Raw genomic sequence first — 54,123 nt, 5'->3', positions numbered from 1 at the left:
CGCAGCCTGGCTCAACGCTCGGCCGCCGCCGCCAAGGAAATCAAGACCCTCATCGGCGATTCGGTCGAGAAGGTGGAAGAGGGCAGCCGCCAGGTGGCCGATGCGGGCCGCACCATGGACGAGATCGTGGGCAGCGTGAAGCGCGTGACCGACATCATGGGCGAGATCAGCGCCGCGAGCCAGGAGCAGACCTCGGGCATCGAGCAGATCAACCAGGCCATCACGCAGATGGACCAGGTGACGCAGCAGAACGCCGCGCTGGTCGAAGAAGCCTCGGCCGCTGCTCAGTCGTTGCAGGAACAGGCCGGCAGCCTGTCGCACATCGTGAGCCAGTTCAAGCTGGCGCAGGCGCACAACGCCGGCTCGGGCCGCGCCTCCTATGCGCTCCCGTCGTCGGAATCGCCGCGCGGCATCGCCATGGGCGACGTCGCGTTCCAGTAAACAAGAAAGAACGCCTGTCTGCAGAAGCTCGCGCTGGCGGCGTCAGCGCAGCATGCTGGACATGGCCGAGCAGCAGTTCAGCATGCGCACCGCCGCTTCCACCGTCTCGGTGGTGAAGCGCAGGGTGACGCCGTCGACGCGCTCGAAGGCGGGCCACTGGCAGAACAGGTCGGCCAGCGAAGGCGACTGGGCGCGCAGCGTCACGGTCTGCGGGCCCTTGAAAACCAGCGGCGTTGCACCGGCGCGCGCGGCGAGCGCCTCGGCCACGCCGGCGCGGATGGCGCGGCGCGACTGCTCGGGCGACAGCGAAACGCCGCTGCCGAAGCCCGTGGCCTTCTTGGTTTCCACGAAGGTCGCATGCGGGAACAGTGGGCGGTTCTCGGCGATGAAGACGTCGTCGCCGCTGCCCATCACCACGGGTGCGCCGTACTCGCCGGCCAGTGCGCCGTAGAGGCCGGCTTCGCCCAGCTCCTGGCCGTTGAGCGAGATGCTCGCGAAAGCGAAGCTGTTGATGGTGTGCGCCAGAATGCCGCGGCCCTGCCCGCGCGAGTGGTAGCCCACCATGCAGACCGCGTCCACGCCTTCTTCCACGCCGGCCACCATGCTCAGGTAGCGCGGCTTGCCCTGCACCGCGCGCGCGCGCGCGTCGAGCACGTCGGGCGGCATGTTGCGGAAGCCGCCGTGGGAGTCGTTCACAAGCACCTCGGTGGCACCCGCATCGAAGGCGCCGGCAATGGCCGCGTTGGCTTCCTGCGTCATCAGCAGGCGGGCGCGCTCGAACTCGGGGTTGCCGGGACGCACCTGCTCGGGGTGGTAGACGCCGGCGACGCCTTCGATGTCGGTGGAGATCAGGACTTTCATGGACGGTGCGATCTGTGCGACCTGGGTTGGGGTCAGAGGGAAGAGGGCGGCAGCAGCGCGGAGAGCGCGGCGCGGTGGTTGCCGTCGCGGCCGGTCACGGCCTCGGCGCGCCACAGCGCATGAAGGATCGCCTGCTCGGTGCTGTCGGCGGCGGCCTGGAACAGTCCGTCGAGCAGGCCGTCGTGCAGCATGGCCACGGCTGGCATCGGGCGGTCCGTGCCGCCGGGCACCGTGTAGGCGGTGGAAAAAGCCAGCACGATGTCGCCGCTGCCGTGCCCGAACACCGAGCCCGTGCGGGCCAGTCCGGCGCCCGCGCGCAGGGCGAGGCGGCGCAGCTGGCGTGCGTCAAGCGGCGCATCGGTGGCGACCACGATGATGATCGAGCCCTTCTCGGGCTCGTCCGGCGCCGGCAGCTCGCTGCCCTGTGCCTGCAGCGCGGCGAGCCGTTCGCCCACCGCGTGCCCGGCCAGCCGCAGTTCGGGCTGGCGGCCGTAGTTGGAGAGCACCAGCGTGCCCACCGTATGGTTGCCGCCGGAAGAGGCCGTGGCGCACGGAACCAGCCGAGAGGCGCTGCCGATGCCGCCCTTGAGCTGGAAGCTCGACATGCCGCGTCCCGCGCCGACCGAGCCCTGCGCGAAATCGGCGCCGGCGCTGTCGAACGCATGCAGGTAGTCGGCCTCGCTCACCGACAGCCGCTGGATGTCGTTGAGGTAGCCGTCGTTGCACTCGAACACCAGCGGGTTCACCGTGGGCAGCGCGCGGCCGGTCTCGGGGTTGCCCGCCACGCACTGGCGGATCTGCGCGGTGGCCACCGTGCCGACAGAGAAGGTGTTGGTCAGCGCGATCGGCGTCTCGAGCACGCCGAGCTCCTCGAGCTGCACCAGCCCCACGCTCTTGCCGAAGCCGTTGAGCACCACCGCGGCCGCGGGCATCTTGTCGCGGAACGGGTCGCCGGCATGCGGGCGGATCACGGTCACTCCGGTCTGCACATCGCCATCGGCCAGCGTGCGGTGGCCCACCGTGACACCGGCCACGTCGGTGATCGCATCGCGCTCACCCCGGCGCAGGTTGCCGATGAAGGGAATGGAGGCTTGCTGCGTGCCGGAAGACATCGGAAGCGGGGTCACTGCCGGTCGATCTTCGGATCGAGCGCGTCGCGCAGGGCGTCGCCCAGCAGGTTGAAGGCGAGCACGGTGAAGAAGATGGCCAGGCTGGGAAACAGCGCCACGTGCGGCGAGGTCACCATGTCGGCGCGCGCCTCGCTGAGCATCGCGCCCCATTCGGGCGTGGGTGCCTGCGCGCCCATGCCCAGGAACGACAGGCTGGCCGCCGTGATGATCGAGGTGCCCACGCGCATCGAGAAATACACCACGATCGACGAGATCGTGCCCGGCAGGATGTGCCGCACGATGATGGTCCAGTCGGAAGCGCCGATGCTGCGTTCGGCCTCGATGTAGGTCTGCTGCTTGAGCACCAGCGTGTTGCCGCGCACCAGGCGCGCGAAGGCCGGCACGCTGAACACCGACACCGCCACCACCACGTTGGTCATGCTGCTGCCCAGGATGGCCACCACGCCCAGCGCCAGCAGGATGCCGGGGAAGGCGAACAGCACGTCCGACACGCGCATGACGATGCGGTCCCACCAGCCTTCGTAGTAGCCCGCCAGCAGGCCGAAGCTGGTGCCGACGAAACCGCCCACCAGCACCGACAGGAAGCCGGCCATCAGCGAGATGCGCGCGCCCGCCAGGATGCGGCTGAAGATGTCGCGGCCCAGCGGATCGACACCCATCCAGTGCGTGGCCGAGGGGCCGCTGTTGAGCATGTCGTAGTCGAAGAAGTTCTCCGGATCGAAGGGCACGATCCACGGCGAGAACACCGCGATGAACACCAGCAGCAGCACGAACAGCGCGGCCACGATGCCCACGGGCTGCTTCTTGAATCGGCGCCAGCATTCGCCCCAGGGCGTGCGGATCTTGCCGGCACTTTGAAGCGTGGCGACCGGGGAAGTCGGAAGAATGGTTTCGGCGGAAACGCCAGGAGCTTGAGTCATGTCAGTCGTTGGTTGCGGCGCAATGTCGTGGAACACCGCGGAACCGGCTTTGCCGGGCCGCAGGTGTTGCCCCCGGTGAGGGGGAAGGAGAAGCGACACGAAGTGCGCGCAGCCTGGGGGAGGTCATTTGTACCGGATGGTGGGGTTGATGTAGCCATAGAGCACATCGACCACCAGGTTGATCAGGATGAACTCGAGCGAGAACAGCAGCACGAGCGTCTGGATGACGGGGTAGTCGCGCATCTGCACCGCGTCCACCAGCAGGCGGCCGAGGCCCGGCCAGTTGAACACCGCCTCCACCAGGATCGAGCCGCCCAGCAGGAAGCCGAACTGCAGGCCCATCATCGTGACCACGGGGATCAGCGCGTTGCGCAGCGTGTGCTTGAACACCACGCGCGATTCGTGCACGCCCTTGGCGCGCGCGGTGCGCACGAAGTCTTCCTGGATCACCTCGACGAACGAGGCGCGCGTGAAGCGCGCCATCACGGCCGCCACGGCCGCGCCCAGCGTGATCGAGGGCAGGATGTAGTGCTTCCATGTGCTGGCGCCGACCGTGGGCAGCCAGCCGAGTTGCACCGAGAAGATCTGCATCAGCAGCATGCCGAGTGCAAATGCCGGAAAGGAGATGCCCGAGACCGCGAGCGTCATGCCCAGCCGGTCCGGCCATTTGTTGCGGTACACCGCAGAGACGATGCCGATGCCCATGCCGAAGATCACCGCCCACACCATGCTGGTGATGGTGAGCATCACCGTCGGGAAGAAGCGCTCGCCGATCTCGGCCGACACCGGCCGCCGCGTGCGGATCGAGGTGCCGAAGTCGCCCTGCACCATGTGGGTGAAGAAGCTCACGAACTGCTGCGGCAGCGGCTTGTCCAGCCCGAGTTCCGCGCGCACCATGGCCACGGTCTGCTCGTCGGCGTCCTGGCCGGCGGCAAGGCGCGCCGGGTCGCCGGGAAGCATGTGGACGAACAGGAACACCAGCACCGCCACGATGAGCAGCGTGGGGATCAGGCCCAACAGTCGTTTGATGAAGTAATTCAGCATGGCATCAGAAAACAGTCACCCCTCATCCGGAGAACACCGCGGAACCGGCTCTGCCGGGCCGCAGGTGTCGCCCCCGGCGAGGGGGTTGGCGTAGCGACACGAAGTGCGCGCAGCCTGGGGGAGTACTTAGTTCGACGTTGCGATCGCGTCGATGTTGATGTTGCCGTCAGGCATCACGAACACGCCCGACAGGCGCTTGGCGTGCGCCGACAGGTTCTGCTCGGTGACCATCGGCACGCGCGGCAGGTCCTTGCGGATCTCTTCCTGCGCGGTCTTGTACAGGGCGGTGCGTTCCGCCTCGTCCACCGTCACCAGCGCCTTGGCGAGCGCGTTGTCCACCACGTCGCTCTTGTAGAACGACATGTTGTTCAACTTCGGCGCCCAGGCTTCCGAGGCGAACAGCGGGCGCAGGCCCCAGTCGGCTTCGCCGGTCGACGACGACCAGCCCGTGTAGTACATGCGGACCTTGGCCGTCTTCGGATCGGGCCATGCGTCCACCTGCTCGGTGCGCTGGCCCACTTCGAGCGCCTGCACCTGCAGCTTGATACCGATCTGCGCGAGCTGCTGCTGCACGAACTGGATCGTCTTCTGCGAGGTCGTGTTGTTGTAGGCGCTCCACAGCACCGACTCGAAGCCGTTCGGGTAGCCCGCTTCGGTCAGCAAGGCCTTGGCCTTCTTCACGTCGTAGGGAATGGGGGCCATCTTCTCGGCGTACTTCACGCCCTGGGGCAGCACGCCCTGCGCCGGGAAGGCATAGCCGCCGAACGCGACCTTGGCCAGCGCTTCCTTGTTGATGGCGTAGCCGATGGCTTCGCGCACCTTCGGGTTGTCGTACGGCTTCTGCAGCATGTTGAATGCCAGGAAGCGCGTGATGATCGAGGGCGACGCCACCACTTCGAGCTTGTCGCTCTTCTTCAGCAGCTCGGCCTGCTCGTAGGGAATGGGGAACGCGAAATCGGCTTCGCCGGTCTGCAGCATGGCGGCGCGCGTGTTGTTCTCGAGCACCGGCTTCCACGAGACGTTGTCGATCTTCGGGAAGCCCTTCTTCCAGTAGCCGTCGAACTTCTTGGCCTTGACGGCCTCGGTCTGCTTCCATTCCACGAACTCGAACGGGCCCGTGCCCACCGGGTGGAAGGCGATGTCCTTGTTGCCCCACTTCTTCAGCGCGGTGGGCGAGATCATGGCGGCCGATGCGTGGGCCAGCGAGTTGATGAAGGGGCCGAAGGGCTCCTTCAGCGTGACGCGCACCGTGGTGGGGTTCACCGCCTCGACCTTGCTCACGCGGTTGAACTGGTTGTAGCGAAGCAGCTTGTTGTCCTGGTTCAGCACGCGGTCGAGCGTGAACTTCACGGCTTCCGCGTTGAAGTCGGTGCCGTCGTGGAACTTCACGCCGCTGCGCAGCTTGATCGTGTAGACCAGGCCGTCCTTCGACACCTCGTAGCTCTCGGCGAGCACGTTCTGCACCTTCAGGTCCTTGTCGAACTGGAACAGGCCTTCATAGAAGGTCTTCGTCACGGCCGTGGTGATCGTGGTGTTGGTGTTGTACGGGTCCAGCGTTTCCGGCTGGTAGCCGATCGACAGCACCACGTCTTTGGCGGCCAGTGCCGAGCCCGAAGCGGCCAATGCGGCCAGGCCCAGCAGTGCGGATGCCCATCGCAGGGAGGAAGAAGATTGCTTCATGGAAGAACTCCAGTCGGTTCGAGGAAAAAAGCAGGGGGGCCTGCGGGTTGAAAAAATGAGTTGAATCGGACGCGGCGTCAGAAGGCGCCGCCAATCGCATGCCGCGCCACGAAGTGGCCGGGTGCCACCTGCACCAGCGGCGGCACCACGGGCTCGTCGCCCACCGCGCGGATCGGGCTGGGGATCTCGCCCTCGAGCAGCGCGCGCGGCTTGTGGCGGCGCGAAGGGTCGGCCACCGGCACGGCGGCCATGAGCTTGCGGGTGTAGGCATGCTGGGGCGCCTCGAACACGGCGCGGCGCGGGCCGATCTCCACGATCTGGCCCAGGTACATCACGGCCACGCGATGGCTGATGCGCTCCACCACCGCCATGTCGTGCGAAATGAACAGAAACGCCACGCCCAGCTCGCGCTGCAGGTCGAGCATCAGGTTGACGATCTGCGCCTGGATCGACACGTCCAGCGCCGACACCGATTCGTCGGCCACCACCACCTTGGGATTGAGGGCGAGGGCGCGCGCGATGGCGATGCGCTGGCGCTGGCCCCCCGAGAACTCGTGCGGGTAGCGCTGCGCCACCTCGGGCGGCAGGCCGACTTTCTGCAGCAGCCAGTCGACGCGCTGCTGCGCCTCGGCGCCCTTGGCAATGCCGTGGATGAGCAGCGGCTCCATGATCGAGAAGCCCACCGTCACGCGCGGATCGAGCGAGGCGAACGGATCCTGGAAGATGAACTGGATGTTGCGGCGCAGCGCCTGCAGCTCGCGCGTGGGCAGATCGCGGATGTTCTGGCCGCCGAACTCGATGGCGCCGCTCTGGCTCTCGACCAGGCGCAGCAGCGAGCGGCCCGTGGTCGACTTGCCGCATCCCGATTCGCCCACCAGCGCCAGCGTCTCGCCGGGGTAGAGGTCGAAGCTGATCTTTTCCACGGCATGCACGCGGCGCTTCACGCGGCCGAAGATGCCGCTGCGCACGTCGAAACGCGTCACCAGGTCGCGCACGCGCAGGATCGGGCCGGCGTCTTCGCGCACCGTGTCCTGCGGCGTGGCGGCTTCAGGCGGCGCCGCGTCGGGGGCGGCTTCGGTACGCAGCAGCTCGAACTTGGCCGGCAGGTCGGTGCCCTGCATCGCGCCCAGCTTGGGCACGGCCGAGAGCAGCGCGCGGGTGTAGGGGTGCTGCGGCGCCGCGAACACCGCGTCGGACGTGCCTTCCTCCACTTGGTCGCCGCGGTACATCACCAGCACGCGGTCGGCGATCTCGGCCACCACGCCCATGTCGTGCGTGATGAACAGCACGCCCATGCGCATCTCCTTCTGCAGCTCGCGGATGAGCTGGAGGATCTGCGCCTGGATCGTCACGTCGAGCGCGGTGGTGGGCTCGTCGGCAATCAGCAACTGCGGCTTGCACGACAGCGCCATCGCGATCATCACGCGCTGGCGCATGCCGCCCGAGAGCTGGTGCGGAAAGCGGTCGAGCACGTTGCGCGCCTCTGGAATGCGCACCAGCTCCAGCATGCGAAGCGCTTCGGCGCGCGCAGCGGAGTCGCTCTTGCCCTGGTGGATGCGGATGGCCTCGGCAATCTGGTCGCCGGCCGTGAACACCGGGTTCAGCGACGTCATCGGCTCCTGGAAGATCATTGCGATGTCCGCGCCGCGGATGCCGCGCATCGTCTGGTCGCGCGCCTGCGCCAGGTCGAGCACTTCGCCGTTGCGGCGGCGGAACGCCATGCGCCCGTCGAGGATGCGGCCGCCGCCATGTTCGACCAGGCGCATCAGCGCCAGCGAGGTCACCGACTTGCCCGAACCCGATTCGCCCACCACCGCGAGCGTTTCGCCATGGTCGATGTGGAACGACAGCTTCTTCACCGCGTCGACGGTGCGCTCGGAGGTCGAGAAGCGAACGGTGAGGTCGTCGACGGCGAGAACGCGGCCGTCCGGCAGGGCAAGGGAAGGGGTGGACATGGAAAGCAAGTGAAGAAGGCGTTGGCGTTCGGTTTATCGACAGTGGGCCGCTGTTTTTCGGGCGACACCGTGGAGCCGGCCTGGCCGGGCCACCGGTGTCGTCCCCTGCACGGGGGCTGGCGCAGCGACACGCAGCGAGTGAAGGCTGGGGGGCTGCTTCATGCTGCGAAGATGGCCGTTTGCGGCGCATCGTTGCCGCGCGCGTGGCCGCGGTACATGCCTTCGGTGTTGAAGGCCAGGCTCAGGTTGCCGTGGCGGTCCACGGCGATCAGGCCCCCGGTGCCGCCGATGGCCGGCAGCGACTGCTGCACCACCGCGTGCGTGGCGGCCTCGAGCGTGGCGCCGCCGTAGGCCATGCGCGCGCACACGTCGTAGGCAGCGGCCACGCGGATGAACATCTCGCCGCTGCCGGTGCACGACACCGCCGCCGTTCGGTCGTCGGCATAGGTGCCCGCGCCGATCAGCGGCGAATCGCCGATGCGGCCGACGCGCTTGTTGGTCATGCCGCCGGTGGAGGTGGCGGCGGCCAGGTGGCCGTGCATGTCGAGCGCGACCGCGCCGACGGTGCCGAACTTCTTGTCCTCGTCGAGTGGCGTGGCCGCCATCGAGGCGCCTTCATGGTCCGTCACCACGCGGCCGGTGCCGCGCACGCGGTGCAACTGCTGGCGGCGGGCCTCGGTGGAGAAGAACGAGGGATCGACCATCTCCAGCCCGTGTTCGCGCGCGAAGGCCTCGGCGCCCGCGCCGGCCAGCAGCACGTGGGCGCCGTCCTGGAGCACGGCGCGCGCGGCGCGCACCGGGCGGCGCACATGGCACACGCCGGCAATGGCGCCGGCGGCGAGCGTGGCGCCGTCCATCACGGCGGCGTCGAGTTCATGCGTTTCGTCATGAGTGAACACTGCGCCGTGGCCGGCGTTGAAGAGCGGGCACTCCTCGAGCAGCTCGACCGCCAGGCAGGCGGCGTCGAGCGCCGGAGCGCCCTTCAGCAGCATCGCCTGCGCGGCGGCCACGATGCGGTTCAGCGCGTCGTGGTACGCCTGCGCCTGTGCGGCGCTGGTGGTAGCGGCGCTGATGGTGCCGGCGCCGCCGTGGATGGCGATCACGGGCACGTGGGTCTGGATCATCGGGAAGCTTTCTTCTTTTTCGCGCCGGCGCCGGCAGCGGTGCCGTGCGGGGTAGATGTTTCGAATGTGTCGTCGACGCGGGCCACGAGGCCGCCGCCCGCGGCGTTGCCGCGCGGCAGGCCGTTGGCGCCGTGCAGCCACGGGCGCACCGCATGCAGGATGCGGCCGGCGGACTGCACCGGGTCGGGCGCGCGCAGCGCCACTGCACTGGTGAGCGCTTCGATCAGCGCGAGCACGCTGGTCTCGCAGTTCGGCCGGTAGCTGGTTTCCGTCTGGCAATACAGCGCCACCTCGGCCAGCGGCGCCAGCGGCGAGCTGGGGCGGTCGGTGAGCGCGATCACGGCGCACTCCTGGCTGCGCGCGATCTGCGCGAGGGCCACCGTGTCGGTCAGGTAGCGGGGGAAGGTGAGGGCGATGAACACGTCCTGCGGGCCGGCGTGCATCAGCGTGCGCGCGGCGTGCGTCACGCCGCTCACGCCCGAGAGCAGGCGCACGTCGCTGCAACTGCCGTCCAGCCCGTGCTGCAGCAGGCCCGCGAGCCATGCGCTGGCGCCGAAGCCTGCGATGTAGACCGAGCGCGCCTTGCCGATGCGCTCCACCGCGGCTTCGCAGGCGGCGTAGTCCAGCGTCTGGCGCGTCGCGTCGATGTTGCGGCGGCTCTCGTCGAGCGCGGTGGCGAACACCTCGGCCACGGTCGACGGGCGCTCCAGGTTGCCGCGCAGGCGCTCCACCGGCGCCACCAGCTGCTCGAAGCCGCGCACGAGTTCGGCGCGGAAGGTGGCGTAGCCGTCGAAGTCCAGCGCGCGCGCGAAGCGGTTGGCCGTGGCGACCGACACGCCGACCGCCGCGGCAAGCTCGTCGATGGGCAGCGTGGCGACCTGCAGGGGATGCTCGAGCACGTAGTCGGCCACCTGGCGATGCGAACGCGTCAGCCGCGGCAGCGCCTGCGCGATGCGCTGTGCCACGGTGGTGCCTGGGGTGTCGACAGTGCTGCTCATGAATGGTGCGGGGCGCCCGAAAGTGTGCGTTTTTTGAAAACCAGTTTACAAATATAAGTCAAACAAGAAAATTTTCTGTCATTTTTGATCGTGTTTGCAAGGAGCGGGCCAGCGGTGAAGGTGGATCGAGGTGGAAGGCGAAGGGCGCAGCGCCTTTGCTGGCGCGGTGTTCGCTGGTCCGACCAGGGCGTCCTAGGGATTTCCCTTGTGCCGTCGTTTTCGTGTCTTTCGAGGCCGGCGTTTCGCGGCCTGCGACCCTTTGCGGCGCGTGAACCTGTCTAAAGCGAACGGTCGAGTGACGTCGCGGCTGTTGCCGAGCTCCGAGGTTGCAACGGTCGGCGTTCGCCGATGCCGCAATCAACGGCGTTGCGGCATCGGTCGAGCTGCGTCTGCTGACGGCTGCACTCGCCGTCGGCGCGCCGAAGGACGGCGTGCCCGGGATTGGCGTCCCGAAGCACCTCTGGATCTTTCAATGGAGACCATTCAATGGTTGCTTCTGCTCGCTTGCGCACGCCATCTTCCGCCGCCCCCGAAATCGGCCATGCCGAAACTCTCGCCATCCAGGCCTGCGACGACACCGACAGTCTTCGCGAGGTTTTGCATGCCTACACATGCATCGAGAAACTCATTGAACCCGCCGAGTTGGGCGACACCGACCGGCTTCATCCGACGCGCACGGAGCTGGCCGCACTGCTCGGCCTGGTGAATCTCGAAATGAACCGCCGGCTCGATGAGATCGACGCAACGCTCCAATCGATGCGCGCCGGACTCGACGGCCTGACTACCGGAGCAGCCCCAGCCAGCTGAAGGCCCGGCCGGCCGCATAAAGACCCAGCCCGAACACCGCGTGCGTGACGAGGCTGTGCATGCGCGCCACTGCGGGGCGCGGCGTGCGGCTTGCCGCAATGCCTGCGCCCATGCCCGGCTGCAGCACGAAGAACGGCGCGGCCACGCCCGCGATGCCGACGATCAGCGCAGGGCCGGGCGTCGGGTTGCTTGCCCAGCCGATGCCCCAGCCGGCCAGCAGCACGGCAGCGAACGCGATGCCGATGGCGTAATGGGCCGTCCATCCGATCAGCCGCTCATGCGGCACGGACGGCGTTGCACCGATGGAGGCGTGGTGAAAGCGGCCGCGCGTCAGGTAGACCAGCCAGCGGCCGACCAGCGCGTAGTCCATCGCGGGAACGCCGAACAGCCGCTGGCGCAAGACGGCCCAGAGGTCCATCGTCGCCGTCGCGCCGGCGCCGATCGCGAGGGCGTGCATCAGGCAGAGGGTTGCATCGTCGGTCATGCGGCGGGGCCTTCCGCGCGGGCGCCGATCGACCAGCACGCCGCAACGAAACGGACCTCCTCGCCGTGGACGAACGGCTCGAACGCGGCGCGCACCACATCGATGACCGCCGCGCGGGTCTGCGCGTCGGCCTCGCGCAGCGCGCCGCCGACCGGGCCCAGCCGGCTCAGGTAGCCGGCCAGGTCCGCTTCGGGCATCGCGCAGGGCACGTCGATCGGTTCGATCGCGATGTCGTGCCAGCCGCTGTCCTTCAAGATGGACCGGACCCGTTCCGCGTCGGCGAAGGCGAACTGGCCCGGGCCGCCGGCAGGGCGCGGCTGCAGTTTCGGCAGCAGCGGCGCCGCGGCGTGCTCCGCGGTGGTCATGAACAGGTTTTCCGCGGCGCTGCGCCAGGCAATGAACCGCACCGACGCATCGCGTGCCGCGGCGCGGTGCAGGTTGGCGAAGGCCCCCACGGGGTCGTCGAAGAACATCACGCCGAAGCGCGAGACGAGCAGATCGAAGCTGCCCGGAGCGAACACGTGGCTGCGGGCATCGGCGCAGACGAAGGTGGCCTGGCTGCCTTGCCGCGCGGCGCGCTCGCGTGCGGTGGCGATCATCGGCTGCGAGATGTCGATGCCGGTGCAGTGGCCAGCGCCGCCGAGCGCGCTTGCCACCGCGAGCGTGGTGGCGCCGGTGCCGCAGCCGACGTCGAGCACCCGTCGCGCGCCCGCGGTGCGCGCCGTCTCGGCCAGCAGCGCTTCGATGGGGCGGAAGAGATGGTCGAGCGTGGCCTGCGCATCGACCCAGGCGTGGCCCGACGGGCCGTTCCAGAGCCGGGCCTGTTCGCTGCCCGCGGGCTGGGTGGTTTCCATGATGTCGTTTCCTTTGGCTTGCCTTCCAGAGGCGGAAACCGCACTATGCGAGCTAAAGCCGACTTGAGGTCAAGAGGGAGGTGCAGGAAATGACGCATCTGGACATCAGCGAGGTGGCGCAGCGCTCCGGCGTGCCGGCCTCCGCATTGCGCTACTACGAGGAGAAGGGGCTGATCGTTTCGACCGGCCGGCGTGGCCTGCGCCGGCTGTTCGACCCCGGCGTGCTGGAGCGGCTGGCGCTCATCGCGCTGGGCCGCAGCGCGGGCTTCTCGCTCGACGACATCGCACGCATGTTCGGCGCCGACGGCCAGCCGCGCATCGACCGGCTGATGCTCACCGCCAAGGCCGACGAGCTCGACCGCACCATCCGCAACCTGAGCGTCATGCGCGATGGGCTGCGGCACGCGGCGGTGTGCTCGGCACCGAGCCACATGGAGTGCCCGAAGTTCCGGCGCATCCTGCGCAAGGCGGAGGCAGGCGCAGCCAGGGAGAAGCGAACCAAGGCGGCGCCCCGCCCACCCAAGGGGAAAGCGGGGGCCCGGGAGCGATCTTCGAAAGCGGATCCGTAGCGCGTTCGCCCGCCGGTCGCCGATCAGTACGACATCATCGAAAGCTTGCGCGGACCGTCGAACTCGGTCGTCTTGATGTTGCCGACCCATTTGCCGGGCGCGTCGGGCCGCAGCTGGACGGGATCGTTGACGGCGTAGGCGGTGTGCACCTTCCACGTGAGGCTGTTGTCGGGAACGCGCTTGAGCACGACGCGGACGTTCTTCATCATCACGGCCTCGACGTGGAGATAGGCGAGCAGGTCCGACAGGTTGGGGAAGCGCACCTTGACCATCTTCTCCGCGAGCTTGGCAGGAAACTCCCCGCGTTTCTTCCTGATTTCCCGGTAGGTCATCTGGTCGTGGAGAGACACCGTGGGGCCCCAAAGCACACGGGCCCCGGCGAGGAAGTCTTCCATCGCTTCCTCGAACTCCTCCTTGGTGCGCTTGGTCTCCGTCTTGTCCCGAACGAAGCTGACCCCGGCGTATTGCGAGCCTGCGCTCACGATGCACTCGATGTACTTGTACTTCTCCCACTTGCGCGTCCTGGCATGTCCGGTCTCCATCTCGGCCAACCTGCCGCCCTGCAGGTGCCGGCTGATGCTCTGAGCCTTGGTGAGAGCCAGGGTCTCGACCTCCGGGCCGAGAAACGCACCGACGCTGTCGGCCGGGGCATAGCGGATGTTCCGCGTGGGCGCCGGGAGACTGCCGGTTCCGCCGGTCGATTTCTCCCATTCCTGGATCTGCGCCCGCACACCGGTCAGCGCGAAGGGCTGGTCGGGCGTCTCTCCCGTCATCAGACGTACGAGCTGTGCCTCCCAGCCGGTCTGGTAGCCGTGTCTCGAGATCGTGTGAAAGGCCGTCTGCTTGGCGCCCTTGCTGATCTCGTCGGCAAGCAGGACCTCGTGCTCGGCGAAGGTCGTGGCCCGCTTGCCGATGAATTTCTCAAGAGCCTTGTATTCGTCCCTGGACAGACCCATCGGCATGTGTTCTTCCCCTTCCTTGAGTGGACGGGAAATCTACGATGGATCGTCTGCTTTGCCAACGCATGCGAAAGCACGCGGAACACACCGCGAACGCGGAGAAAAGTATTCCGTCATCTTGTGTTGTGCCTCGCCATGCGTCTTGTCGGGCATTCTGTCCGGCGCGCCGGTGGAGTCCGTCGGCCGGCAGGCCCTGCTCACGCGGCCGGCTTCTCCATGAACACGCTGAACGGGTCGGGTCCATACCCGCCGAACGGCCCGCGGTGTTCGTACCCCGAGCGTGCATAGAACGCGATGGCTTCGGGTTGGCTCGGGCCGGTCTCCAGCATGAACGTCAGGCAGCCCCTGGCCTTCGCTTCATTCTCGAGAAAGCCCAGCAACTGCGCGGCGATGCCTTGCCCGCGGCTCTCGGGCCGCACGAACATGCGCTTGAGTTCGCCGAACTCGGTGCCGACGACGATGGCGCCGCAGCCGACGGCGCGGCCCTGGCCGTCGCGTGCGACGGCGAAGAGCACGTTCGGCGCCGAGAGCGCCGCAACGTCGATGCCGTGATGGCTCTCGGGCGGATACAGCGGCTTCTGGTAGGCGTCGAGCGCATCGATGAGCGCGACGACGTCGGGCTGCGCGGGGCTTTCGAGGGAGATCTGCATCGGGCGATGTTACTGAGCCCGACAGGGCGAGCGGGCCCTGCGCAAAGCCTACCCCGGCACAGGGTTCAAGGCTTCGCCCAACAATGCCTGCGGCGGCGGGCCGGTCGGCCTGCCGGTTGATCGAACATGCATGCGCAAAGGAGTAGCACTTTGGAATACCGTCATCTGGGCAGATCGGGCCTCAAGGTCCCCGTGTTGAGCTTTGGCACCGGCACGTTCGGAGGCAAGGGCGAGTTCTTCAGTGCGTGGGGCAGCACCGACGTGGCCGAGGCGCGCAAGCTGATCGACATCTGCCTCGAGGCAGGCGTCAACATGTTCGACAGCGCCGACATCTATTCGGCCGGCTCGGCCGAGTCGGTCCTGGGCGAGGCGATCAAGGGCCGCCCGCGCGACGAGCTGCTGATCTCCACCAAGGCCACCTTCCGCAGCGGCAAGGGCGCCAACGACGTGGGCTCGTCGCGCCATCACCTGGTGGCGGCGGTCGATGCGGCGTTGCGGCGCCTGGGCACCGACTACATCGACCTGTTCCAGCTGCACGGCTTCGATGCGAGCACGCCGGTGGAAGAAACGCTCGCGACGCTCGACGACCTGGTGCGTGCGGGCAAGCTGCGCTATATCGGGGTGTCGAACTTCTCGGGCTGGCACCTGATGAAGTCGCTGGCGGTGTCCGAGCGCCACGGGCTGGCGCGCTACGTGGCGCACCAGGCGTACTACTCGCTGGTCGGGCGCGACTACGAATGGGAGCTGATGCCGCTCGGCATCGACCAGGGCGTGGGCGCCGTGGTGTGGAGCCCGCTGGGCTGGGGGCGCCTCACGGGCAAGATCCGCCGCGGCCAGCCGCTGCCGGCCAACAGCCGCCTGCCTGTGACGGCCGACATGGGCCCGCCGGTGCCCGACGAACTGCTGTACCGCGTGGTCGAGGCGCTCGAGAAGGTCGGCGCCGAAGTCGGCAAGACAGTGCCGCAGGTCGCGCTGAACTGGCTGCTGCAGCGCCCGACGGTGTCCAGCGTGGTGGTCGGCGCGCGCGACGAGGCGCAGCTGCGGCAGAACCTCGGTGCGGTGGGCTGGAACCTCACGCCCGCGCAGGTGGCCGAGCTCGATGCGGCGAGCGTCACGACGCGCAGCTACCCTTACTGGCACCAGCAGGGGTTCCTCGAGCGCAACCCGAATCCGGTCTAGGGGTTCGCCGTCAGGCTGGCGTCAATCCCAGCACCCAGCGCTTGAAGTCTTCCAGCGCCCCGGAGGCCGGCCGGCCTTCGGGGTACGCGAAGTAGTAACCCTGGGGCACGTCGAGGTGCCGGTCGACCGGGATCACGAGCTCGCCGGTGCGAAGCTCGTGCTCGATCAGGATGCGTGGCGCCAGGCCCACGCCCATGCCGGCCGCGGTGGCGGCGACCACCATGGTGAAGAGCTCGTAGCGCGGTCCGCGCGATGCGTGCACCGTGTACTCCCACTCCTGCTGCGCATACCAGTCGCGCCATGCGTGGGCGCGCGTGCTCAGGTGCACGTGGCGGCAGCGCTCGAAGCCGGCCTCGTCCCATGGGCCGTGCGCGTCGCGGAAAGCGGGGCTGCAGATGGGCACCATCTCGCCTTCGGAAAAGATCAGCCCGCCGCGCGTGTCGGGCCAGAACTGGTCGCCGAAGTAGATGGCCGCGTCGTAGGCGTTTTCCTGGAACGAGAAGGGCTGCGAGCGCGCCGACAGGTTCACCGTGATGTTCGGATGCCGCCGGCTGAACTCCGGCAGCCGCGGAATGAGCCATTGCGTGGCAAAGGTCGGCACCACGGCCAGTTCGAGCACGAAGCCCATCTCGTGGCCGGCGCTGATTTCCAGCGTGTCGCGGCGGATCTGGTCGAGATGCCGGCGGATGCGCGCGGCATATTCGCGGCCCACGTCGGTCAGCGTCAGGCGCTTGCGCACGCGCGAGAACAGCGGCACGCCCAGCCGCTGCTCGAGCATGGCCACCTGCCGGCCGACCGCGCTCTGCGTGAGCGCCAGCTCGCTCGCCGCGCGGGTGAAGCTCCCCAGCCGCGCCGAAGCCTCGAAGGCCTGCAGCGCGCCGAGGTTGGGAATGTCTTTTCTCATCGGCGCTATTCTGCAAGCTGCGTGCGGGTGGACGCGCGACAGGAAAGGCACTTCATGCGTCGTGTGGTGATCATCGGAGGCGGGGCGATCGGTTCGGCCATCGCTTATTTCCTGACCCGCGACCCCGAAGGCGAACCCTTCGAGGTCACCGTGGTCGAGCGCGACTTCTCCTACCGCCAGGCGTCATCGGCGCTGTCGGCCAGTTCGATCCGGCAGCAGTTTTCCACCGCCATCAACATCGGGATGTCGCGTTACGGCATCGACTTCTTTCGCGCGCTGGGCGAGACGCTGCGCGTGGGCGACGACGTGCCCGACATCGGACTGGTCGAGCCGGGCTACCTGTACCTCGCGTCGCCCACCGGCGTGGATGTGCTGCGCGAGAACCATGCGATGCAGAAGGCACACGCGGTCGACGTGGTGTTGATGACGCCCGGCGAGTTGAAGGCGCGCTTTCCATGGATCTCCACCGAGGGCGTGGCACTCGCCTCGCTCGGGCTGTCGGGCGAGGGCTGGTACGACGGCTACAGCGTGCTGCAGGCCTTCCGCAGGAAGGCGGCGTTGCAGGGCGCGCGCTACCTGCAGGCGCATGCGACGGGCTTGCAGTGCGAGGGCTGCAGCGTGAAGGGCGTCCAGCTCGAAGACGGCCGCGTGCTGGCGGCCGACGTCGTCGTCAACGCTGCCGGCGCGTGGGCCGCAAAGGTGGCTTCCTGGGCCGGCATCGACTTGCCGGTGCGAGGCCGCCGCCGCAGCGTGTTCAGCTTCTCATGCCCCGAGGCGCTGCCCGGTTGTCCGTTGCTCATCGACACCTCCGGCATCTGGCTGCGGCCCGAGGGGCGCCAGTTCATCTGCGGCTTTGCGCCGGCAGAACAGGACGACCCCGACGACGCGCCACTCGACGTCGAGTACGAAGCGTTCGAGCGCCGGGTCTGGCCCGCGCTGGCCGAACGCATACCGGCCTTCGAGGCCGTGCGCATGACCGGTGCCTGGGCCGGCTACTACGAGATGAACGTGTTCGACCACAACGCCATCCTCGGCCTGCATCCCGGCTGCGACAACCTCTATTTCGCCAACGGCTTCTCGGGGCACGGCCTGCAGCAATGCCCGGCGGCGGGGCGCGGCGTGGCGGAGCTGATCCGCTTCGGCGCGTACCGCAGCCTCGACCTGTCGCCGCTGTCCTTCGCGCGCATCCTGGAGAACCGGCCGCTGCTCGAGAAGAACGTGATCTAGGTTTTGCCGCAGCGAGGGCGTACGATCTTCGCCAGAGAGGTGCTTCCAACCATGACCGCACAGACACTCATCGATACCGCCCGCGCGCTGGTCGCCGGGGACAAAGGCCTGCTCGCCATGGACGAGAGCAACGCCACCTGCAACAAGCGCTTCGCGGCGCTCGGCATCCCGCAGACCGAGGCGGCGCGGCGCGACTGGCGCGAGCTGATCGTCACCGCGCCAGGCCTGGCCGACAGCATCAGCGGCGCGATCCTGTTCGACGAAACCATCCGCCAGAAGACCGGCGCAGGCCTGGGCTTCGCGAGTGCGCTGCAGGGTGTCGGCATCATCCCGGGCATCAAGGTCGACACGGGCGCGAAGCCGCTGGCAGGCCACCCGGGCGAGACAGTCACCGAAGGCCTCGACGGCCTGCGCGAGCGCCTGTCGGAGTACAGCGCGATGGGCGCGCGCTTTGCCAAGTGGCGCGGCGTGATCGCCATCGGCAATGGTTTGCCGACCCGCGCATGCATCCGCGTGAACGCGCATGCGCTCGCACGCTATGCCGCGCTGTGCCAGGAAGCCGCGATCGTGCCCATCGTCGAGCCCGAGGTGCTGATGGACGGCGACCATTCGCTCGCGCGCTGCGCCGAGGTCACGGAAGAAGTCCTGCACCGCACCTTTGCCGAACTGCGCGCGCAGGGCGTGGTGCTCGAAGGCATGCTGCTGAAGCCGAACATGGTGCTGCCGGGGTTGAAGGCCGCCACGCAGGATGCTGTGGAGGCCGTGGCACAGGCCACGGTCGACTGCCTGCTTCGCACCGTGCCCGCCGCCGTGCCCGGCGTGGCCTTTCTCTCCGGCGGGCAGGCGGCGCACGTCGCGTCGGCCCGCCTGAACGAAATGAACGTCCGGTTCAAGTCGCGCATGCCCTGGGCACTGACCTTCTCGTTCTCGCGCGCGGTGCAGCAGCCGGCGCTCGATGCGTGGAAGGGCGACGCCGCCAACGTGGCTGTGGCGCAGCAGGCGCTGGTTCTCCGCACCCGGGCCAACCAGGCCGCGCGCCGCGGCATCTACAAGGAAGAGGCACAGGCACGCGCATGACGACTCCCCAGGACCTGTACCGCCAGAAGCTGGCATCTCCCGCCGATGCCGTGCGCCAGGTGCGCAACGGGGACATGATCGTCGTGCCGACCGGCGTCGGCGAGCCGCCTACGCTGCTGACCGCACTGTCGGACCAGCGCCGCGATTTCCGCGACGTGAAGGTCGCGCAGATCCTCGCGATGCGCAAGTACGCCTACATCGACCCCGAGACGGTGGAGCACGTGCGGCACGTGGCGCTGTTCTTCGGCGGCGCCACGCGGGCGGGCGGCCAGGAGGGCTGGATCGACTTCGTCCCCAATTATTTCTCGGAGATCCCGGCGCAGATCGAACGCGGCCAGATAACGGCCGACGTGGTCTTCAGCATGGCCTCGCCGATGGATGCGCACGGCTACTTCGCGTTGAGCCTGGGCGCCGACTACACCATGGCCGCCATTGCCAGGGCGCGTGCCGTGGTGCTCGAGGTGAACCCGAACGTGCCGTTTGCCTACGGCGCCTGCCACGTGCACGTGTCGCAGGTGGCCGCGCTGGTCGAGAACGAGGCGCCGGTGATGGAGGTCGGGCTGCCGAAGATCGGCGTGGTGCAGGAGGCCATCGGCAAGTACGTGGCCGACCTGATCGACGACGGCTCGACATTGCAGATCGGTTACGGCGGCATCCCCGACGCGGTGGTCATGCAGCTGACCGGCAAGCAGGACCTGGGCATCCACACCGAGATGATCGGCGACGGCATCCTCACGCTGGTGGAGAGCGGTGCGGTCACCAACCGTCGCAAGAACTACCTGCCGGGCAAGTCGGTCGCGACCTTCGCGCTGGGATCGGCCAAGCTCTACCGCTTCATGGACCGCAACCCCGCGCTGGAGATGCATCCGGTGAACTTCACCAACGATCCGGCGCTGGCCGGGCTCAACGACAACCTCGTGGCGATCAACGCGACGATGCAGATCGACCTGCTGGGCCAGTGTGGCTCCGAAAGCCTGGGCCACGCGCCGTATTCGGGCACGGGCGGGCAATCGGACTTCGTGCGCGCGGCCAACCGGTCGCGCGGCGGCAAGGCCTTCATCGTGCTGCCGTCCACGGCCAAGGGCGACACCATTTCGCGCATCGTGCCGTCGCTGTCGCCCGGCACGCACCTGAGCACGAGCAAGAACGACATCAACTACGTCGTCACCGAGTACGGCGTGGCGCAGTTGCGCGGCAAGTCGGCCAGGCAGCGTGCGCAGGAGCTGATCGGCATCGCCCACCCCGATTTCCGCGCGGAGCTGACGCAGCAGGCAAGACTGCTGAAGCTGCTGTAGGCCCGCGGCGCCAGCCGGCCGGTCAGCCCGCCCTGGCCGCCTTCACCAGCGAAGGCGTGGCCTTGTAGCTCTCGGGAAACAGCTTCTTCAGGTCATCGATCTTCGGCATGTCGTTGATCGCGATGTAGGGCTGGCTCGGATGCAGCGTGAGGTAGTCCTGGTGGTAGTCCTCGGCCGCGTAGAAGGGCTTGGACAACTCCACCGTGGTCGCCAGTGGCTTGCCGAAGGTCTTGGCCTGGTTCAGTTGCGCGATGTAGGCCGTGGCGATGCGCGCCTGCTCGGCGTTCTCCGCGAACACGGTGGAGCGGTATTGCGTGCCGGTGTCGGGGCCCTGGCGGTTGAGCTCGGTCGGGTCGTGCGCCACCGAGAAGTAGATCTGCAGCAGCTTGCCGTAGCTGACCTGTTGCGGGTCGTAGGTGATGCGCACCGACTCGGCGTGGCCGGTGCGGCCCGAGCCCACTTCGTCGTAGTGAGCCGTCTTGGCGTCGCCGCCGGCATAGCCCGACACGGCATTGCTCACGCCCTTGACGCGCTGGAACACGCCTTGCACGCCCCAGAAGCAGCCGCCGGCGAACACGGCAGTCTCGGTCTTGGCAGCGGGCGCCGTCAGGTCGGCCGTGGGTGCGGGCACGCGGCGGGCGGTTTCGGCGAACGAAGGCACGGCATGCCAGACCAGCGCGGCGGCGGCCAGGGTACCGGCAGTGAGGGCGAGGGATTTCATGGTGAAAGTTCCTTTGGGGGAGAGACATTGACGCCGAACTGCTCCGGCGTCAATGCGGCGGTCACGCAATCGCGTGGATGCGCGGCGAAGGCGCCGCGTCGGCTTACTTCTTCATCTCGTCCTTGCCCATGCTGTCCTTCTTCATGGCGTCCTTGGACATCGAGTCCTTCTTCATCGCGTCCTTGGACATGCCGTCCTTGGCCATCGAATCCTTCTTCATGGCGTCTTTCGACATCGAATCCTTCTTCATGGCGTCGTTTGCCATCGAATCCTTGGCCATGCCGTCCTTGGCCATGGTGTCAGCGGCAAAGGCCGAGGCGCCGGCCAGGGCGATGCAGGAGGCGAGCAGGGTGGCGGTGAGCTTGTTCATTGGGTGTCTTCCTGTTGAGTCGATTTCGTTTGGAAGGCCGTTCCGGTTACACCGGCTGCGGCCACGCGCTTTCTTCGGCAGTCGAGCGGCTGCGGCAGCCCCTCAGCTCCCTCCGAACCAGTTGTAGCCCTGGTCTTCCCAGTAGCCACCTGAATAGGTGTTGGTCACGAACATCGCCTTGATGTGCTTCGGGTTCTTGTAGCCGAGCTTGGTCGGCATGCGCAGCTTCATCGGGAACCCGTACTTGGGCGGCAGCGGCTGGCCGTCGTAGGTGAGCGTCAGCAGCGTCTGCGGATGCAGCGCGGTGGGCATGTCGATGCTGGTGTAGTAGTCGTCCGCGCACTTGAAGCCGACGTACCTGGCCGTGGTGTCCGCGCCGATGCGGCGCAGGAAGTCGGCAAATCGCACGCCGCCCCACTTGCCGATGGCACTCCAGCCTTCCACGCAGATGTGCCGCGTGATCTGGTCGTGCTGCGGCATGGCGCGCAGCTCGTCCAGCGTCCACGCATGCCTGTCGGCGACCATGCCGGTCACCTCGAGCCTGTAGCTTGCCTCGTCGACCTCGCGGACCTCGTCCTCGCCGTAGTAGGCGTTGAACGGGAAGGGCCGGGTGATCTCGGCCTCGGTGTAGGTCGGCGCGAGTTGCGTGGGACTGAAGATCAGCCCCTGCACCCTGTCGTTGAAGCGCGAGATCTTCGTGAGCGCGGCTTCCACCTGGGCGTTGTCGCTGATGCTGCAGCCGGTCAGCATCGAGAGGCCTCCGAGCGTGAGCGAGCGCTGCAGGAAGGCGCGGCGCGATGGCTGGTCGAGCTTCTTCGCAATCAGCGTGCGGGCCTCGTGCAGCACGGCGTCGCCGTCGATGCCGGTGGCGCGCAAGAGAGTGGGTGCTTTGAAGATCTTCATGGCGGGGTCACTGCTTCGGCGCGCGGCCGCGGATCATGGTCAGGAGCGTGCGGGGCACCAGCGCCACCATCACGAGGTGCACCGCGACGAAGCCGACGATGGCGGCCATCGCGAAAAAATGGATGCGCCGCGCGAACTCGTAGCCGCCCATCAGGTCGCGCAGCACGGCGAACTGCACCGACTTCCACAGCACCAGGCCCGACAGCACGATCACGATCAGGTCGAGCATCACGAACAGGTAGGCCAGCTTCTGCACGCTGTTGTAGTGGCGCGGGTCGGCGTGCGAGAGCTTGCCCTTGAGCGCGGCCACCAGGTCATGCCGGACGCCGGCCGGCGTCACCGGAAAGAACTTGCGGGCGAGCCGGCCGCTGGCGACGTTCAGGGCCAGGTAGACGAGGCCGTTGAACACCAGCAGCCACATCGCCGCAAAGTGCCACTGCAGCGCGCCGCCGAGCCAGCCGCCGAGCGTGATGACGGTGGGGATGGTGAACGGGAAAAACGGCGAGGCGTCATAGATGCGCCAGCCGCTGGTCACCAGCACCAGAACGGCCAGCGCATTGAGCCAATGCGTGATGCGCATCCACAGCGGGTGGATGGGACGGGCATCGGCCGCAGCGGCGGGAGGGGCGATGGCGGTGCTGTGCATGGGGCGGATTGTTGGGCGCACCCCATGGCCGATTCATCACGCAAGGTTCAATTAATCGTGATAACTCGGCGGGCCGTATCGCGGGACAATCGCGTCCATGGACCCATCCAAGCGCGTGCTGATCGTCGAGGACGACGCCCACATTGCCGAACTCCTGCGCATGCACCTGCGCGACGAGGGCTACGCCGTCGAGCATGCGGCCGACGGCCACGCCGGCCTGCGCGAACTCGAGCGCGGCAACTGGGACGCGCTGGTGCTCGACCTGATGCTGCCCGGCATCGACGGCCTCGAGATCTGCCGGCGCGCCCGCGCCATGACGCGCTACACGCCGATCATCATCATCAGCGCGCGCTCGAGCGAGGTGCACCGCATCCTGGGCCTGGAGCTGGGCGCGGACGACTACCTGGCCAAGCCGTTCTCGGTGCTGGAACTGGTGGCGCGCGTGAAGGCGCTGCTGCGGCGCACCGATGCGCTGGCACGCAACGCGCGGCTGGAGTCGGGCAGCCTCACGCTGGGCAACCTCGACATCGAGCCGCTCGCGCGCGAGGTGCGGGTGGACGGCAGGCTCATCGAACTCACGCCGCGCGAGTTCGACCTGCTGTACTTCTTCGCGCGCAACCCCGGCAAGGTGTTCTCGCGCCTCGACCTGCTCAACCAGGTGTGGGGCTACCAGCACGATGGCTACGAGCACACGGTGAACACGCACATCAACCGGCTGCGCACCAAGGTCGAGGCCGATCCGGCCGAGCCGCGGCGCATCCTCACCGTATGGGGGCGCGGTTACAAGCTCTCGGCCACGGGCACGGAGGAGGGCGCGCCGTGATTGCGTGGGCCACGCTTTCGCGCCGGCTTTCGGCCGTGTTCGCGGTGCTGCTGCTGGTGTGCTGCGGCGCCTCGGTGTGGCTGCAGGTGCGTTCCAGCGGCATGCACGAGCAGGAGCTGATCCAGCGGCTGTCGGGCGGGCTCGCCGCGCACATCGCGGAGAACGCCGAGCTCATGGAGCCCGGCGGCCTGAACCAGGGCGCGGTGAAGGACCTGTTCGACAAGCTCATGGCCGTCAACCCGAGCGTGGAGGTCTACGTCCTGGGGCTGGACGGCCGCATCGAGGCGCAGGCCGCGCCGCCCGGCCACCTGAAGCGCGACAAGGTCGACCTGGCCCCGGTGCGCCGGCTGCTGTCTGGCGCGCCGCTGCCGATTGCCGGCGACGATCCGCGCAGCCCGGCGGGCAGCAAGGTGTTCAGCGCCGCGCCGCTGCGCATGGGCGGGCGCGACGCCGGCTATGTGTACGTGGTGCTGCAGGGCGAGGACCACGACGCGCTGGTCGCCAGCGCGGTGGCCGACAACGTGCTGCGGACCACGCTCTGGTCGATGGGGCTGGTGGCGCTGCTCGGGCTGCTGGCGGGGCTGGCGGCGTTCCGGCTCATCACGCGGCCGCTGCGCGAGCTGACCTCGGCGGTGAAGCGCTTCGAGACCGAGGGCATCGCCTCGCTCGAAAGCCAGGCGCCCACGCTGCAGCGGCTCTCGCATGGCACCGACGAGATCGCGCAGCTCGGCCAGGCCTTCGCGCAGATGACGCGCCGCATCGCCGAGCAGTGGCGCGAGCTCACTCTGCAGGACCAGCAGCGCCGCGAGCTGTTCGCCAACATTTCGCACGACCTGCGCACGCCGCTCACGTCGCTGCACGGCTACCTCGAGACGCTGCTGCTCAAGTCCGGCACGCTCGACGAGGCGGAGCGCCGCCGCTACCTCGAGATCGCGCTGGGCCAGAGCCGCAAGGTCGGCCGGCTCGCGCAGGAGGTGTTCGAACTCGCGCGGCTCGAGTACGGCGTGGTCAAGCCCGAGAAGGAGGAGTTCGCGCTGGCCGACCTGGTGCAGGACGTGTTCCAGAAATTCGAGCTGGCCGCCGAGGCGCGGCACCAGCGCCTGAAGCCCGACATCGCATCCGGCTTGCCGGTGGTGTCGGCCGACCTCGGCATGATCGAGCGCGTGCTGACCAACCTGCTGGACAACGCGATCCGCCACACGCCCGAGGGCGGCGAGATCGTGGTGCAGCTTCGGGCCGAGAACGGTGGCGTCACGGTGCAGGTGAGCGACACAGGTCCCGGCATTCCCGGCGAACTGCAGCCCGCGCTCTTCATGCGGCCCGTGTTCATGAGCGGCTCGCGCACCGACGGCGCGAGCAGCGGCGGGCTGGGCCTGGTGATCGTGAAGCGAATCCTGCAGCTGCACGGCAGCGACATCCGGCTGGTGCAGCAGCCCGACAAGGGGGCGGTGTTCCGCTTCCGGCTGGGCGGCGCGGCGGCCTGAGGCTCCGGGCTGGGGGCTTCCCGGTGGCCCCGCATTGGCAGGTCAGACCGGCGGTCCGACGTGCCGGTTCAGCCGCTCCAGCAGGCCCTTCAGGTCGAAACCCTGCGCGGCCAGCGCCTTCGGCACGATGTGGAAGAGCCGCGGCATCGGATAGAGCAGCACGAAGCGCTCGTCGTGGCGCCACTTGAGCACGTTCTGCCAGACGATCGTGTGATCGGTGTTCGGCAGCGTGAGGCGCAGGCCGTGGTCGAGCACCTCGGCATTGAACTCTTCCTGGATCGCCTTGTACTTGCGGTAGTGGCGCCGCGCCATCAGCGGCAGCACGATGAAGCGGGTGCCCAGCAGCACGCTGCCGCCGCCGACCAGTCCGCCGACCGAACCGGTCTGCACCAGCGGTGGACCGAAGGCCGCGGCCAGCGCCAGCAGCACGCCGATGGCGGCCACCAGCACCAGGCGCAGCGGCGTGAGCCGGGCGTAGAGCTTCATGGCGGCCAGGTAGTCGTCTTCGGAGATGCGGAAGGTCGCGGTCATCGGGGCTTTCATGGTTTGCCTGCGTGCGGCGGTCGATGCTACAAGAGCGGCGCGACAGCAGCCGACCTCACCGCAAGGAGACAAGCCACATGCCCGCCTTCGACACCGTCCTGATAGACAAGGACCCCCGGCACCCGCGCATCGCGCGGCTCGTGCTCAACCGGCCCGACAAGCTCAACGCCATCGGTGAGACGACGCCGTCGGAGATACGCAAGGCAGTGGAATGGGCCGAAGCCGACGACGAGGTGCACGTGATCGTCGTCGAGGGCGCAGGGCGCGCCTTCTGCGCCGGCTACGACCTCGGCGACTACGCGGAAGGCCACGGCCGCGACGACCGGGGCGACCACCCGTGCCGGCAGGAGAAGACGCCATGGGACCCGATGCTCGACTACGCTGCCATGAAGCGCAACACCGACGACTTCATGGCGCTGTGGCGCTGCCACAAGCCCACCATCGCGAAGGTGCATGGCTACGCAGTGGCCGGCGGCAGCGACATCGCGCTGTGCTGCGACCTGCTCGCCATGGCCGACGACGCGCGCATCGGCTACATGCCCACGCGCGTGTGGGGCTGCCCGACCACCGCGATGTGGACCTACCGGCTCGGCGCGCTGCGCGCCAAGCAGCTCATGTTCACCGGCGACACCATCGACGGCACGCAGGCGGCCGAGTGGGGGCTGGCGAATTTCTCGGTGCCGGCTGAGCAGCTCGAGGACGCCACGCTGAAGCTCGCGCAGCGCATCGCGGGCGTGCCGCGCTCGCACCTGATGATGCACAAGCTGGTGGTCAACCAGGTGTGGCATTCGATGGGGCTGGAGCAGAGCCAGATGTTCGCCACCGTGTTCGACGGCGTGACGCGCCACAACCCCGAGGGAATGTGGTTTCGCCGGCAGGCGGAGGCCGAAGGCTTCAAGAGCGCCGTCGCGTGGCGCGACAGCGGCCGTGACATTCCGGAGGGCGACGAGGCGAGGGCGCTCGTCGCGCAGCTCGAAGCGAAGCTCGCGGCGGCGCGGGCGGCCGTGCCGCCCGCGCGCTGACCGCCCGCTCGCCGGTCAGGGTGGGCAGGGGCGTGCCGCCGCGGCGCCCGGACGCGTCGCGTTGCTCGTGGCGCTCTCGTCGAGCGCGCTCAGCGGCCGCGTGAATGTGCACCCGTAGCTCGGCGCCGCCACCGTCGCGGCCGTGACCACGTCGTCGCCCGCCGGCTTCACGCCGTCACGCTCCCACTTGAACATCGCGTCGAAGGCCTCGACCTGCTCGGCAACGGTGAAGTCGCAATGCGAGATGCCGCGCACCGCGCGCTGCACCAGCCAGTTGCTGTTGCCCTTGGCCGCCACGCGCTTGTTGTAGATCTGTTCCATGCTGAAAGGCACGTACAGGTCGCCCAGCGTGTGCAGCGTGACCACCGGAATCCTGAATTCGCCGTTGGCCTTGGGAATCCAGCGCAAGCCGTCGGTGCGCAGGCGGTTGGCGTCGGCGGCCGCAGTGAGCTTGATGGCCGCGCTGTTCAACGCCGTCGAGCCCGCCGCATCGCCGTCGATCGTGTAGGTGAAGCGGTTGGTGTCCAGCGTGTTCCTGTTCAGGATGCCGTTGACCGTGCCGTCGCTGCCGAACACGCCCCACACCGCCGCGAACGAGCCGCCGGCGGCCAGCCCCAGGTCGAACATCGGGCGCTCGCCGCCGGTCAGGTTCTTCACCACCGAGGCGAACTTCACGCCCGTGGCCGTAGGCGTCGAAGGGAAGGTGGTGAACAGCGTGTTGGTGACCTGCGCGGAGATGTCCGACCAGTTCGGCGTCGGGTATTTCGGCAGGCCGGCGAGCGCCTGCGCCGCGACCTGCGCGCCTGCGAAGTAGTCGAACAGCTCGGTGTCGCCGACCACGCCGCACATCGGCACCGCGCCGTTGTACTTCACCTTGTGGTTGGCCGTGGCGTAGGCCTCGTCCTCGATGGCGGCAGCCGTGATGTGGCCGCCCATCGAGTGGCCGGTGATGTAGATCCGGTCGGGCGCGGCCAGTTCGCGCCCGGCCGCCTTGGCGATGGCGTTGAACTGCAGCGCCAGCGCGTTGGTGTCTTCCACGCCCGCGCGCACGTCGTAGAAGTTCTTGCTGTAGCTCGACGCGGCCCAGGCGAAGCCCTCCTGCAGCAGGTGGCGGCGGATCGACGGCGCATTCACCTGCAACAGGTTGCCGTCGCCGGCGTAGCCGTGCGCGTACATCACGAGCTTGCCGTTCCAGTTCTTCGGCACCTCGACGTTGTACTGCGCGCCGCCGATCATTCCGGCCCAGCGGCTCGTGCCTGCGTAGTCGAAGGTGTCGCCGCCGTTGGCCGGTGCCATGGCGGCAAAGGTCGTCGCCGCGGGGTCGGCCGGTGCGAACGAGGTGCGGCTGTCCTGAAGCCGCGTTTCTTCCGGCGCGGGGGTGGAGGAGGAGGGGCGGGGCGGTGGGTTGGGTGCGGGCGCCGGGGCCGGCGGCAGCACCGGCAGCGAGAAGCCGCCGCCGCCACCACCGCCGCCGCACGATGCGACGACGAGGCTGGCTGCCAGGGCAATGAATGTCAGGCGAGCTGAATGCATGGGTTGTCTCTCTCCGTTCCTGTTTCTTGTGGATTGAAAACCGGCGCGGCATGGCACCCGCGGTCTTGCAGAACGACCGTGCTATTTCCACCGGGCCGGCGGCGCAGCGTAGAGGTGTTGCGAACTGCGATGCTGCGGGATTTCCCGCAACAGCTATCGCATGCGCGACAGCGGCCGGGCGGCGCTCAGTCCTTGCGGCGCGTGACCACCACCGTGGCCTCGAGGCCTTCGTAGGCCTCGGCGTCGCCGTACCAGCTGCCCGAGATGGGCGCGGCCTGCGCCGGATCGCGCGTGACGCCCACGCGGATGAGCTGGCCGCTGCCCATCAGGTTGTTGGTCGGATCGAAGGCCAGCCAGCCGACGCCCGGCAGGTAGGCCTGCAGCCAGGCGTGGGTGGTGCCGGCGCCGGTCGTCGATTCGCCCTGCGCCTGCGCGGTGGTGTCGAGCGCGGCGTCGTAGATGTAGCCCGACACGAAGCGCGTCGCGATGCCCAGCCGGCGCGTGGCTTCCATCATCAGCAGTGCGTAGTCGCGGCAGCTGCCGCTGCCCAGGGCCAGCGTCTGCAGCGGTGTCTGGGTGCCTTCCTCGTCGCGCGCCTTGTATTGGAGGCTCTGGCCGATGTGCGCGTTCATGCGCGTGAGCACCTCGCGCGTGCTGTTGGGCTTGTCCGCGTGCAGGAACTGGTGGGCCCAGCGGATCAGCGTGCCCTGGCTGTCGTCGTCGTGGTGCGGGCGCAGGTAGTGCTCGAGGTCCAGGCGCTCCTGCAGGGTGTAGGCGAAGGGCAGGAATTCAGCCGCCGGGTCGAGCGCGAGCTGGTCCTCCTGCGCGGGCACGTGCTCGATGGTGAAGGAACAGACGATCCGCAGTTCGGTGGCTTCGCCCATCGGCTGCACCAGCGCCACCGAGTTGGAGTGCGGGTCCTGGATGAGCCGCGTGAAGGCCTGCGGGCTCACCTGCAGGTCGGTGGCCAGCACCCGCAGGTCATGGCTGTCGCGCGGGCGGAACATCACGCGGTGCAGGCCGAAGGTGACCGGCTTGTTGTAGCGGTAGACGGTGGTGTGCGTGATGTCGTACTGGGTGGCCATGCACCGCATTCTCACGCGTTCGCCGGGGCTGCGGGGTTTTGTCCGATACTCGGCGCCGCCCGGCGGCCGCCGGCTTCGCACGCTTTCCAGGAGACCGGCTCGCCATGTATTCCGCCACCTTCATCTTCGCGAAGAAGCAGTTCGACGACGAGTTCCACCGGCTGGACCAGGCCATCGCCGAGGCTGCGAAATCGCTGCCCGGCTACCTCGGCGAGGAGACGTGGGAGAACGCGGGCAACGGGCTGGTCTCGAACGTGTACTACTGGGACTCGCTCGACAGCCTGCAGGCGCTGATCCACCATCCCGTGCACCGGCAGGCCAAGGCCGCGCAGGCGAACTGGCTCGACGGCTACAAGGTGGTCGTCTCCGAGGTGCTGCGCACCTATGGCGACAGCCGCATCGACCATCTGCTGGCGTCCGCGGCGCCGGCCGCCGGCTGAGCGATGCCCGAAGCGCTCGGCCTCGTCCAGGTGCTGGGCGGCCTGGCGACCGGCATCTTCGCGGACGCGATGGGCGGCCTGCTCGGCGTCAGCCCCGGCGGTGCGCTGGTGCCCGCGCTGGCATTGATGCCGGGCCTGGGCCAGCACGATGCACAGGCGATCTCCCTTGCGGCGCAACTGCTGCCGACCAGCCTGGCCGGATTCGTCCGCTATCGCGTGGCCGGGCATGGCGCCTCGCGGCGCACGGTGACGTGGATGTCCCTCGGCTTCCTGGCGGGCGCTTTCATTGGCGCGAAGGGCGCGAGCCACCTGGCCGACGCGGCGTTGCGCTGGATGTTCGTCGCCTACCTGCTGGTGCTGGCAACGCTGGTGTTGTGGAGGTCGACCGCGAAGGAGAGCGGCGTCGCGCAGGCCGGGGAGCCGCATGCTGCGGCTGCGGCGCTGGTGGCGGTGGGCATCGTCGCCGGCGCATCCTCCGGGCTGCTCGGCATCGGTGGCGGGCTGGCCATCACGGCGTCGATGACCGTTGCGCTGCACTGGTCGCAGCTTCGCTCGCAGGCCGTGAGTCTTGCGGTCAACGCCTTGCCGCTGGCCCTGCCGGCAGTGCTGGTCTATGCGAGCGTTGCGAACGGACTGCCATGGCTTCTGCTGGGGTGCGTCGTGCTCGGGCTGTGGGTCGGCACGGCCGCGGGGGCGCAGCTGGCCACGCGGCTCGACGAGCGGGTGCTGCGCAAGTACTTCGTCGTGCTGGTGCTCGGCATGGCGCTGCTGATGGCCTGGCGAGCATCGAGCGCAGCCTGAGCCGGCGCCGCTAGAGGCGCTGCGTGCCGAGCGCCTTTGCCAGCGTCGCCGGCAGCGGCAGCGGCTCGCCGTGCCATTGCGCGGCCAGCAGTTCGGCGCACAGCGCGGCAAAGCTCAGTCCGCGCGAACCCAGTGCGGTGCAGGCCCAGAGTCCGGCGACCGGCGCGTCGATCGGTCCGACAAGGGGCCGCCGGTCCCCGGATGCGCATCGCACGCCGACCCAGGTGTCGACATCGCCGCGCTCGAACGCGCCGGCGAGCGACGCTGCGGCCGCGGGATGGAGCCGCGCCAGGCGCTCGCGGTTGGCGATGCTGTCGGCCTGCGTCGGCTCCAGGGCGGTGCTGTCGCGGCCGAAAGTCGCGCCGGCCAGCCAGATCGGAACGCCGCGCTCCACCGGCACGTGGGCGATGAGGTGGCCGTCGCCGTTGAGCGGCGTGGTGGGCAGGTCGGCGTCCGCGGGCATCGGGCCCCAGGCGACCTGTCCGCGCACGGGCTGCAGGGGCAGGGCGGGCGCGAAGCGGCCCGACTCGAAGCCGGCGCATACGACCACACGGTCGGCGTCGATCAGCCGCTCGCCGTTCGCGTCGAAAAGCTGCCAGCCGCCTTCCTGACGAGTCGCAAGGCGCGCCACCGCGCAGCCGCCGCGGAACTCGACGCCCGGCTGGCGCAGCCATGCGGCGATCAACCTGTGCGGCCGGACCCACGCGGCGCGCGAATGCCACAGCGCCGGCGTGCGTTCGGGCAGCCCGGCTGCAGCCAGTTGCCCTGCGTTCGCGGGCCACGACTCGTTCGGTCCGGCGCTGGTCCAGCCGGCAGGCACGCGAGTGTCGCCATCGGGGCGGCGCTCCAGCACGCCGCTGGCGCGCCAGTCGCGGCCTTCTTCGAGCAGCCGCGCCAGTTCTCCCCAGGTGGCGCGGATGCCTGCGCGGGCGAGGCGCGACAGCAGTGCGTCGTCGGGCGACACATGCGGCGCGAGCATGCCCACCGGTAGGCCCGAGGCGCCGGATGCGGGCCAGTCGGCCGCGTCGAACACCGTTACCTGCCAGCCGCGCCTCGCGAGGCTGGCCGCCACGGCCGCACCCGCGAGGCCCGCGCCGATCACTGCGCAGCGGCCCGGCTTGTCGATGCGCTCCGGCGCGGGTCCGCGGCGTCGCACCGTCCACGCGGGCGCGAAGACGCCACTCAGGCAGTCGCGCTTCGGCGGCAGGCCGGCACGCTTCTCGACGGTGAAACCCTGCTGCTGCAGCGCATCGCGGATCGCCCGCGCGATGGTCCAGGTGGCGACGCGCGTGCCTTGCCGCGCAAAGCGCGACACCGCCTTGAGCGTGTCGGCCGACCACATCTGCGGGTTCAGCTGCGGACTGTAGCCGTCGAGGAAGATGCTGTCGGCCTCGAAACGCTGCGCGCGCAGCATCGGCTGCACGTCGCCGACGCACAGGGTGAGCAGCACGCGGCCGTCGTCGAACGCGAGCCGGTGAAAGCCGGGCAGCAGGCCGTGCCATTGCGCGGCCAGCTCGCGCGCGAGGGCCGCGAGTTCGGGGTAGGCCTCGGCCGCGCGCAGCAGGTCGCCGGCCGACACCGGGTGCGCCTCGACCGAGACGAAGTGCAGCATCCGCGGCCGCGCGGGGTCGGCGCGCCATGCCTGCCAGGTCGCCAGGAAATTGAGGCCCAGGCCGAAGCCGGTTTCGAGAACCTGCCACCGGGGCTGTCCGGCCCACGCATCGGGCAGGCCGCAGCCGCCCAGGAACACATGGCGCGATTGCGCCAGTGCCCCGGACTCGGTGTGATAGATGTCGTCGAAGCGTTCGCTGCGCGGGACGCCGTCCGCGCGCCAGGTCACGGGCTCAGCCGCTTCGAGGAAGCCGCGACTGGAACCCGCCGCAGCCGGTTCCGCGGTGTTTCCCGAAGACCCCGGAGATCCGGACGAAGAGGTCGGCGGCAATCGCGTGGGTGACCGTCAGGCCGAGGGCGGAACGTAGCCCTGCGCCACGTCGGCGCCTTCGCCGAAGAAATGCTTTTCCATCTGGCGCGCCAGGTACTGGCGGGCGCGCAGGTCGGCCAGGTTCAGGCGGTTTTCATTGACCAGCATGGTCTGCTGCTTGAGCCAGGCGGCCCAGGCTTCCTTGCTGACGTTTTCCCACAGGCGTTTGCCCAGTTCACCTGGGTAGGGCGGGAAGTCGAGCCCTTCGGCCTCTTTGCCGAGCTTGATGCACTGAACCATGCGTGCCATTTGGATTGCCTTTGACGGGAAAAGTGGGGAAAGCGGTTGCTTAGTTGATTTCGCTATTTAGAACTGAAAACTTGGTCGTTCCAGTTTCTATATGTCGTATTGAGAATACGCAGCTTCATTGATATGCCTTTTTAGAGCAAGACACCATGAGCCTTCGCCGCGACTTTATCAAGCTTTCCCTGGGTGCCGGCGTGGCCGGTGCCATGGCCCTGTCGGCGTTGCCGACGTTCGCCCAGGCGCCCGCCGCCAAGGGGCCGGTGACATTGCTGAACGTGTCCTATGACCCGACGCGCGAGCTGTACGTCGACTACAACCAGGCCTTCGCCAAGTACTGGAAGGCCAAGACCGGCCAGGACGTGACGGTCAAGCAGTCGCACGGCGGCTCCGGCAAGCAGGCTCGCTCGATCATCGACGGCATCGACGCCGACGTGGCCACGCTGGCGCTCGGCGGCGACATCGATGCACTCGTCACGCACGGCGGGCTGGTCAAGGCCGACTGGCAGAAGCGCCTGCCGCACAACTCCGCGCCCTACACCTCGACCATCGTGTTCCTGGTGAAGAAGGGCAATCCCAAGGGCCTGAAGGACTGGGACGACCTGGTCAAGCCCGGCGTGCAGGTGATCACCCCCAACCCCAAGACCTCGGGCGGCGCCCGCTGGAACTACCTGGCCGCCTGGGAATTCGCCAAGCGCAAGTACGGCGGCGATGCCAAGGCCAAGGAGTACATCGGCAACCTGTTCAAGAACGTGCCCGTGCTCGACACCGGCGCGCGCGGCGCGACCATCACCTTCGTGCAGCGCGGCGTGGGCGACGTGTTGCTGGCCTGGGAGAACGAAGCCTTCCTGGCGCTGAAGGAATTCGGCCCCGAGAAGTTCGAGATCGTGGTGCCTTCCATCTCCATCCTGGCCGAGCCCAGCGTGTCGGTGGTCGACAAGGTCGTCGACAAGAAGGGCACGCGTGCCGTGGCCGAGGAGTACCTGCAGTACCTGTACTCCGACGAAGGCCAGGACATCGCGGGCCGCAATTTCTACCGGCCGACCTCCGAGAAGGCCAAGGCCAAGTACGACAAGCAGTTCCCCAAGCTGACGCTGGTGACCATCGACCAGGCCTTCGGCGGCTGGGCGAAGGCCGACAAGGAGCACTTCGCCGACGGCGGCTCCTTCGACCAGATCTACGCACCGAAGCAGAAGTAACCGGCTCGCCCGAGGCCGCTCCTCCATGTCGGGGCGGCCTTGCGCGGCGGCCCTTCGCCATTCGCTCCCTTTCTTTCCGAACCAAGGTTTCCCGTGTCCGTTCTCCTGATTGCCGGCAGCCCTTCGGCCCCATCCCGCTCCACCGCACTGCTCGACGCGGTGGGGGAACGGCTGGCGCAGCGCAAGGCGCGCATCGAGCGCCTCGCCATCCGCGACCTCCCGGCGCAGGCGCTGCTGCTGGCCGACTGGAACCATCCGGCCATCGTTGGCGCCATCGCCAAGGTGGCCGAGGCCCGCGTGATCGTGGTGGCCACGCCGGTCTACAAGGCGGCCTACAGCGGCGTGCTCAAGGTCTTCCTCGACCTGCTCTCGCAGAGCGCGCTCAAGGGCAAGACGGTGCTGCCGCTGGCCACCGGCGGCAGTCCGCACCACATGCTGGCGCTCGACTACGCGCTGCGGCCGGTGCTTCAGTCGCTGGCGGCACGCCACATCCTGCCGGGCGTCTACGCGAGCGACGCGCAGATCGCGCTCACGCCCGAGAACGCCTACCAGGTGCAGCCCGACCTGGCAGAGCGGCTCAACGAGGCCGTCGAGGTGCTTGCCACCGAGGGCCTGAAGCTCCCCGCCACGCACGGCTTCGAGCCGGTGCCGTTTTCTCGCGTGCGATGTAGCGTTTAACGAGGCTCGCCCCCAGGCTGCGCGGCACTTCGTGTCCGCTTCGCCAACCCCCTACCGGGGGCAACACCAGCGGCCCGGCAAAGCCGGTTCCGCGGTGTTCCACGAAAAGGCTTCCGGCGCATCGCGTGCCGCGGGCCAGCCTTTGCCTGTCGTTTTGTATCAAGGATTCAACGCATGAACCCCGTCGCAACCGAAGACTCCGTGCTCGACACCAAGCCGCGTTCGCTGTGGCACGCGCTGGGCGATCTCGCCGTGAGCGCCATCGTGGTCACCGCCGTCGCGCTGATCGTCAGCTTCATCGCCGCCGCCTGAGCGCGGCCCCTCCTTCAGAGAGCCTTGCCATGACATTGATTTCCGCACCCCGCCGCCGCCTGATCCAGGGCGCGGCCGCCGCCATCGCATTGCCCGCCGGCTTCGCCGCGCTGGCGCAGGCACCCGCCCGCCAGTTCCGCATCGGCCACCAGAAGGGCTATCTCACGCTGCTCAAGGGCCGCGGCACGCTCGAGAAGCGCCTGCAGCCGCTCGGCGTGAGCGTGAAGTGGACCGAGTTCACCGCCGGGCCGGTGCAGCTCGAAGCGCTGAACGTCGGCTCGATCGACTTCGGCGACGTGGGCGAGGCGCCACCGATCTTCGCGCAGGCCGCGGGCGCGCCGCTGGCCTACGTCGGCGCGACCGTGCCGCGTCCCCAATCGGAGGCGGTGCTGGTGCCCAAGGGCTCCGCCATCAAGACCGTGGCCGAGCTCAAGGGCAAGAAGATCGCGCTGAACAAGGGCTCGAACGTCCACTACTTCGTCGTCAAGCTGTTCGAGAAGCACGGCCTGTCGTACGCCGACCTGAACCTGGTCTACCTGCCGCCGGCCGATGCGCGCGCTGCCTTCGAGAAGGGCTCGGTCGATGCATGGGTGATCTGGGATCCGTTCCTGGCCGCGGCCGAGAAGTCGCTCGACGCGCGCATCCTGGCCGATGCCACCGGCGTGGTCGGCAACCGCGCCTACTACTTCTCGTCGCTCGACTATGTGGCGAAGAACGCCGACGTGCTGGCGATCGCGATCGAGGAAATCAACAAGATCGACGTCTGGGGTGCCGCTCACAAGGGCGAGCTAGCCGGCGAGCTCGCCACGCTCTGGGGCCTGCCGAAGCCGGTGGCCGAGCTGTCGGTGAACCGCTCGGTGTACGGCACGGCGCCGATCACCAAGGCCATCCTGGCGGAGCAGCAGAAGATCGCCGACACCTTCTTCGAGCTCAAGCTGATCCCGAAGAAGATCAATGTGCTCGACGCCGCCGGCGCGGGGGTGGCGTGATGCAGATCTTCTGGTTCCTTCCCACGCATGGCGACAGCCGCTACCTTGGCAGCAGCGAAGGCTCGCGCCAGGTCGACCTGGCCTACCTGCAGCAGATTGCCGGCGCGGCCGACAACCTGGGCTACGAAGGCGTGCTCATTCCCACGGGCCGCTCGTGCGAGGACCCATGGGTCATCGCCTCCAGCCTGATCGGCGCGACGAAGAAGCTCAAGTTCCTGGTGGCGGTGCGCCCCGGCCTGCACCAGCCCAGCCTGGCCGCACGCATGGCTGCGACCTTCGACCGGCTCTCGGGCGGGCGGCTGCTGGTGAACCTCGTGACCGGCGGCGACCAGGCCGAGCTCGAAGGCGACGGCGTGTATCTCGACCATGCCTCGCGCTATGAGCAATCGGCCGAGTTCATCCGCATCTGGCGCGAGATCATCGCGCGCAGCCACGACGGCGAGGCCTTCGACTACGAAGGCAGGCACCTGAGCGTGAAGGGCGCCAAGCTGCTGTACCCGCCGGTGCAGAAGCCGTATCCGCCGGTGTGGTTCGGCGGCTCCTCGGCGCCTGCGCACGAGCTGGCCGCGGAGCAGGTCGATGCCTACCTCACCTGGGGCGAGCCGCCCGCGGACGTCGCGAAGAAGATCGCCGACGTGCATGCCCGTGCCGAGCGCAGAGGCCGCAAGGTGGAGTTCGGCATCCGCCTGCACGTGATCGTGCGCGAGACCGAAGACGCCGCCTGGAAAGCCGCCGAAGAACTCATCAGCCGCGTGGACGACGAGACCGTGGTGCGTGCGCAGGCCGTGTTCGCGCGCATGGATTCGGAAGGCCAGCGCCGCATGGCCGCGCTGCACGCGGGCGGCGCCAGGCGTTCGCGCGCCGACCTCGAGATTTCGCCGAACCTGTGGGCCGGCGTGGGCCTGGTGCGCGGCGGTGCCGGCACGGCGCTGGTGGGCGATGCGAAGACCGTGGCCGCGCGCATCGAGGAGTACGCGGCGCTCGGGCTCGACAAGTTCATCCTCTCGGGCTACCCGCACCTGGAAGAGGCCTACCGCTTCGCCGAGCTGGTGTTCCCGCTGCTGTCGCGCAAGGCGAAGTCGCAGCTCGCCGGCGGCTCGCTGAGCGGGCCTTTCGGCGAGGTCGTCGCCAACCTCGACGCGCCTTCGCGCCTCGTCTCGCAAAGCTAAGGAGGTCCCATGAGCGAACAAGTCCAGGAGCTGCCCGTGGTCGTGCCCGCCGAGAGCAGCGGCAACGCTTTGAAGGGGTTCGCCGTCAACGTCGCGAAACGGCTGGTGCCGTGGCTCGTGCCGGTCGGGCTCATCGTGTTCTGGCAGGTCGCGTCGTCGCTGGGCTGGCTCAGCACTCGCGTGCTGCCGGCGCCGGTCGACGTGGTCAAGGCGGCCTGGACGCTCACCGCGTCGGGCGAACTGTGGACGCACGTGAAGGTCAGCGCAGGCCGTGCGCTGGCGGGGCTGGCCATTGGCGGCGGGGCGGGGCTGCTGCTGGGCCTGCTCACGGGTTCGGTGAAATTTGCCGAGACGCTGCTCGACTCCACCATCCAGATGGTGCGCAACATTCCCGCGCTGGCGTTGATTCCGCTGGTGATCCTCTGGTTCGGCATCGACGAGTCGGCCAAGCTGTTCCTGATCTCGGTCTCGGTGTTCTTCCCGATCTACCTGAACACCTTCCACGGCATTCGAAACGTCGACCCGCAGCTCATCGAGATGGGCCGCACCTATGGCCTGTCGCGCTGGCAGCTGTACCGCGAGGTCATCCTGCCGGGTGCGCTGTCTTCCATCCTGGTGGGGCTGCGCTTCTCGCTCGGGCTGATGTGGGTGATCCTGATCGTGGCGGAGACCATCTCGGCACAGGCCGGCATCGGCTATCTCACCATGAACGCCCGCGAGTTTCTGCAGACCGACATCGTGCTGGTGGGCATCCTGCTGTACGCGCTGCTCGGCAAGCTGGCCGACCTCTTCGCGCGCGGCCTCGAGCAGTGGTGGCTGCGGTGGCATCCGGGCTACCAGAAGAAGGCGAAGTGAGGTGCCAGGCATGACCAGCTTCAACTCCCGGATCTCCCGCCGCACCGCCATCGCCACCCTGGGCGCGCTCGGCACGTTCGGTGCAGGTGCCGTCCTGGCGCAAGGCACCGCCGCGCGGCCCGCCACCGTTCGGCTGGGCTACCAGAAGTCTTCGACGCTGGTCGCCGTGCTGAAGGCACAGGGCACGCTCGAAAAGCAACTCGCGCCGCTCAACGCGAGCGTGAGCTGGCACGAGTTCACCAGCGGCCTGCCGCTGCTCGAGGCGCTGAACCTCGACAACCTCGACATCAGCGCCGACGTGGCGGATACGGTGCCCGTGTTCGCGCAGGCCGCCGGTGCCGACCTGACGTTCATTGCACAGGAGGCGCCGTCGCCCGCAGCGCAGGCCATCGTGGTGCGCGAGGACTCGCCGCTGAAGACCGTGGCCGACCTGAAGGGAAGGAAGGTCGGCTTCGCGAAGGCGGCCGGCGCGCATTACCTGCTGATTGCCGCACTGGAAAAGGCCGGCCTGTCGTTCAAGGACATCGAGCCCGCCTACCTCACGCCCGCCGACGGCCGTGCCGCCTTCGAGAAGGGCGCGATCGACGCGTGGGTGGTGTGGGACCCGTTCCTTGCCGCGGCGCAGCGGCAGTCGAAGGTGCGCGTGCTGGCCGACGGCACGGGCATCGCGTCGTACCAGCGCTACTACCTGGCGAGCAGCAAGTTCGCGAAGGCGCGGCCCGACGTGCTGCGCGTGGTCTACGCCGAGCTGGAGAAGACCGGCAGTTGGGTCAAGCAGAGCCCGAAGGATGCCGCCGCACTGCTCGCGCCGGTGTGGGGCCTGGACGCCGCGACCATCGAGCAGGCCAACGGCCGCCGCAGCTATGCGGTGCGCCCGGTGGTGCCCGAGGGATTGACCGAACAGCAGCGCATTGCCGACGCCTTCTTCGCCGAGAAGCTGCTGCCCCGAAAAATCGACGCGCTGAAGGTGGCGCTGTTCAAGCCCGGAGTTTGAGTCATGAGTGCCGTTCTGAAAGACATCCCCACGCACGCGCCCCAAGCCATCGCCGGCGGCGTGCGCCTCGAAGCGCGCGGCCTGCACAAGCGTTATGGCGCGCGCGAGGTGCTGCGCAACACGCGCCTGACCATCGAACCCGGCCAGTTCATCGCCATCGTCGGGCGCAGCGGCTGCGGCAAGAGCACGCTGCTGCGGCTGATCGCGGGGCTCGAGGAGCCGAGCGACGGCGGCCTCTACACCGACGGCAAGGCGGTGCACGGCCTGCACGACGACACCCGCATCATGTTCCAGGAAGCCCGCCTGCTGCCGTGGCGCCGCGTGCTCGACAACGTGACGCTGGGCCTGCCGAACGACGCCAAGGCGCGCGGCAAGGAAGTGCTGGCGCAGGTCGGCCTGGCCGACCGCGAGAACGAATGGCCGGCGCGCCTGTCGGGCGGCCAGCGCCAGCGCGTGGCACTGGCGCGCGCGCTGGTGCACCACCCGCGCCTGCTGCTGCTGGACGAGCCGCTGGGTGCGCTGGATGCGCTCACGCGCATCGAGATGCACCGCCTCATCGAGAACCTGTGGCAGCGCCACCGCTTCACCGCGCTGCTGGTGACGCACGATGTGCAGGAGGCCGTGGCACTGGCCGACCGCGTGATCCTGATCGAGGACGGCCGCATCGCGCTCGACGAGAACATCGCGCTGGCCCGACCGCGCTCGCAGGGCGATCCTGCCTTCGCGGCCATCGAAAAACGAATCCTCGACAGGGTGCTGCAGAAGCCGGAAGACACCGCGCCCGAGAGCACCGACGCAAGCTGGCTCGCCACGCCCGCGCATGCATTGCGCTGGGCGATCTGATGCACGCCCCCAGGCTTGCCCACTTCGTGTGGCCGCCAACCCCCTCGCGGGGGCAATACCTGCGGCCCGGCGAAGCCGGTTCCGCGGTATTCCTGGAATGAGTCCTTCGGCTCGCTTTTTCCTTCAACTCTGAAAGGTACGTCGCATGTCGCAGAACTGGAAATTCGAAACCCTGTCGGTGCACGCCGGCTATTCGCCCGACCCGACCACCCGCGCCGTGGCGCCGCCGATCTACCAGACGGTGGCCTACGCATTCGACAGCGCGCAGCACGGCGCCGACCTGTTCGACCTGAAGGTGCCGGGCAACATCTACACCCGCATCAACAACCCGACGCAGGACGTGCTGGAGCAGCGCGTGGCCGCGCTCGAAGGCGGCATTGCGGCGCTGGCGCTGGCCTCGGGCCAGGCGGCCGTGACCTACGCGATCCAGACCATCGCCGAGGCCGGCGACAACATCATCAGCAGCACCGCGCTGTATGGCGGCACCTACAACCTGTTCGCCCACACGCTGCCGCAGTTCGGCATCACCACGCGCTTCGCCGACCACCGCGATCCGTCGAGCTTCGAGAAGCTGTTCGATGAAAAGACGAAGGCGGTGTTCGTCGAGTCGCTGGGCAACCCGGCGGGCAACGTGACCGACATCGCGGCCATCGCCGAGATCGCGCACCGCCATGGCGTGCCGCTGATCGTCGACAACACCGTGCCGTCGCCGTACCTGAGCCGGCCCATCGAGCACGGTGCCGACATCGTGGTGCATTCGCTCACCAAGTACCTGGGCGGCCACGGCACCAGCATCGGCGGCGCCATCGTCGACTCGGGCAAGTTCCCATGGGCCGAGCACAAGCAGCGCTTCAAGCGCCTGAACGAGCCCGACGTGAGCTACCACGGCGTGGTCTACACCGAGGCGCTGGGCCCGGCCGCCTACATCGGCCGGGCGCGCGTGGTGCCGCTGCGCAACACGGGGGCGGCCATCTCGCCGTTCAACGCGTTCCTGATCCTGCAGGGCATCGAGACGCTCGCGCTGCGCATGGACCGCATCAGCAGCAACGCACTGGCCGTGGCGCAGCACCTGAAGAAGAGCAAGGCCGTCAACTGGGTGAACTACGCCGCGCTCGAAGACCATGCCGATTACCCGTTGGCGAAGAAGTACTTCGGCGGCCGCTCCAGCGGTGTTCTGACCTTCGGCATCGGCGCGGGACGCGAGGGCGGTGCGAAGTTCCTCGATGCGCTGAAGCTCTTCACGCGTCTGGTGAACATCGGCGACGTGCGCTCGCTCGCCACGCACCCCGCATCGACCACGCACCGCCAGCTGTCGCCCGAGGAGCTGGCCCGTGCCGGCGTGACCGAGGACACCGTGCGCCTGTCGGTGGGCATCGAGCACATCGACGACCTGATCGCCGACCTCGACCAGGCGCTCGCCGCGGCGTCGAACTAACTGAACCCCTTTTCAAAGGCCATGACCACATTGCAAGCCATCCCCGACGCCGCGCTGGACCAGCTGTTCCGCAAGGCCCGCACGGTGCACGCGTTCAAGCCCGTGCCCGTGAGCGACGAGCTCATCCACAGGCTCTACGACCTCGTGAAGTGGGGGCCGACCGCGTTCAACGCACAGCCGGCCCGCTACGTGTTCGTGCGCAGCGAAGAGGCCAAGGCGCGGCTGAAGCCGGCCTTGTCCTCGGGCAACACCGCGCAGACGCTTGCCGCGGGCGTCTCGGTGATCGTGGCGCACGACACGCGCTTCTACGAGCACCTGCCCACGCAGTTCCCGGCCTACGACGCCAAGCCCATCTTCGAGAAGAGTGCCGAAGCCGCGCAGGCCACGGCATTCCGCAACAGCAGCCTGCAGGGCGCGTACCTGATCCTGGCGGCGCGCTCGCTCGGGCTCGATGCCGGGCCGCAGTCGGGTTTCAACGCCGAGCTGGTCGACAACGCCTTCTTCCCGGACGGCCGCTACAAGGCCAACTTCCTGGTCAACCTCGGCGTGGCCGACCACGCCGGCACTTTCGAGCGTGGGCCCCGGCTGGCGTTCGACGAGGTGGCGGAAATCGCCTGACGCATGCCGCCTTTCTCGATGCTTTTCCTCAACGAATTTCCTCAACCTGAAAGAGAACCCACCATGTCCATCCAAGCCATCAACGTGCGCAACCAGTTCAAGGGCAAGGTCCGCGAGATCATCCGCGGCGACGTCGTCTCCGAAGTCGATGTCGAGACCGCCTGGGGCATCGTCACCTCGGTCATCACCACGCGCTCGGTCGACGAGCTGCAGCTGAAGGTGGGCTCCGACGTGGTCGCCCTGGTGAAGTCCACCGAGGTTTCGATCGCCAAGCTCTGACGGACCCTCGGGCAGGCGAACACCCGGCGCCGCTCTGGCGCCGGTTTTTTTTGAGGCCGGTCCGCGAGGGCCTCGAGGCCTTGGGGGCATGTGAAGGCCCGCGCAGGTGCATGCAGCCGTTTTGCGGGAAGATGGGCGGCAACCGTGCCTGCTGCCGTCGCCAGCCGTCGGGCCGCATCCGTTCCATTCACCTACCGGGGGTACCCATTCATGGCCCATTTCGAAGTGAACGACATTGTCCGCGCGCTGCACGGCGTGCGCGACGAATGGCGCGATTCGCAGCGCCGCTCGCGCGAGCCCGGCACGCGCGAGTTCCCGTCGCGCGACGCGCTCGCGCAGGCGATCGAATCGCTCAAGGGCGCGCTGTTTCCGATGCGGCTCGGGCCGCCGGACCTGCGCCACGAGAGCGAGGACTTCTACGTCGGCCATACGCTCGACTCGGCGCTGCAGTCGCTGCTCGTGCAGGCACGGCTCGAGCTCAACTACAACGCCCGCCACGAGCCGCGGCCGTCGAGCGAGATCGACGGCGTGGCGGCCGACGCCATCCGCCAGTTCGCCAACGCGTTGCCTCAGCTGCGCCGGCTGCTCGACACGGACGTGCTCGCCGCTTACCACGGCGACCCTGCGGCGCGCAGCGTGGACGAGGTGCTGCTGTGCTACCCCGGCGTGCTGGCCATGATCCATCACCGGCTGGCGCACGAGCTCTACAAGCTCGGCCTGCCGCTGCTGGCGCGCATCGTGGCCGAGCTGGCACATGCGCAGACCGGCATCGACATCCATCCCGGCGCGCGCATCGACGCGGGCTTCTTCATCGACCACGGCACGGGCGTGGTGATCGGCGAGACGGCGGTCATCGGCAAGCGTGTGCGGCTGTACCAGGCCGTCACGCTCGGCGCCAAGCGCTTTCCGACCGACACCGAGGGCAACCTGCAGAAGGGCTTGCCGCGGCATCCGGTGGTGGAGGACGACGTGGTGATCTACGCCGGCGCTACCATCCTCGGTCGCGTGACGCTGGGCAAGGGCGCCGTCATCGGCGGCAACGTGTGGATCACCGACGACGTGCCCGCGGGCGCGAGCGTCACGCAGGCCAGCCTGCAGAACGCACCGAAGGGAGCAGGCGCATGAAGGAGTTCGTCGAAGACTTCGGCGCCGTGGTGCGCCAGCTGCGCGAGGACAAGGGCTGGTCGCAGGACCAGCTTGCCGAACGCGCGGACCTGAACCGCTCGTACGTGGGCGAGGTCGAGCGCGGCCGCGTGATCCCGTCGATCGTCACCGCACGCAAGCTCGCCGATGCGGTGGGCATCAACATGGTCGGCCTGCTGCTGCGCTGCGAGCAGCTCGAGCAGTCGCGGCTGGCACGGCGGATCAGGCTCGACGCGTTCGCCTGCTGAGGCTGTGGCGCGCCTGCGCCAGCCTTGCCCGGGCCCGCGCAGGGTCGATGTCCACCGCGAAGTCTGCGCTGTGCCGGCCTGCCTTGACAGGCCTCGCCTGGCGGTTTTGCATGGTTGCCTGATGGCAGGCTATGCTTCCAGATCGTTAACTACGACGCTCGCCATCGCATGTCATTGCCTCAAGCATCTTCTGTTGACGAGCCCCGGTCCGGCGCGCGAGCCGACGAATCCTGCGATGTGATGGTCGTCGGCGGCGGGCCCGCCGGCTCGACCATCGCCGCGCTGCTGGCCGAGCAGGGCCGCAAGGTGGTGGTGCTCGAAAAGGCGCACCATCCGCGCTTCCACATCGGCGAGTCGCTGCTGCCGGCGAACGTCGAGCTGTTCGAGAGGCTCGGCGTGCGCGAGCAGGTCGAGAAGATCGGCATGCCCAAGTTCGGCATCGAATTCGTCTCGCCCGAGCACGAGCACCGCAGCTATGTGGAGTTTTCCGAAGGCCTGAACAAGCGGCTCGATTCCGCCTGGCAGGTGCGCCGGTCCGAGCTGGACGAGATCCTGTTCCGAAATGCCGCCACGCGCGGCGCGCAGACCATCGAGGGTTGCAAGGTGCGCGACGTGGCCTTCGACGCCGATGGCGCCGTCGTGCAGGCCGAGATGGACGACGGCACCAGGCGCAACTGGCGCGCCCGCTTCGTGGTCGATGCCACCGGCCGCGACACGCTGCTGGCCAACAAATTCCGCTGCAAGGAAAAGAACCCCAAGCACAACAGCACCGCGCTGTTCGGCCACTTCACCAATGCCGAGCGGCTCGAAGGCAAGAAGGAAGGGAACATCAGCATCTGCTGGTTTCCGCACGGCTGGTTCTGGTTCATTCCGCTGGCCGACGGCACCACCAGCATCGGCGCGGTCTGCTGGCCCTACTACCTGAAGACGCGCGACAAGCCGCTGAAGGAGTTCTTCTTTGACACCATCGCGCTGTGCCCGGTGCTGGTGGAGCGCCTGAAGAACGCGACGCTGGTCGACGACGCGGTGCATGCCACCGGCAATTTCTCGTACTCCAGCACGCACGCCACGGGCGACCGCTACCTGATGCTGGGCGACGCCTTCACCTTCATCGACCCGATGTTCTCCTCGGGCGTGTACCTGGCCATGGTCAACGCCTTCGACGGCGCCAGGCTGGTGGCCACGGCGCTCGACCGGCCGGCCGCGCTGCCAGCGGCACGCAAGGCCTTCGAGCTCGTGTCGCGCAAGGGGCCGCGCGAGTATTCGTGGTTCATCTACCGCGTGACCAATCCGACCATCCGCGACATGTTCATGTACCCGGGCAACCCCTTCCGTGTGAAGGAGGGCCTGATGTCGCTGCTGGCTGGCGACATCTACGGCGGCAAGTCGATGTGGCGCGCGCTCGGGATGTTCAAGTTCCTGTACTACGTGATCTCGGTCACCCACGCACGCCGCAGCTGGCAAGGCTGGCGGCGCCACCGCATCGTCATCCGGGACACGTGAGCCCGATCGGGGCGGGGGCGCCGAGCCGGGCCGGGAAGGGCCGTTTCAGCCCGCTGCGTCGCCGCCGGTGAATTGCGCGTTCTTCCGTGCAATGGCGCGGAACGGCGCGGTGATGCGCGTGTCTGCAGCGACAGCCTGCCAGAACACGGTGGCCAGTTGCCGCGCGGACGGCCATTCCGCCAATGTCTCGATGGTCGGCGCCAGGCCGCCGGCTGCCAGTTCTCGCGGCGGCAGCTCGCCATTGGTGGCAGCGTAGAGCGTCGGCAGCACGTCGTACGCCGGGGCCAGCCGCCAGACTCCGTTCTCGATCAGCAGCGAGATGTTGCCGTAGTGCCGGTCGGTGTTGCCGATGAGCCGGCCGAAGGCCTCGAGGAAGCGCAGCCGCGCGGCATCGTCGGCGCGCATCAGTCCGCGCGCGGCCATGCGGTTGGCAGTAGCGGCCCAGTTGTCCATCTTGCCGATGTGCTGGGCGTCATAGGCCATCAGCGACACCATGCCGATGCGGCCCCTGGCGGTGCGGTCGAAGCGCTCGACCTCCAGGAACACGCGGCCTGCCTCGATGAACACGCGGCTGCTGGCTGCGGCGACGCCGGCCTCCTGCAGCGTGCGAAGCGCCAGGTGCTCGCACACGAGCAGGTCGCGCGAGCGCCTGTCGGCAGGTGAACTCCCGGCCGGAGAGAACTTGACGATCACCTGGCGGGCATCGCGCACGGTGCAGAACTTCGGCTGTTCGCCGCCGGCCGAGGAGCCCGGCAAGGTGCCCTGCATGGCGCTGTCCGCCATCGCGGGGTAGTCGGAGGCCATGACCGCCGGTGCCGGCCGCGCGGCAATCGATTGAAAGCGGCGGAACGACTCGCCGCCCACGACCAGGTTGCCCGGCAGGTCTTCGCCGCAGAGCGACAGTGCCTGCAGCACGTCGTCGTCGGTCCAGTGCTCGGGGTTGGCGGGCAGGCCGAGTTCGGGATGGCCATGCGCGAAGGCGCGGCCGATGAACCCCTGGGGGCGCATGTCGGAGAGAAACCATGGCAGCCCGTCGTGCAGCGCGCTGGGGCCGTCCTGCTCGTCCATCCAGCAGCGGCCGTCCTGCAACGGCACGATGCGTCCGAAGGCCGAGGCGTCACCGCCTGCATCCACCTTGACCACGGGCACTTCCGCGCCCACCCGCTCGACATGCCTGGGCGCCACGTACATCTGCGAGCGTGCGGCACCGATCTTCTGGACGGAGGCATTGCGCAGCAGCGGTGCCAGCGCGCGCGACACCGTCGGCTGGCTGACGCCCAGCCGTGCCTGGAGGTCAGCGCTGGAGGCGGCTCCCTGCACGCGGATGAATGCAAGGGCTGTTTCTGCCAAGGTCGCGGAGGAGGGCGGCATTGAATACCAAGGTGAATAGATAAATTATTCTATTCTGCATTGGTAAAAATCAGGAAATGAATGGATCGGTGAATAGATATCAGGCTTCGTTCCGGCCTGGCTGGCTGCCTGGACCGCCAGTCGAACGCCCGGAGCAGGACTGCTGAGCACCTCGATGCCGAGGTCTGCCAGCGCCGCTTCTACAGGCGTCATCGAGGCCTGCGCCAGCACGACCACGTCGGCCGCGGCGGTGTTCGCCCGGATCGCCTGTGCCAGCGTGGCCACATAGCGAGCCAGGTCGCCCGATTCGAAATGGGGCCACGCCTCGCCGACAAGCAGTTCGCTGATCCGCACGTCCACACCCGCGTCTTTTGCCGCCGAACGAACCAGCGCCGTTGTGGGCGCGAGCGTGCTTTCGACGGCGGCCACGATCAGCACGCGCGGACCGGCGCGCACGGCACGGTCGGCCATGGCGCGGTCGATGCGCAAGGCCTTGAAGGCGTCCCCGGCGGGGGTGGATTCGGCCACGCCGCCGATGGTCGAACAGGTGCACACCACGACGCTTGCGCCGCCGGCACCGGCTTCGCGCATGGCATGGTGCACGCGGGAAACCAGCGCCTCGTCGTCGACGCCCACCACGCGGGCATCGGCGAGCAGGTCTTCGCGCACCATGTGCCGCACGCGCAGGCCGGGCGCGATCTCGCGCACCAGCCGGTCGAACGTCGGCACATGGGCCTGGGCCGTGTGGACGAAGGCAAGCGCGTCGCGCTTGGCGCTCATGCGGTCGTGCGCGCGCGCTGGGCTTCGTAGGCCTTCAGGTGCACGTAGGCCGTGCGCAGCACGCTCGGCACCGGAGTGCTTGCAGGCGCGGCACGGTCCAGCAGGTCGCCCACGATGTGATCGGCCTCGACCGCGGCGCCGCGCACGATGTCCTTGTACATCGACGCGGTCATCGGCGAGCCGGCGGTGGTCACCACGGCGCGGCCGCGCTGCACGGCGGCCGGGCGCGGCGCGAAGCCGTTGTGCGCGGCGATGGCGCAGCACTCGTCGAAGATCGACAGCGCCACGTCCTGCCCGCCCGCGGCCACGATGTCGCCGATGGAAGCGCGCATCAGGCTCGTGAGGCCGGCCGCCGAGGCGATGAAGACCCACTTTTCCCACATGTCCTGCGTGATGTTCTCGCTGGCGGTGGCGTCGAACTTCGCACCCGCGAACTGCTGGGCGATGGCATCGACGCGCGCCGACCGGCCACCGGCGCGTTCGCCGTAGCTCAGGCCGTGCATGTCGTTGAGGTGCAGCACGCGGCCCTCGTCGTCGAGCGTGGCGGAGATCATGCACAGGCCGCCCAGCACGCGCTCGGCGCCGAAGCGCGCGGCCAGGCGGTCGATGTGGGCCATGCCGTTGAGCAGCGGAAGGATCACGGTGTCGGGACCGACGGCCGGTGCGAACGAATCCATGGTGGATTCGAGGTCGTAGGCCTTGCTGCCGACCACCACCACGTCGTACGGGCCGTCGATGCCGTCTGCCAGCACATGCCGGGGCGCGGGCAGCTGCAGGTTGCCGAACGGGCTCTGCACCACCAGCCCGGTCTTCGCGAGCTGCGCTGCGCGGCGCGGGCGCAGCAGGAAGGTCACGTCTCGGCCCGCCTCCAGGAGCCGCCCGCCGAAATAACCACCGAGTGCACCGGCACCCACCACCAGAAATCTCATCGCTTTCATTGCCGTCGCGCTCCTGAGCTGGAAAAAGATCGAGCGCGATGATGCTCCCGATCGCGCGAGGCTGCTTCAGCCGGGCGTTTTCTCCAGCAGGCGCCGGCGGGCAAAGGGCGAGAGGTCGAGCGTGCTGCTTCGACCCAGCACACGATCGGCGATGGCGTCGCCCAGCCCGGCCGAATGCTTGAAGCCGTGACCCGAGCAGGCCGAGACGACCAGCACGCCGGGCAGGCCGTCGAGTTCGTCGATCACGAAGCGGCGGTCGGGCGTCACGGTGTACATGCAGGCGCGGGCCTTGAGGGCGCGCCCGCCGATCTGCGGAAAGCGGCCCGCCACGCGCTCGCGATACATGGCGGCGGTCTCTGCGGGGTCCACGGTGCGCTCGATGGTGTCGGGCGTGGTGGCGTCCACGTACTGCTCGGTCGCCACCTTGAGGGCCGGCTGGGCGGGGTCTGACGACGGGAAGCCGTACATGTAGTCCTCCTGGCCGTCGCCGAACATCCAGATGAAGATCGGAAAGCGGCCCGGCGCGAAATCGGCAGCGGCGCTGCCGGTGTCGAACCAGTGCATGACCTGGCGGTGCACGGAGAAGTGGGCTTGCCAGTCGGCACGCGCATGCTCGCCCAGGAATCCTGGCAGCCATGCGCCGGCCGACACGACGACGCGATCGGCGGTGAAGCTGGCCTTGTCGGTGCGCACGCGGACGGTGTCGCCGTTGCCCACGGGCTCCACGGCCAGCACGCGTTCGCCGCTGCGCGTCTGTGCACCGAGCGATCGGGCCACTGCCAGTTGCGCGCCGATGGCGCCCTCGGGCCGCACGAAGCCGGCCTCGTGCTCGAGGTAGCCGATCTCGTCGCCCTGCAGATGGAACTGCGGGAATCGCGCGCGGATGCCGGCCGCGTCGAGCACCTCGTGCGCGATGCCGAAGCGCTCGGCGCAGGCGATGGTGCGGCGTACGAAATCGGACTTGCCGTGGTGCTCGGCCACGCGGTCGCGCGGTGCCAGCACCAGGCCGCCGGTGGTGGTCATGAGCGGCATGCCGGTGCGCGCTTCGAGCTCGCGCCAGATGGCATGCGAGCGCTGCACGAAGGGCACGTATTCGTCGCCTTCGCCGACCGCCAGCCGCGTGATCCGCGAGTCGCCGTGCGAGGAGCCCAGGTCGTGCGGCGGATCGAACTGGTCGATGCCGAGCACGCGCGCACCGCGCTGCGCGAGTTGGTTGAGCGTGGCGGCGCCGAGGGCGCCCAGGCCGACGACGATGGCGTCGTGATGGGTGGACAAGGTCACGTGAAGAAAGAAGCGTCAGACGAGGTTCAGGTCCAGGAAGGCGTCCTTCACCTCGATGGGTTTCGGAATGAGCTTGAGCTGCGCGAACACATCGGCCAGCCCCTGCTGTTCCTGCGCGATGGCGGGCGTAAGCCCAACCACGCCATATTGCCGCCGTTCGGTGGCCAGCGCCAGCACCCGGGGCTCGACCTTGAGCTGCGGCGCCAGCGTCGCGACCACCTCGGCGGGGTGGGCCTGCGCCCATTCGTTGGCCTTGCGCAGTTCGGCGAACACGGTGCGCAGCAGCCCGGTGTTGGCGCGGGCGAAGCCGGGTTGCGCGAAGTGATAGGTGCGGTTGCCGCTCAGGCCGGTGCCGTCGAACAGCACGCGCGAGTCGGTGGCCAGTTGCGCAGCGGCCAGGAACGGGTCCCACAGGCCGATGGCCGCGACGCTGCCCGACTGGTAGGCCGCGATCGTGTCGGAGGCTGTGACGATGTAGACCGGCTCGATGTCTTCATAACGCAGGCCCGCGGCCTCGAGCGCGCGGATCAGCACGTACTGCGTGTTGTAGCCGCGGCCGGTGACCACCTTCCTGCCCTTCAGGTCGCGCACGCTGCGGATCGGCGAGTCGCGCGGCACCAGGAAGCCGACGCCGCCGGGATAGGGGCTCTCGGCGGCGAGGTAGGCCAGGCCCTTGCCGCTGGCCTGCTGGAACACGCCGATGCCGTCGGAAGCATGGCCGAAATCGATGGCACCGGCGGCCAGCGCCTCCGAGAGCTGGCTGCCGCCGAGGAACTCGGCCCATTCGACCTTCACGCCGGCCGGTGCGAGCGCCTTCTCGAGCTGTCCGGTGCCCTTGAGGATGTTGAGCGTGTTGAACTTCTGGTAGCCGATGCGCAGCGTGCGGGTTCGCACCTGCGCGGGCTGCGCAGGCTGCGCAAAGGAGGTCGAGGTTTCCGCGGCAACTGCGGCGGCTGCGCCGGCCTGGAGGAGGGTGCGGCGGGAGACCGGGGAAAGGTGATGCATGGCGTCGGCGAAAAATCCGCGACTCTAGGGGCCGACGCGGTGCCGCGCCACGAAGCTTTCGTCATGTGTTCATGCGCAAACCGGTGCACGAAAGTACAAAACGACCCATGAACTTTTCAAGAAAAGGTCTTGGGCGCTTCGCATAATCGCCTTCGTCATCCCGACCCTCTCAATCAAGGAGCTTCACACATGGCCCAGACCCGGATCGCCGTCATCGTCGGCAGCCTGCGCAAGGACTCGTACAACCACAAGCTGGCCCTCGCGCTGGCGCACCTCGCGCCATCGGACTTCACGTTCGAAACCCTGCGCATCGACGACCTGCCGCTGTACAACCAGGACGACGACGGCAACCAGTCTGCACCGGTGAAGCGCCTGAAGACGGAGATCGCGGCGGCCGACGGCCTGCTGTTCGTCACGCCCGAATACAACCGCTCGATCCCCGGCGTGCTGAAGAACGCCATCGACCAGGCTTCGCGCCCGTACGGCCAGAGCGCCTGGGCCGGCAAGCCGGCCGGCGTGGTCGGCATCTCGGTGGGTGCCATCGGCACCGCGCTGGCGCAGCAGCACCTGCGCAACATCCTGGCCTACCTCGACGTGCCCACTATGGGCGCGCCCGAAGTCTTCCTGCAGGCCAAGGACGACCTGTTCGACGACAAGGGCCATATCGGCAACGAAGGCTCGAAGAAGTTCCTGCAGGGCTGGATGGACAAGTACGTGGCCTGGATCAAGAGCCACGCCGCTGCCTGAGCCCGCCCGGCTTCCAGGCAACAAAACAAAAAGCCGCCCATGAGGGCGGCTTTCTTCATGGCGCCGTGCGCCGTGCCGTCAGGCGGCCAGCGTGGCCTTGCCCTGATTTGCGGCTTCGGCCGTTGCCACCAGGATGTCGGCGCGGGCAGCAGCCAGGGCCTTGGCCTTGGCTTCGTCGCCCATCGCCACGCCTTCGGCACGCACGAAGCGCACGTCGGTGATGCCGAAGAAGCCGAAGATCACCTTCAGGTAGCTTTCCTGGTGTTCCATGGCCTGGCCGCCTTCGCTGGTCGAATACACGCCGCCGCGGGTCGAGGCCACGATCACGGTCTTGCCGCCTGCCAAGCCGACCGGGCCCTTGTCGGTGTACTTGAAGGTGCGGCCGATCTGCGCGAGGCGGTCGATCCAGGCCTTCAGTTGCGTGGGAATGGAGAAGTTGTAGAACGGCGTGCCGATCACGATCACGTCGGAAGCCAGGAACTGGCTCACCAGCTTCTCCGACAGGTCGTTCTCGCGGCGCTGGGCTTCGGTGGGTTGCGCTTGCACGCCGGTCTTGATGCCCAGGGCATCGGCGCTGAAGTGCGAAGGCGCGTTGGCAGCGAGGTCGAGGTAGTCGACGTCGGTGTCGGGATGGGCGGCGCGCCAGGCGGCCACGACTTCGCCGGAAAGCAGGCGCGAGGTCGAGTTGGTGCCGAGGATGCTGGAGTCGATATGGAGCAGCTTCATGTCAATCAATCACTTTCTGTGTTGGCTGTCGGCACTCGAAGGTGGCCGGCGGATGGGAGAATTCTATTTTTGGATCGAGTGATCGATAAGTAGCCAAATATCGCACTCATCGTTCTGTTTGCAGGACAATGCGGCGATGCAAGACCTCAACGACATGGTTTTCTTCGCCGAAGTGGCCGAGCGCGGCGGGTTCGCCGCCGCCAGCAGGGCGCTCGGCATTCCCAAGTCGCGCCTGTCGCGCCGCGTGGCCGACCTCGAGGAGCGTCTGGGCGTGCAGCTGATGCAGCGCAGCACGCGCCGGCTGTCGCTCACGCCGGCCGGCGAGATCTATCTGCGCCACGCCTCCGCCATGCGCGACGCCGCCCAGGCCGCGGCGGAGGCGGTGGCACAGGTGCAGACCGAGCCCAGCGGACTGGTGCGGCTGAGCTGCCCCGTGACCATCTCGCACAGCGGCCTGGCGCAGCTGATGCCGGTCTTCATGGCGCTGTACCCCGCGGTTCGCATCGACATGCGGGTGATCAACCGTCCGGTCGACCTGATCGAGGAGGGCATCGACATCGCGCTGCGCGTGCGGCCCACCATCGAGGACAGCGCGCTGCTGGTCGCCAAGACCTTCGGCACCAGCCGGGGCGTGCTGATCGCGAGCCCGGAGCTGCTCGCGCGCACCGGCCCGGTCGAGACGCCGGCCGACCTTGCGAAGCTGCCGACGGCGGCCATGTCCGTTAACGGCGACGGCCGGGCCGAGTGGCGGCTCGAAGGGCCGGACGGGCAGATCCATGTCCATCCCCACATGCCGCGCTACGTGGCCGACGACCTGGCCACGCTGCAGTTCGGCGCGTTGGGCGGCGTGGGCGCAACCATGCTGCCCGACTACATGTGCCGCGCGGAGATCGATGCCGGCCGGCTCGTGCGCGTGCTGCCGGGCTGGGGGCCGTCGCCGGTCATCGCGCACATGGTGTTTCCGGCACGTCGCGCGCTGGTGCCGGCGGTGCGGCGCCTGATCGACTTCCTGACGGAGCATCTGCAGAACGTCGACATGCGGATGTTCTGAGGCCACGAAAGTCGGATGACCGCGTTCTGGTCTGCTTGAGGTGCTATCCAAAAGATAGCAAGGCCGCGCAGGGTTACGGGTTCGTTATGCAAAAACCGTCATATCCAAACAAGCAGATATTCGTTTGTCGTTGAAGCGATGGTTCGCACAATCCGGGACTCCCATTCCATCCAGGAGCGACCATGGCTACTTTGCGTCTCGGCGACACCGCCCCCAATTTCACCCAGGATTCCAGCGAAGGCCCGATCGACTTCTACCAGTGGGCCGGTGATTCGTGGGTCGTGTTCTTCTCGCACCCGGCCGACTTCACGCCCGTGTGCACCACCGAGCTCGGCAAGACCGCGGCGCTGTCGGGCGAGTTCGCCAAGCGCGGCGTGAAGCCCATCGCGCTGAGCGTCGACCCGGCCACCAGGCACAAGGAGTGGATCGGCGACATCAACGAGACGCAGAACACCACGGTCAATTTCCCGATCATCGCGGACGCCGACCGCAAGGTGGCCGACCTGTACGACCTGATCCACCCGAACGCCTCCACCACGGCCACGGTGCGCAGCGTGTACATCATCGACCCGAAGAAGGTCATCCGCACCACCATCACCTACCCGGCATCGACCGGCCGCAACTTCGACGAGATCATCCGCGTGATCGACTCGCTGCAGCTCACCGACAGCCACAAGGTGGCCACGCCCGTGAACTGGAAGGATGGCGACGACGTGGTCATCGTGCCCAGCATCCAGGACCCGGCCGAACTCGCCGAGCGCTTCCCCAAGGGCTTCAAGGCCGTGAAGCCTTACCTGCGCATCACGCCGCAGCCCAACAAGTAAGAAGAGCGGAACGGCAAGCGTGAAAGCACCGGCGATCCTTCGCGGCACACTGCGCAACCGGCTATGCCGGGCCGCCGGTGTCGTCTTCAGCGAGAGGGGCGGCGAAGCGGCACCAAGCGCGCGAAGCCGGGGGGAGCGCCCATGATCACTCGCGTCATCATCGTGCCGGGTTGGCGCGACTCCGGGCCTGGCCATTGGCAGAGCCTGTGGGAGGAGCGCATCCCGGGCGCGGCGCGCGTGGTGCAGGACGACTGGGCCTCGCCCAAGCGCGAAGCGTGGGTTTCCACGCTGGCCAAGCTGGTGATGCAGAGCGACGGCCCGGTGGTCATCGCGGCGCACAGCCTGGGCTGCATCGCCACGGCGCACCTGCCGCCCGCCGCGGCGGCGCGCATCCAGGGGGCCT

At 68.3% G+C, this 54,123-nt stretch carries 58 protein-coding genes (2 of these 58 cut by a window edge); 30 read left to right on the top strand and 28 right to left on the bottom strand.

Annotation, left to right across the window (positions count from 1 at the left end; translation table 11 throughout):
* On the top strand, positions 1–441 hold the 3' portion of the coding sequence (locus AACL56_RS16765; protein ID WP_339090940.1) for a methyl-accepting chemotaxis protein. 1,200 nt of this gene lie to the left of the window's left edge; the window shows 441 of its 1,641 coding nt (coding positions 1,201–1,641); its start codon lies off the left edge, out of view; the stop codon is at positions 439–441.
* Positions 442–483: 42 nt separating this feature from the next.
* Here AACL56_RS16765 and AACL56_RS16760 read toward each other — a convergent pair whose 3' ends face one another.
* The 8 genes from AACL56_RS16760 to AACL56_RS16725 form a co-directional block, all read right to left on the bottom strand.
* A complete protein-coding gene (locus AACL56_RS16760; protein ID WP_339090939.1) occupies positions 484–1,302 on the bottom strand; it encodes a M55 family metallopeptidase in 819 nt (272 codons plus the stop codon).
* Between the two features lie 32 nt (positions 1,303–1,334).
* A complete protein-coding gene (locus AACL56_RS16755; protein WP_339090938.1) occupies positions 1,335–2,414 on the bottom strand; it encodes a P1 family peptidase in 1,080 nt (359 codons plus the stop codon).
* 11 nt (positions 2,415–2,425) lie between these two features.
* Positions 2,426–3,352: a glutathione ABC transporter permease GsiD gene (gene gsiD / locus AACL56_RS16750; RefSeq protein ID WP_339090937.1), complete on the bottom strand. Its 927-nt coding sequence runs from the start codon at positions 3,350–3,352 to the stop codon at positions 2,426–2,428.
* A 123-nt stretch (positions 3,353–3,475) separates the two neighbouring features.
* Positions 3,476–4,396, bottom strand: coding sequence for a glutathione ABC transporter permease GsiC (gsiC, locus tag AACL56_RS16745; protein WP_339090936.1), 921 nt, complete (start codon positions 4,394–4,396; stop codon positions 3,476–3,478).
* Between the two features lie 126 nt (positions 4,397–4,522).
* Positions 4,523–6,076, bottom strand: a complete 1,554-nt coding sequence (gsiB, locus tag AACL56_RS16740; RefSeq protein ID WP_339090935.1) for a glutathione ABC transporter substrate-binding protein GsiB — start codon at positions 6,074–6,076, stop codon at positions 4,523–4,525.
* A 77-nt stretch (positions 6,077–6,153) separates the two neighbouring features.
* Positions 6,154–8,031 (bottom strand): dipeptide ABC transporter ATP-binding protein, encoded by a 1,878-nt coding sequence (locus AACL56_RS16735; protein ID WP_339090934.1) that lies wholly within the window; start codon positions 8,029–8,031, stop codon positions 6,154–6,156.
* A gap of 158 nt (positions 8,032–8,189) precedes the next feature.
* The gene (locus AACL56_RS16730; RefSeq protein WP_339090933.1) at positions 8,190–9,155 is read right to left on the bottom strand and encodes an isoaspartyl peptidase/L-asparaginase family protein; all 966 of its coding nucleotides are present in this window, start codon (positions 9,153–9,155) and stop codon (positions 8,190–8,192) included.
* Positions 9,152–10,153, bottom strand: coding sequence for a MurR/RpiR family transcriptional regulator (locus AACL56_RS16725; protein WP_339090932.1), 1,002 nt, complete (start codon positions 10,151–10,153; stop codon positions 9,152–9,154). Before AACL56_RS16725 ends, AACL56_RS16730 begins: the two co-directional genes overlap by 4 nt.
* 486 nt (positions 10,154–10,639) lie before the next feature.
* Between AACL56_RS16725 and AACL56_RS16720 the strand changes: the two genes are divergently transcribed.
* Positions 10,640–10,960, top strand: a complete 321-nt coding sequence (locus AACL56_RS16720; protein WP_339090931.1) for a hypothetical protein — start codon at positions 10,640–10,642, stop codon at positions 10,958–10,960.
* Here the strand turns inward: AACL56_RS16720 and AACL56_RS16715 are convergent.
* Both AACL56_RS16715 and AACL56_RS16710 read right to left on the bottom strand, forming a co-directional pair.
* On the bottom strand, positions 10,935–11,444 hold the full coding sequence (locus AACL56_RS16715; RefSeq protein WP_339090930.1) for a DUF2938 domain-containing protein: 510 nt from the start codon (positions 11,442–11,444) through the stop codon (positions 10,935–10,937). The two genes, AACL56_RS16720 and AACL56_RS16715, sit on opposite strands and share 26 nt — an antisense overlap.
* On the bottom strand, positions 11,441–12,298 hold the full coding sequence (locus AACL56_RS16710; protein WP_339090929.1) for a class I SAM-dependent methyltransferase: 858 nt from the start codon (positions 12,296–12,298) through the stop codon (positions 11,441–11,443). Before AACL56_RS16710 ends, AACL56_RS16715 begins: the two co-directional genes overlap by 4 nt.
* Before the next feature lie 89 nt (positions 12,299–12,387).
* On the opposite strand from AACL56_RS16710, the gene AACL56_RS16705 reads away from it, so the two are divergent.
* The gene (locus AACL56_RS16705; RefSeq protein WP_339090928.1) at positions 12,388–12,867 is read left to right on the top strand and encodes a helix-turn-helix domain-containing protein; all 480 of its coding nucleotides are present in this window, start codon (positions 12,388–12,390) and stop codon (positions 12,865–12,867) included.
* A gap of 23 nt (positions 12,868–12,890) precedes the next feature.
* On the opposite strand, the gene AACL56_RS16700 is transcribed toward AACL56_RS16705, so the two are convergent.
* Complete coding sequence (locus tag AACL56_RS16700; protein ID WP_339090927.1) at positions 12,891–13,829, bottom strand: hypothetical protein; 939 nt, start codon at positions 13,827–13,829, stop codon at positions 12,891–12,893.
* A gap of 194 nt (positions 13,830–14,023) precedes the next feature.
* Positions 14,024–14,476: a GNAT family N-acetyltransferase gene (locus tag AACL56_RS16695; protein WP_339090926.1), complete on the bottom strand. Its 453-nt coding sequence runs from the start codon at positions 14,474–14,476 to the stop codon at positions 14,024–14,026.
* Between the two features lie 150 nt (positions 14,477–14,626).
* On the opposite strand from AACL56_RS16695, the gene AACL56_RS16690 reads away from it, so the two are divergent.
* On the top strand, positions 14,627–15,655 hold the full coding sequence (locus tag AACL56_RS16690; RefSeq protein WP_339090925.1) for an aldo/keto reductase: 1,029 nt from the start codon (positions 14,627–14,629) through the stop codon (positions 15,653–15,655).
* A 10-nt stretch (positions 15,656–15,665) separates the two neighbouring features.
* Here the strand turns inward: AACL56_RS16690 and AACL56_RS16685 are convergent, their stop codons facing one another.
* On the bottom strand, positions 15,666–16,559 hold the full coding sequence (locus AACL56_RS16685) for a LysR substrate-binding domain-containing protein (protein WP_339090924.1): 894 nt from the start codon (positions 16,557–16,559) through the stop codon (positions 15,666–15,668).
* A 54-nt stretch (positions 16,560–16,613) separates the two neighbouring features.
* On the opposite strand from AACL56_RS16685, the gene AACL56_RS16680 reads away from it, so the two are divergent.
* Genes AACL56_RS16680 through AACL56_RS16670 form a run of 3 tightly spaced genes read left to right on the top strand, consistent with a single transcriptional unit; the run spans position 16,614 to position 20,158 of the window.
* Positions 16,614–17,786: an NAD(P)/FAD-dependent oxidoreductase gene (locus AACL56_RS16680; protein WP_339090923.1), complete on the top strand. Its 1,173-nt coding sequence runs from the start codon at positions 16,614–16,616 to the stop codon at positions 17,784–17,786.
* A gap of 51 nt (positions 17,787–17,837) precedes the next feature.
* Positions 17,838–18,863 carry a class I fructose-bisphosphate aldolase gene (locus AACL56_RS16675; protein ID WP_339090922.1) on the top strand — a complete coding sequence of 342 codons (1,026 nt, stop codon included), beginning with the start codon at positions 17,838–17,840 and terminating at the stop codon, positions 18,861–18,863.
* Complete coding sequence (locus AACL56_RS16670) at positions 18,860–20,158, top strand: acetyl-CoA hydrolase/transferase family protein (RefSeq protein WP_339090921.1); 1,299 nt, start codon at positions 18,860–18,862, stop codon at positions 20,156–20,158. The genes AACL56_RS16675 and AACL56_RS16670 overlap by 4 nt, the downstream gene beginning before the upstream one ends.
* Before the next feature lie 22 nt (positions 20,159–20,180).
* Here the strand turns inward: AACL56_RS16670 and msrA are convergent, their stop codons facing one another.
* The 4 genes from msrA to AACL56_RS16650 all read right to left on the bottom strand — a co-directional run bounded on the left by msrA (position 20,181) and on the right by AACL56_RS16650 (position 22,798).
* Complete coding sequence (gene msrA, locus AACL56_RS16665; RefSeq protein WP_339090920.1) at positions 20,181–20,879, bottom strand: peptide-methionine (S)-S-oxide reductase MsrA; 699 nt, start codon at positions 20,877–20,879, stop codon at positions 20,181–20,183.
* Between the two features lie 103 nt (positions 20,880–20,982).
* A complete protein-coding gene (locus tag AACL56_RS16660; protein ID WP_339090919.1) occupies positions 20,983–21,249 on the bottom strand; it encodes a pentapeptide MXKDX repeat protein in 267 nt (88 codons plus the stop codon).
* A gap of 102 nt (positions 21,250–21,351) precedes the next feature.
* A complete protein-coding gene (locus AACL56_RS16655) occupies positions 21,352–22,152 on the bottom strand; it encodes a molybdopterin-binding protein (RefSeq protein ID WP_339090918.1) in 801 nt (266 codons plus the stop codon).
* Between the two features lie 7 nt (positions 22,153–22,159).
* Positions 22,160–22,798, bottom strand: coding sequence for a cytochrome b/b6 domain-containing protein (locus AACL56_RS16650; RefSeq protein ID WP_339090917.1), 639 nt, complete (start codon positions 22,796–22,798; stop codon positions 22,160–22,162).
* Between the two features lie 97 nt (positions 22,799–22,895).
* On the opposite strand from AACL56_RS16650, the gene AACL56_RS16645 reads away from it, so the two are divergent.
* The gene (locus tag AACL56_RS16645) at positions 22,896–23,621 is read left to right on the top strand and encodes a response regulator transcription factor (RefSeq protein WP_339090916.1); all 726 of its coding nucleotides are present in this window, start codon (positions 22,896–22,898) and stop codon (positions 23,619–23,621) included.
* Positions 23,567–25,105: a HAMP domain-containing sensor histidine kinase gene (locus AACL56_RS16640; protein ID WP_339090915.1), complete on the top strand. Its 1,539-nt coding sequence runs from the start codon at positions 23,567–23,569 to the stop codon at positions 25,103–25,105. Before AACL56_RS16645 ends, AACL56_RS16640 begins: the two co-directional genes overlap by 55 nt.
* A 42-nt stretch (positions 25,106–25,147) precedes the next feature.
* On the opposite strand, the gene AACL56_RS16635 is transcribed toward AACL56_RS16640, so the two are convergent.
* Complete coding sequence (locus AACL56_RS16635) at positions 25,148–25,636, bottom strand: YcxB family protein (RefSeq protein WP_339090914.1); 489 nt, start codon at positions 25,634–25,636, stop codon at positions 25,148–25,150.
* An 89-nt stretch (positions 25,637–25,725) separates the two neighbouring features.
* On the opposite strand from AACL56_RS16635, the gene AACL56_RS16630 reads away from it, so the two are divergent.
* A complete protein-coding gene (locus AACL56_RS16630; RefSeq protein ID WP_339090913.1) occupies positions 25,726–26,670 on the top strand; it encodes a crotonase/enoyl-CoA hydratase family protein in 945 nt (314 codons plus the stop codon).
* Positions 26,671–26,685: 15 nt separating this feature from the next.
* Here AACL56_RS16630 and AACL56_RS16625 read toward each other — a convergent pair whose 3' ends face one another.
* Together AACL56_RS16625 and AACL56_RS16620 are read right to left on the bottom strand one after the other, a co-directional pair.
* Positions 26,686–28,203, bottom strand: a complete 1,518-nt coding sequence (locus AACL56_RS16625) for an alpha/beta hydrolase family protein (protein WP_339090912.1) — start codon at positions 28,201–28,203, stop codon at positions 26,686–26,688.
* A gap of 185 nt (positions 28,204–28,388) precedes the next feature.
* Positions 28,389–29,288, bottom strand: a complete 900-nt coding sequence (locus AACL56_RS16620; protein ID WP_425337022.1) for a transglutaminase family protein — start codon at positions 29,286–29,288, stop codon at positions 28,389–28,391.
* A gap of 104 nt (positions 29,289–29,392) precedes the next feature.
* Here AACL56_RS16620 and AACL56_RS16615 point away from each other — a divergent pair, with 104 nt between their 5' ends.
* Together AACL56_RS16615 and AACL56_RS16610 are read left to right on the top strand one after the other, a co-directional pair.
* Positions 29,393–29,728: an antibiotic biosynthesis monooxygenase family protein gene (locus AACL56_RS16615; RefSeq protein ID WP_339090911.1), complete on the top strand. Its 336-nt coding sequence runs from the start codon at positions 29,393–29,395 to the stop codon at positions 29,726–29,728.
* 3 nt (positions 29,729–29,731) lie between these two features.
* On the top strand, positions 29,732–30,529 hold the full coding sequence (locus AACL56_RS16610; RefSeq protein WP_339090910.1) for a sulfite exporter TauE/SafE family protein: 798 nt from the start codon (positions 29,732–29,734) through the stop codon (positions 30,527–30,529).
* 10 nt (positions 30,530–30,539) lie between these two features.
* On the opposite strand, the gene mnmC is transcribed toward AACL56_RS16610, so the two are convergent.
* Complete coding sequence (mnmC, locus tag AACL56_RS16605; protein WP_339090909.1) at positions 30,540–32,369, bottom strand: FAD-dependent 5-carboxymethylaminomethyl-2-thiouridine(34) oxidoreductase MnmC; 1,830 nt, start codon at positions 32,367–32,369, stop codon at positions 30,540–30,542.
* A gap of 117 nt (positions 32,370–32,486) precedes the next feature.
* Positions 32,487–32,759: an oxidative damage protection protein gene (locus AACL56_RS16600; RefSeq protein WP_081269375.1), complete on the bottom strand. Its 273-nt coding sequence runs from the start codon at positions 32,757–32,759 to the stop codon at positions 32,487–32,489.
* A gap of 146 nt (positions 32,760–32,905) precedes the next feature.
* Here AACL56_RS16600 and AACL56_RS16595 point away from each other — a divergent pair, with 146 nt between their 5' ends.
* The 14 genes from AACL56_RS16595 to AACL56_RS16530 all read left to right on the top strand — a co-directional run bounded on the left by AACL56_RS16595 (position 32,906) and on the right by AACL56_RS16530 (position 45,018).
* A complete protein-coding gene (locus tag AACL56_RS16595) occupies positions 32,906–33,952 on the top strand; it encodes a sulfate ABC transporter substrate-binding protein (protein WP_339090908.1) in 1,047 nt (348 codons plus the stop codon).
* Between the two features lie 93 nt (positions 33,953–34,045).
* Positions 34,046–34,630 carry an NADPH-dependent FMN reductase gene (gene ssuE / locus AACL56_RS16590; protein WP_339090907.1) on the top strand — a complete coding sequence of 195 codons (585 nt, stop codon included), beginning with the start codon at positions 34,046–34,048 and terminating at the stop codon, positions 34,628–34,630.
* A gap of 174 nt (positions 34,631–34,804) precedes the next feature.
* A complete protein-coding gene (locus tag AACL56_RS16585) occupies positions 34,805–34,942 on the top strand; it encodes a hypothetical protein (protein WP_339090906.1) in 138 nt (45 codons plus the stop codon).
* A 29-nt stretch (positions 34,943–34,971) separates the two neighbouring features.
* Positions 34,972–35,931, top strand: a complete 960-nt coding sequence (locus AACL56_RS16580; RefSeq protein ID WP_339090905.1) for a sulfonate ABC transporter substrate-binding protein — start codon at positions 34,972–34,974, stop codon at positions 35,929–35,931.
* A complete protein-coding gene (gene ssuD / locus AACL56_RS16575) occupies positions 35,931–37,100 on the top strand; it encodes an FMNH2-dependent alkanesulfonate monooxygenase (protein WP_339090904.1) in 1,170 nt (389 codons plus the stop codon). Before AACL56_RS16580 ends, ssuD begins: the two co-directional genes overlap by 1 nt.
* A 9-nt stretch (positions 37,101–37,109) precedes the next feature.
* Complete coding sequence (gene ssuC / locus AACL56_RS16570) at positions 37,110–37,955, top strand: aliphatic sulfonate ABC transporter permease SsuC (RefSeq protein WP_339090903.1); 846 nt, start codon at positions 37,110–37,112, stop codon at positions 37,953–37,955.
* 10 nt (positions 37,956–37,965) lie between these two features.
* Positions 37,966–38,949: an aliphatic sulfonate ABC transporter substrate-binding protein gene (locus AACL56_RS16565; protein WP_339090902.1), complete on the top strand. Its 984-nt coding sequence runs from the start codon at positions 37,966–37,968 to the stop codon at positions 38,947–38,949.
* Between the two features lie 3 nt (positions 38,950–38,952).
* Positions 38,953–39,792, top strand: a complete 840-nt coding sequence (locus AACL56_RS16560) for an ATP-binding cassette domain-containing protein (protein WP_339090901.1) — start codon at positions 38,953–38,955, stop codon at positions 39,790–39,792.
* A gap of 145 nt (positions 39,793–39,937) precedes the next feature.
* Positions 39,938–41,227, top strand: coding sequence for an O-acetylhomoserine aminocarboxypropyltransferase/cysteine synthase family protein (locus tag AACL56_RS16555; protein ID WP_339090900.1), 1,290 nt, complete (start codon positions 39,938–39,940; stop codon positions 41,225–41,227).
* A 21-nt stretch (positions 41,228–41,248) separates the two neighbouring features.
* Positions 41,249–41,845: a malonic semialdehyde reductase gene (locus tag AACL56_RS16550; RefSeq protein WP_339090899.1), complete on the top strand. Its 597-nt coding sequence runs from the start codon at positions 41,249–41,251 to the stop codon at positions 41,843–41,845.
* Positions 41,846–41,908: 63 nt separating this feature from the next.
* Positions 41,909–42,124 (top strand): TOBE domain-containing protein, encoded by a 216-nt coding sequence (locus tag AACL56_RS16545; protein WP_007829250.1) that lies wholly within the window; start codon positions 41,909–41,911, stop codon positions 42,122–42,124.
* Positions 42,125–42,334: 210 nt separating this feature from the next.
* A complete protein-coding gene (epsC, locus tag AACL56_RS16540; protein ID WP_339090897.1) occupies positions 42,335–43,249 on the top strand; it encodes a serine O-acetyltransferase EpsC in 915 nt (304 codons plus the stop codon).
* The gene (locus tag AACL56_RS16535) at positions 43,246–43,515 is read left to right on the top strand and encodes a helix-turn-helix domain-containing protein (RefSeq protein WP_339090896.1); all 270 of its coding nucleotides are present in this window, start codon (positions 43,246–43,248) and stop codon (positions 43,513–43,515) included. Before epsC ends, AACL56_RS16535 begins: the two co-directional genes overlap by 4 nt.
* A 168-nt stretch (positions 43,516–43,683) precedes the next feature.
* A complete protein-coding gene (locus AACL56_RS16530) occupies positions 43,684–45,018 on the top strand; it encodes an NAD(P)/FAD-dependent oxidoreductase (protein WP_339090895.1) in 1,335 nt (444 codons plus the stop codon).
* A 45-nt stretch (positions 45,019–45,063) separates the two neighbouring features.
* Here AACL56_RS16530 and yjjJ read toward each other — a convergent pair whose 3' ends face one another.
* The 5 genes from yjjJ to AACL56_RS16505 all read right to left on the bottom strand — a co-directional run bounded on the left by yjjJ (position 45,064) and on the right by AACL56_RS16505 (position 50,372).
* Complete coding sequence (gene yjjJ / locus AACL56_RS16525) at positions 45,064–46,389, bottom strand: type II toxin-antitoxin system HipA family toxin YjjJ (RefSeq protein ID WP_339090894.1); 1,326 nt, start codon at positions 46,387–46,389, stop codon at positions 45,064–45,066.
* Positions 46,390–46,413: 24 nt separating this feature from the next.
* Positions 46,414–47,148: an aspartate/glutamate racemase family protein gene (locus tag AACL56_RS16520; protein ID WP_339090893.1), complete on the bottom strand. Its 735-nt coding sequence runs from the start codon at positions 47,146–47,148 to the stop codon at positions 46,414–46,416.
* A complete protein-coding gene (panE, locus tag AACL56_RS16515; protein WP_339092887.1) occupies positions 47,145–48,077 on the bottom strand; it encodes a 2-dehydropantoate 2-reductase in 933 nt (310 codons plus the stop codon). The genes AACL56_RS16520 and panE overlap by 4 nt, the downstream gene beginning before the upstream one ends.
* 75 nt (positions 48,078–48,152) lie before the next feature.
* Positions 48,153–49,367 (bottom strand): N-methyl-L-tryptophan oxidase, encoded by a 1,215-nt coding sequence (gene solA, locus AACL56_RS16510; protein WP_339090892.1) that lies wholly within the window; start codon positions 49,365–49,367, stop codon positions 48,153–48,155.
* 15 nt (positions 49,368–49,382) lie between these two features.
* Positions 49,383–50,372 carry an aliphatic sulfonate ABC transporter substrate-binding protein gene (locus AACL56_RS16505; protein WP_339090891.1) on the bottom strand — a complete coding sequence of 330 codons (990 nt, stop codon included), beginning with the start codon at positions 50,370–50,372 and terminating at the stop codon, positions 49,383–49,385.
* Positions 50,373–50,561: 189 nt separating this feature from the next.
* On the opposite strand from AACL56_RS16505, the gene AACL56_RS16500 reads away from it, so the two are divergent.
* Positions 50,562–51,119 (top strand): NADPH-dependent FMN reductase, encoded by a 558-nt coding sequence (locus tag AACL56_RS16500; RefSeq protein ID WP_339090890.1) that lies wholly within the window; start codon positions 50,562–50,564, stop codon positions 51,117–51,119.
* Between the two features lie 78 nt (positions 51,120–51,197).
* Here the strand turns inward: AACL56_RS16500 and AACL56_RS16495 are convergent, their stop codons facing one another.
* On the bottom strand, positions 51,198–51,845 hold the full coding sequence (locus AACL56_RS16495; protein WP_339090889.1) for an FMN-dependent NADH-azoreductase: 648 nt from the start codon (positions 51,843–51,845) through the stop codon (positions 51,198–51,200).
* A gap of 136 nt (positions 51,846–51,981) precedes the next feature.
* Here AACL56_RS16495 and AACL56_RS16490 point away from each other — a divergent pair, with 136 nt between their 5' ends.
* From AACL56_RS16490 to AACL56_RS16480, 3 genes are all read left to right on the top strand, one after another.
* Positions 51,982–52,896, top strand: coding sequence for a LysR family transcriptional regulator (locus AACL56_RS16490; protein ID WP_339090888.1), 915 nt, complete (start codon positions 51,982–51,984; stop codon positions 52,894–52,896).
* A gap of 182 nt (positions 52,897–53,078) precedes the next feature.
* Positions 53,079–53,720: a peroxiredoxin gene (locus AACL56_RS16485; RefSeq protein WP_339090887.1), complete on the top strand. Its 642-nt coding sequence runs from the start codon at positions 53,079–53,081 to the stop codon at positions 53,718–53,720.
* 141 nt (positions 53,721–53,861) lie between these two features.
* On the top strand, positions 53,862–54,123 hold the 5' portion of the coding sequence (locus AACL56_RS16480; protein WP_339090886.1) for an RBBP9/YdeN family alpha/beta hydrolase. 314 nt of this gene lie beyond the right edge of the window; 262 of the gene's 576 nt are visible here — the first part of the coding sequence; it begins with the start codon at positions 53,862–53,864; its stop codon lies off the right edge, out of view.

Origin of the sequence: Variovorax paradoxus (assembly GCF_902712855.1) — a bacterium.
Taxonomy (GTDB): Bacteria; Pseudomonadota; Gammaproteobacteria; order Burkholderiales; family Burkholderiaceae_C; genus Variovorax; species Variovorax paradoxus_Q.
The sequence above is the reverse complement of the archived record's forward strand: the minus strand, read 5'-3'. Positions and strand labels throughout refer to the sequence as shown.

Bases quoted from the DNA above. Each gene is read 5' to 3' on its own strand.
- AACL56_RS16760 (WP_339090939.1), bottom strand. From the start codon at position 1,302: ATGAAAGTCCTGATCTCCACCGACATCGAAGGCGTCGCCGGCGTCTAC.
- AACL56_RS16755 (WP_339090938.1), bottom strand. From the start codon at position 2,414: ATGTCTTCCGGCACGCAGCAAGCCTCCATTCCCTTCATCGGCAACCTG.
- gsiD (WP_339090937.1), bottom strand. From the start codon at position 3,352: ATGACTCAAGCTCCTGGCGTTTCCGCCGAAACCATTCTTCCGACTTCC.
- gsiC (WP_339090936.1), bottom strand. From the start codon at position 4,396: ATGCTGAATTACTTCATCAAACGACTGTTGGGCCTGATCCCCACGCTG.
- gsiB (WP_339090935.1), bottom strand. From the start codon at position 6,076: ATGAAGCAATCTTCTTCCTCCCTGCGATGGGCATCCGCACTGCTGGGC.
- AACL56_RS16735 (WP_339090934.1), bottom strand. From the start codon at position 8,031: ATGTCCACCCCTTCCCTTGCCCTGCCGGACGGCCGCGTTCTCGCCGTC.
- AACL56_RS16730 (WP_339090933.1), bottom strand. From the start codon at position 9,155: ATGATCCAGACCCACGTGCCCGTGATCGCCATCCACGGCGGCGCCGGC.
- AACL56_RS16725 (WP_339090932.1), bottom strand. From the start codon at position 10,153: ATGAGCAGCACTGTCGACACCCCAGGCACCACCGTGGCACAGCGCATC.
- AACL56_RS16720 (WP_339090931.1), top strand. From the start codon at position 10,640: ATGGTTGCTTCTGCTCGCTTGCGCACGCCATCTTCCGCCGCCCCCGAA.
- AACL56_RS16715 (WP_339090930.1), bottom strand. From the start codon at position 11,444: ATGACCGACGATGCAACCCTCTGCCTGATGCACGCCCTCGCGATCGGC.
- AACL56_RS16710 (WP_339090929.1), bottom strand. From the start codon at position 12,298: ATGGAAACCACCCAGCCCGCGGGCAGCGAACAGGCCCGGCTCTGGAAC.
- AACL56_RS16705 (WP_339090928.1), top strand. From the start codon at position 12,388: ATGACGCATCTGGACATCAGCGAGGTGGCGCAGCGCTCCGGCGTGCCG.
- AACL56_RS16700 (WP_339090927.1), bottom strand. From the start codon at position 13,829: ATGCCGATGGGTCTGTCCAGGGACGAATACAAGGCTCTTGAGAAATTC.
- AACL56_RS16695 (WP_339090926.1), bottom strand. From the start codon at position 14,476: ATGCAGATCTCCCTCGAAAGCCCCGCGCAGCCCGACGTCGTCGCGCTC.
- AACL56_RS16685 (WP_339090924.1), bottom strand. From the start codon at position 16,559: ATGAGAAAAGACATTCCCAACCTCGGCGCGCTGCAGGCCTTCGAGGCT.
- AACL56_RS16680 (WP_339090923.1), top strand. From the start codon at position 16,614: ATGCGTCGTGTGGTGATCATCGGAGGCGGGGCGATCGGTTCGGCCATC.
- AACL56_RS16675 (WP_339090922.1), top strand. From the start codon at position 17,838: ATGACCGCACAGACACTCATCGATACCGCCCGCGCGCTGGTCGCCGGG.
- AACL56_RS16670 (WP_339090921.1), top strand. From the start codon at position 18,860: ATGACGACTCCCCAGGACCTGTACCGCCAGAAGCTGGCATCTCCCGCC.
- msrA (WP_339090920.1), bottom strand. From the start codon at position 20,879: ATGAAATCCCTCGCCCTCACTGCCGGTACCCTGGCCGCCGCCGCGCTG.
- AACL56_RS16660 (WP_339090919.1), bottom strand. From the start codon at position 21,249: ATGAACAAGCTCACCGCCACCCTGCTCGCCTCCTGCATCGCCCTGGCC.
- AACL56_RS16655 (WP_339090918.1), bottom strand. From the start codon at position 22,152: ATGAAGATCTTCAAAGCACCCACTCTCTTGCGCGCCACCGGCATCGAC.
- AACL56_RS16650 (WP_339090917.1), bottom strand. From the start codon at position 22,798: ATGCACAGCACCGCCATCGCCCCTCCCGCCGCTGCGGCCGATGCCCGT.
- AACL56_RS16645 (WP_339090916.1), top strand. From the start codon at position 22,896: ATGGACCCATCCAAGCGCGTGCTGATCGTCGAGGACGACGCCCACATT.
- AACL56_RS16640 (WP_339090915.1), top strand. From the start codon at position 23,567: ATGGGGGCGCGGTTACAAGCTCTCGGCCACGGGCACGGAGGAGGGCGC.
- AACL56_RS16635 (WP_339090914.1), bottom strand. From the start codon at position 25,636: ATGACCGCGACCTTCCGCATCTCCGAAGACGACTACCTGGCCGCCATG.
- AACL56_RS16630 (WP_339090913.1), top strand. From the start codon at position 25,726: ATGCCCGCCTTCGACACCGTCCTGATAGACAAGGACCCCCGGCACCCG.
- AACL56_RS16625 (WP_339090912.1), bottom strand. From the start codon at position 28,203: ATGCATTCAGCTCGCCTGACATTCATTGCCCTGGCAGCCAGCCTCGTC.
- AACL56_RS16620 (WP_425337022.1), bottom strand. From the start codon at position 29,288: ATGGCCACCCAGTACGACATCACGCACACCACCGTCTACCGCTACAAC.
- AACL56_RS16615 (WP_339090911.1), top strand. From the start codon at position 29,393: ATGTATTCCGCCACCTTCATCTTCGCGAAGAAGCAGTTCGACGACGAG.
- AACL56_RS16610 (WP_339090910.1), top strand. From the start codon at position 29,732: ATGCCCGAAGCGCTCGGCCTCGTCCAGGTGCTGGGCGGCCTGGCGACC.
- AACL56_RS16600 (WP_081269375.1), bottom strand. From the start codon at position 32,759: ATGGCACGCATGGTTCAGTGCATCAAGCTCGGCAAAGAGGCCGAAGGG.
- AACL56_RS16595 (WP_339090908.1), top strand. From the start codon at position 32,906: ATGAGCCTTCGCCGCGACTTTATCAAGCTTTCCCTGGGTGCCGGCGTG.
- AACL56_RS16585 (WP_339090906.1), top strand. From the start codon at position 34,805: ATGAACCCCGTCGCAACCGAAGACTCCGTGCTCGACACCAAGCCGCGT.
- AACL56_RS16580 (WP_339090905.1), top strand. From the start codon at position 34,972: ATGACATTGATTTCCGCACCCCGCCGCCGCCTGATCCAGGGCGCGGCC.
- ssuD (WP_339090904.1), top strand. From the start codon at position 35,931: ATGCAGATCTTCTGGTTCCTTCCCACGCATGGCGACAGCCGCTACCTT.
- ssuC (WP_339090903.1), top strand. From the start codon at position 37,110: ATGAGCGAACAAGTCCAGGAGCTGCCCGTGGTCGTGCCCGCCGAGAGC.
- AACL56_RS16565 (WP_339090902.1), top strand. From the start codon at position 37,966: ATGACCAGCTTCAACTCCCGGATCTCCCGCCGCACCGCCATCGCCACC.
- AACL56_RS16560 (WP_339090901.1), top strand. From the start codon at position 38,953: ATGAGTGCCGTTCTGAAAGACATCCCCACGCACGCGCCCCAAGCCATC.
- AACL56_RS16555 (WP_339090900.1), top strand. From the start codon at position 39,938: ATGTCGCAGAACTGGAAATTCGAAACCCTGTCGGTGCACGCCGGCTAT.
- AACL56_RS16550 (WP_339090899.1), top strand. From the start codon at position 41,249: ATGACCACATTGCAAGCCATCCCCGACGCCGCGCTGGACCAGCTGTTC.
- AACL56_RS16545 (WP_007829250.1), top strand. From the start codon at position 41,909: ATGTCCATCCAAGCCATCAACGTGCGCAACCAGTTCAAGGGCAAGGTC.
- epsC (WP_339090897.1), top strand. From the start codon at position 42,335: ATGGCCCATTTCGAAGTGAACGACATTGTCCGCGCGCTGCACGGCGTG.
- AACL56_RS16535 (WP_339090896.1), top strand. From the start codon at position 43,246: ATGAAGGAGTTCGTCGAAGACTTCGGCGCCGTGGTGCGCCAGCTGCGC.
- AACL56_RS16530 (WP_339090895.1), top strand. From the start codon at position 43,684: ATGTCATTGCCTCAAGCATCTTCTGTTGACGAGCCCCGGTCCGGCGCG.
- yjjJ (WP_339090894.1), bottom strand. From the start codon at position 46,389: ATGCCGCCCTCCTCCGCGACCTTGGCAGAAACAGCCCTTGCATTCATC.
- AACL56_RS16520 (WP_339090893.1), bottom strand. From the start codon at position 47,148: ATGAGCGCCAAGCGCGACGCGCTTGCCTTCGTCCACACGGCCCAGGCC.
- panE (WP_339092887.1), bottom strand. From the start codon at position 48,077: ATGAGATTTCTGGTGGTGGGTGCCGGTGCACTCGGTGGTTATTTCGGC.
- AACL56_RS16505 (WP_339090891.1), bottom strand. From the start codon at position 50,372: ATGCATCACCTTTCCCCGGTCTCCCGCCGCACCCTCCTCCAGGCCGGC.
- AACL56_RS16500 (WP_339090890.1), top strand. From the start codon at position 50,562: ATGGCCCAGACCCGGATCGCCGTCATCGTCGGCAGCCTGCGCAAGGAC.
- AACL56_RS16495 (WP_339090889.1), bottom strand. From the start codon at position 51,845: ATGAAGCTGCTCCATATCGACTCCAGCATCCTCGGCACCAACTCGACC.
- AACL56_RS16490 (WP_339090888.1), top strand. From the start codon at position 51,982: ATGCAAGACCTCAACGACATGGTTTTCTTCGCCGAAGTGGCCGAGCGC.
- AACL56_RS16485 (WP_339090887.1), top strand. From the start codon at position 53,079: ATGGCTACTTTGCGTCTCGGCGACACCGCCCCCAATTTCACCCAGGAT.